We start from the raw sequence: 57,671 nt of genomic DNA, 5'->3' as shown, positions 1-57,671 counted from the left end.
CGCAAAAACGATCATCAATAATTAAATAGAACCTCCGATTACTAAGAGAACCGCTAACTAATCACGAAAAAAGCTAACCAATGCAGGAGATCAGTGCCCATGATGGGATCAGCTCTTTCCGGCAAACCCGGTCATCAGTGTAGTAAATTCCATCTAAGGGTTTTTAATTTTAAAATAGCCGCCCAGAAAATTTACTTTCTCCTAATTTTCAGGACGGCTATATTTTTTATTCTTCAAACGGCCACGGAGGCAGCATTTTGTTCAGTTGTTTATCTTCACGGTAGCCCAGGACATAATCAGCCTGCATGATTGTATGGATTTCGCGTGTTCCTTCATATATTACTGGCGCTTTCGAATTTCTTAAATATCGTTCCACCGGATATTCGTTTGAATATCCGTAGGCTCCGTGAATTTGAACGGCGTCGTCTGCCGCTTTATTGGCGAAATCACAGGCTTGCCACTTGGCAAGAGATGTTTCTCTTGTGTTTCTTACACCTTTGTTTTTTAACTCTCCTGCACGGTACACAAGCAGCCGACTCATTTGAAGCCCAGCCTCCATGTTGGCAATCATCTGTTTGACGAGCTGATGCCCACCGATTTTTTTGCCGAAGGTTTCCCGCTCATGGCAGTATGTGACACTTGCTTCCAGACAGGCCATGATTTGCCCACAAGCACCTGCAGCAACCGTAAAGCGCCCGTTGTCCAATGCCGACATGGCAATTTTAAAACCTTCCCCCTCTTCTCCAAGCAGGTTTTCTTTGGGGACTTTCATATTTTCAAAAAATATTTCACCTGTGTTTCCTGCCCGGATTCCTAATTTTCCTTTGATTGCTTTAGAGGAGAAACCTTCCATTGTCCTTTCCACAATAAAGGCCGAAATCCCATGATGTTTTTTACTTTTATCAGTATATGCAAAAACAAGGAAGTGATCGGCTACATCGCAAAGGGAAATCCACGTTTTTTGCCCATTCAGTATATAATAGTCGCCTTCCCTAACAGCAGTCGATTGAAGTGCGGCCACATCCGAACCTGCATTAGGCTCCGTCAATCCGAAAGCCCCAATCTTTTCACCCTTTGCCTGTGGAACAAGATAGTTTTGTTTCTGTTCCTCCGTACCCCATTGAAGCAGGGTCATGCTGTTTAACCCGGTATGTACAGACACGGCTGTTCGAAAAGCCGTGTCGCCTCTCTCCAGCTCTTCACACACAATAGCTAGGGAATTATAGTCCATTCCACTTCCGCCATATTTTTCCGGAATGCAGACTCCCATCAAACCAAGGCGAGCCAAATCTGTAATAACTTCAGCGTGAAATTCGCCTCGTTCATCCCATTGGGCAATATGAGGCATAATTTCCTTGTCTACAAAATTCCGCACAGTTTTTCTTAACATGATTTGTTCATCGCTAAAGTCAAAATTCAATTACAACACCCCTCGTCAAATGATTTTGTTTTTCCTTAAAAATCCGATTAAGTCTTCATCGAATCCGAGTTCCATCAAAATCTCATTTGTGTGTTCTCCAGCATCTGGCGGGTAATACCGTACTTTTGCAGGGGTTCGTGAAAGCTTTAACGGGCTACCGATCAGTCTGATTTTTCCAGCAGTTGGATGGTCAATAGAATGAACGATGTCTCTTTCTTGAAGCTGTGGATCAGTCTCTAATTCATTTACAGTTTGTATCGGACCGCACGGAATGTTGTTTGCACGGAAAGAACGGATCCACTCATCGGAACCTTCTTCCATCATCCGTTTTTGTAAAATGGGTACAAGTACTTCCCGATTCTCCACTCGCTTTGGATTGGTTGCAAATCTTGGATCGTCCGCTAAATCTGTAAGTCCCATTAGTCGGCATAAAACCGCAAATTGTCGGTCGTTGCCGACAGCAACCACAATATCGCTGTCTTTAGTTTGAAAAGTTTGATACGGAACAATATTAGGGTGGCTGTTCCCCAAAGGCTCTGGGGTTTGCCCTGACATTAAAAAATTACTTGCGACGTTGATTAGAGCACTGACCGCACTGTCATATAAAGCTATGTCAATTTTTTGTCCGAGTCCTGAACGTTCGCGTTCAAACAGGGCTGCTTGAATTCCAATACAAGCATATAAGCCTGTCAATACATCAGTAATAGCAATTCCGACTTTTTGGGGACCGGAATCTTTATCACCCGTTATGCTCATGAAACCGCTCATTGCCTGAATGATAAAATCGTAGCCAGGCAAGTTTTTGTAGGGGCCGGTTTCGCCGAATCCTGTAATGGAACAAAAAATAATGCTGGGGTTAATGCCTTTAAGGGTTTCGTAACAGAGTCCGAGACGTTCCATCGTCCCAGTCTTAAAATTATGGATAACCACGTCGTTTTCTTTGACAAGCTTTTTGATGATGTCTTTTCCTTCGGGTGATTTTAAATTCACTGTCAGGCTTTTCTTGTTTCGGTTTGCACACAAATAATAGGCGCTGACCCCCTTTTGAAATGGCGGCCCCCATTTTCTTGTGTCATCACCTCCATCAGGAGTTTCCACTTTTACTACTTCTGCTCCCAAGTCACCCAAAATCATCGAACAATAGGGGCCCGCAAGTACTCTTGACAGATCCAACACCTTGACACCTTTCAGTGCATGACCCAGTTAGTACCACTCCTTTCCCGTTTATATTACGAGGCTGCCTTGCCAATAAATAAAATGGTCTCTATGATTAAGCATTGGACAAAAAGGGTATAAGTAAGAGAACGAAAAAATTGTTTTATTTTGTCCTACACATATTTACATATATTCTATAAAAATTTGAAATATTCCTTCTTATCAAATCAGGTTTTTCCTGATGTTTGTTTTTCAAAGAACCACATGCTAAACTAATTTACATTAAAAGGTTGAGCTCGTTCTGCTATCAGGAAGGGTATTATTATGAAAAAAGATAACATCATTATATTTCCAGGGTTAAAAAAACGACTTTTTCAATTTGGAATGGAACGATTGAATGACCGCCAATTTGAAGAAGCGGCGCATTTTTTTGAACAGGCAAGGGAAATCGACCATGAAGACGATGAAATCGATATGGCTCTTGCGGTAGCTTATTACGAAAGCGGCGATTATCAAAAGGCGAAAGAAAGAACGGAGGACATGCTTCATAAAGGTATCGGTGATTATTATGAACTCATCGATCTTTACTTGATGATATTGATTCAATTAAATTTGCATGACGAGGTTGTTCATACGTTGGAAACCCTTTTTGAAGAGCAGCATGTTCCGCCGGCAAAACGGGAGCATTATCAAACATTATTAAAGTTCAGTAAGAGGACTTTGAATAATGAAGAGGATTCAAGCGGCATATCCCGAGCTTCTGCTGGAGCCGACCTTAAAAAAGGTGATTTTAGGGAACAATTAGTATTTATAAGCGGTTTGGCGGATAAAAATATTCATCCATACAAGGATTCTTTAATGAATCTCTTGAAGGACAGCCAGGTTCATCCGTTTTTACAGACTGCCGCATTGAATGTATTAATGGAGCATCAAATACAATCGCCTGTACAAGTAAAGAAGTTTGATTATGACGGTGAATTTATTCCCGCTGAACTTCCCGATTTGATGGAGATGCCCCTTTATCAGGCTGTCATTGCCAAATTGGATGAAGAGCTGGAAAATGAGAACCCTGTATTGCTTGAGCAATTGATGGAAATGATCCGCCGGCATCAATTTCTATTGTTTCCCTTTGAATTTACTCCCGGCAATCCTGCACTGTGGGCGGCAGCATACAGAGCTTTTGGGCATGAGATGTACGGAGAGAATTGGAGTAATGAAAAGACAGCCAAAAAATTCCAAGTGGATCCATCCGAATTGGATCATGCCATTTCCTTTGTATTTGATCTTGAACAGCATTCACCTTCGACTGTTTAATATTTCTTCCCTTTAAATAGTTGAAAACATATGTTATAATATAATGGTTATGCCATCCATTGTAAGATCAAATAAATAAGATTTACATAAGAGATTTATCGAAGATATGTAGTTGGAGGTAATAAATATGTCAGCAAAATGGGAAAAGTTAGAGGGTAATAAAGGAGTCCTTACAGTAGAAGTGGATCAGGAAACTGTTAATAAGGGGCTTGATACAGCATTCAAAAAAGTTGTAAAGCAAGTACATATTCCGGGTTTCCGAAAAGGAAGGATTCCCCGCTCACTTTTTGAAAAACGTTTCGGTGTAGAATCCCTTTACCAGGATGCGTTGGATGCGATTCTTCCGGAGGCTTATACTTCTGCTGTGGAAGAAGCAGGCATCGAGCCGGTTGATCAGCCTGAAATTGATATCGAGCAAATGGAAAAAGGTAAAGAGTTGATCTTCAAGGCAACAGTAATTGTGAAACCGGAAGTGAAACTTGGTGATTATAAAGGCCTTGAAGGCGAAGAAATCGATACAGAAGTGACAGATGAAGATGTGGAAAATGAATTAAAAACTCTTCAGGAGCGCCAAGCTGAGCTCGTAGTTAAGGAAGACGGCGAAGCGAAGGAAGGCGACACAGTGACAATCGATTTTGAGGGATTTGTCGATGGTGAGCCGTTCGAAGGCGGCAAGGCTGAGAACTATTCGCTTGAACTTGGTTCAGGAAGCTTTATCCCTGGATTTGAAGAACAGCTTGTAGGTGTAGAAGCTGGAGCGGAAAAAGAAGTATCTGTTACTTTCCCTGAAGAATACCATGCGGAAGAATTGGCAGGAAAGCCAGCTGTGTTCAAAGTGAAAGTTCACGAAATCAAAACAAAAGAACTTCCTGAGCTCGACGATGAATTTGCAAAAGACGTTGACGAGGAAGCTGAAACACTTGATGAATTGAAAGCTTCCATCAAGGAACGCCTGACAAAGGATAAAGAACATGAGGCAGATCATAAGCTTCGCGACTCTTTGGTTGAAAAAGCAACAGAAAATGCAGAGATCGATCTTCCTGAAGTGATGGTGGAAAATGAACTGAAGAACATGATGAAAGAGTTCGAACAACGCCTTCAAATGCAGGGCATGAACTTGGACCTTTACTACCAGTTCTCAGGACAGGACGAAGAAGCTCTTAAGAACCAAATGAAAGAAGATGCTGAAAAACGTGTCCGCATGAATCTGACGCTTGAGGCGATTGCAAAAGCTGAAAACCTTGAGCCTAGTGAAGAAGATGTGGATAAAGAGCTTCAAAAAATGGCCGATATGTACAGCATGTCTGTTGAAGACATTAAAAAAGCGTTCGGAGGCAATGCCGACCATATCAAAGCAGACCTCAAAATTCAAAAGGCAGTCGATTTCCTTGTTGAAAACAGAGCTGCTAGTGCATAATATATAACAAACATAACGTTGTAAAACTCAACATATGATAAAAACAAGGCGCGGGTTCACGTGCCTTGTTTTACAATAAATAGAGGTACAGGCTCCCATACATAATAATCTTTACTGCCATTCAATAAAATAATTAATCACCTATACTGAGCGAAAAAGTGTATATTTGTTCATGAAATATGCTACAATGCAATACATAACTATTTAACACCTGCAACTTTGCAATTGAAGCTAAGGTATAGTTATTAAAAGGGGTGAGAGTTCATTGTTTAAATTTAATGAAGAAAAAGGACAGCTGAAATGTTCTTTTTGCGGAAAGACTCAGGAGCAGGTCCGTAAACTGGTCGCTGGACCAGGTGTATATATATGTGACGAGTGTATTGAACTCTGTACGGAAATAGTTGAAGAAGAGCTTGGTACAGAAGAGGAATTAGAATTCAAAGATATTCCAAAGCCCCGTGAAATCCGTGAAATTTTGAAGGATTATGTCATCGGGCAGGAGCAGGCAAAGAAAGCGCTTGCTGTTGCCGTTTATAACCATTATAAGCGGATCAATTCCAACAGTAAGATTGATGATGTCGAATTATCCAAAAGTAATATTTGTTTAATAGGGCCGACTGGGAGTGGTAAGACACTTCTTGCGCAAACGCTTGCCCGTATTCTAAACGTTCCGTTCGCAATTGCGGACGCCACTTCGTTAACCGAAGCAGGCTATGTAGGTGAAGATGTTGAAAACATCCTTTTAAAATTGATTCAGGCCGCGGATTATGACGTGGAAAAAGCCGAGAGAGGCATTATTTATATTGATGAAATAGATAAAGTTGCCCGGAAATCCGAAAACCCTTCAATTACCCGTGACGTTTCAGGTGAAGGTGTTCAGCAGGCGTTATTGAAAATTCTCGAAGGAACAACAGCAAGTGTTCCACCTCAAGGTGGACGTAAGCACCCTCATCAGGAATTCATCCAAGTGGATACAACAAACATTCTCTTCATTTGCGGTGGAGCTTTCGATGGGATTGAGCAAATCATTAAGCGCCGCTTGGGACAGAAGGTGATCGGCTTTGGCTCAGATAATAAGCCGGAAGAGCTTGAAGAAAAAGGACTTTTATCCAAGGTTCTTCCTGAAGACCTTTTACAGTTTGGCTTGATTCCAGAATTCATCGGCCGTCTGCCTGTCATTGCAAGTCTGGAACAGCTTGATGAAGAAGCACTTGTTCAAATATTGACACAACCGAAAAACGCGTTAGTCAAACAGTACCAAAAAATGTTGGAGCTTGATAATGTCGAACTTGACTTTGAAGAAGACGCTCTGCGTGAGATTGCCAAAAAAGCCATCGAACGGAAGACAGGTGCACGTGGACTCCGCTCCATCATTGAAAGTATCATGCTCGATATCATGTATGATCTTCCGTCACGTGAAGATATTAAGAAATGTATCATTACGAAAGATTCGGTGCTTGACGATAAGCCGCCAAAGCTTGTTCTTGAAGACGGAACCGTGTTAAAAGGAACTGCATAATCTAAAGAATCCAGGAGGGAGACAGCTTCCTGGATTTTTTTGTTGTCTCTCAAAAGGGAGATGGTCAGCTGCGATAGATAAAACTCTAGTGCGGCAGTCATTGATGTACTACCGCCGGGTTTCGCTTCTAGAGCCTGTTGAAGTTACTTCGGTTAAAGGGCCAAGTTGATTTCCTTTGAAGGCAGAGGAGCTGTCTGTTCCTTGGGAACCGTCCTATTAACTGTTGTGAATCCTTCCGAATTTTCTAATTAGCCTGTACCTACAGTCCTTGTGTTTTTGTTCCATAAATATTTCGTTTATTCCTGATCTTGTACGGAGATACTACCCATATGCGAAATAGAAGTGATCAGGAGGGAATATGATGAATTGGACTGCCGTCATCTTATTCATTCAGTTGTTTTTTGGAACAGTCATAGGGCTGTATTTTTTTAACCTGTTAAAAAATCAAAGATCGCAAAAGGTAACCATTGACAAGGAATCTAAAAAAGAAATGGAACAATTGAGAAGGATGCGCTCGATCAAGCTCACTGAACCTTTATCCGAGCGGGTACGGCCTTCGAGCTTTGACGATATTGTAGGGCAGGAAGACGGAATCAAGGCTTTAAAAGCTGCACTATGCGGTCCAAACCCGCAACATGTCATTATTTACGGGCCTCCTGGTGTTGGGAAAACCGCTGCCGCTCGGTTGGTCCTTGAGGAAGCCAAGAAGTACGAAAGATCCCCTTTTCGCCAATCTGCGGTTTTTGTTGAGTTGGATGCAACGACTGCCCGCTTCGATGAACGGGGTATTGCAGACCCTTTGATAGGATCGGTCCATGATCCGATTTACCAAGGAGCAGGAGCAATGGGACAGGCAGGTATCCCACAACCAAAGCAAGGAGCTGTTTCCAATGCCCATGGAGGAGTATTGTTCATAGATGAAATCGGCGAGCTCCATCCTATTCAGATGAATAAACTGCTGAAAGTTTTGGAAGATCGCAAGGTTTTTCTGGAAAGTGCCTATTACAGCGAAGAGAACAATCAAATTCCAACACATATCCACGATATTTTTCAAAAAGGCCTTCCCGCTGACTTCCGACTTGTCGGTGCTACAACTAGGACACCCAGTGAAATTCCGCCAGCCATCCGATCTCGCTGTATGGAAGTTTTTTTCCGGGAACTTGAGCGCGATGAAATCAAAAGCGTGGCGGAAAAAGCTGCCAGCAAAGTCGAGCTTACAATTCATGACTCCGGTTTAACCACACTGGCCTCTTATGCTTCAAGCGGGAGAGAAGCGGTCAATATGATTCAAATTGCTGCAGGTTTGGCCATTACCGAAAAAAGAAAACAAATACTTGACGCTGATGTTGAATGGATTATTGAAGCGAGCCAATTGGTTCCCAAATATGAGAAAAAGATTGCTAAAAATCCTTGCATAGGGATTGTTAACGGTTTGGCGGTAACAGGACCCAATAGCGGAGCCCTTCTGGAAATAGAAATGATGGTCATTCCTGCTCAAGAAAAGGGGACCATCAACATTACGGGAATCGTTGAGGAAGAGAGCATCAATGGACAAGGAAAATCGATCAGAAGAAAAAGCCTGGCGAAGGGATCATTGGAAAACGTCCTCACGGTACTCAGGTCAATGGGGGTACCTGCGCATCAATATGATATACATGTGAATTTTCCCGGCGGCATTCCGATTGATGGTCCTTCAGCAGGAATTGCTATGGCTGTCGGAATTTATTCTGCCATTTATAAAATCCCGGTCGATAATACAATGGCCATGACGGGAGAGATCGGTATTCAAGGCGATGTCAAACCGGTGGGTGGAGTTTTGGCAAAAGTAAAGGCTGCAAAACTAGCCGGGGCACGGACAGTTTTCATTCCGGCTGATAACATGCGTTCGATTCTTGGAAGCGTTGATGGTGTTAAAATTATTCCAGTAAACAGAATCGAAGAAGTGCTGAAAAAGGCATTGATAAGTAATAATGGACATGATTTCGTTTTTAACGACTTGCTTCAGGGAAAGGGTAAAAGGAGCGTTTAGACAAGAGGTAAAAGTCATCGACACCTGTCCCTCGACATGAAGTGTCCATATAAGCTAAAATTGTGTTAATGTTCAAGTCCTTCTTTATAATAGAAGGAATAATACTGGGAGGTGTACGAATGTGACAAAACAAAAAGAGGCGTTCGTTCCCCTGCTGCCATTGCGTGGAATGCTGGTTTTTCCGACGATGGTCTTACATCTGGATGTCGGAAGGGAGCAATCCGTTCAAGCATTGGAGCAGGCGATGCTCACCGACCATCTTATTTTTTTGACGACTCAAAAAGATACTGCGATTGATGAGCCTGGTGAGGACGACATATATAAAGTTGGAACATTGACGAAAGTCAAACAAATGCTTAAACTTCCAAACGGCACGATACGGGTCCTTGTAGAGGGCTTGTCTCGGGCAAAAATGAAAGATTATATTGTGAAAGATGATTTTGCTGCAGCCACCCTTGAGCTTTTTGAGGATGATACAGAAAAAGATGTGGAAATTCAGGCTTTAATGAGGACGATGCTTGAATACTTTGAGCAATATATAAAGTTATCCAAGAAGATCTCGGCTGAAACGTTTGCAACAGTTGCTGATATGGAGGAGCCGGGGCGAATTGCGGACATCGTTGCATCCCATTTGCCGTTAAAATTGCAAGACAAGCAGGACATCCTGGAAACGTTTGATGTGAAAGAAAGGCTAAGCAACGTTATTGAAATCATCCATAATGAAAAGGAAGTCCTCAATCTTGAGAAAAAAATTGGCCAAAGGGTCAAACAATCCATGGAGAGGACCCAAAAAGAATATTATTTACGTGAACAGATGAAAGCCATTCAAAAAGAGCTTGGTGAAAAAGAAGGGAAAGCCGGTGAAGTTGCCGAGCTGACCGAAAAGATAGAAAATGCAGGAATGACGGAACATGCAAAGATGGCTGCATTGAGAGAATTGGACAGGTATGAAAAAGTGCCTGCAACATCTGCGGAGAGTGCTGTAATCCGGAATTATCTTGATTGGCTTGTTTCGCTGCCATGGACGAAAGCAACGAAAGATGATTTAAACATCCATAAAGCGGAGAAAATCCTTGAACGGGACCATTACGGGCTTAAACAGGTGAAAGAACGTGTTCTTGAATTCTTGGCAGTCAAACAATTGACACAATCTCTAAGAAGTCCGATTCTTTGCCTTGCAGGACCTCCAGGCGTTGGAAAGACAAGTCTTGCTCGTTCTATTGCTGAATCAATGGGGAGAAATTTCGTTCGGATTTCTCTTGGGGGAGTCAGAGATGAATCTGAAATCCGAGGACATAGGCGCACGTATGTTGGCGCAATGCCCGGACGAATCATTCAAGGGATGAAAAAAGCGGGTACAGTCAATCCGGTGTTTTTGCTGGATGAAATTGATAAAATGTCAAATGATTTCCGTGGTGACCCATCATCTGCCATGCTTGAAGTATTGGATCCCGAACAAAACAAGACATTCAGCGATCATTATATTGAAGAAACGTATGATCTTTCAAAAGTGATGTTTATTGCTACATCGAACGATTTGGCGACCATTCCAGGTCCACTTAGAGACAGGATGGAAATCATTACTATATCCGGTTATACAGAGTTGGAAAAAATCCATATAGCCAAAGATCATTTGCAGCAAAAGCAGATGGAGGAACATGGGTTAACGAAAAACCAGCTACAGATCAGAGACGATGCCTTCAAGGCGATTGTCCGTTTTTATACAAGGGAAGCAGGCGTGCGTGAACTGGAACGCCAGCTTGCATCAATTTGCAGAAAAGCTGCAAAAATCATCGTAGCTGGGGATCGAAAAAGAGTTGTTGTAACTGAGAAAAGCCTTGAGGAACTACTCGGAAAGAAAAAATACCGATATGGCCAAGCAGAGCTTGAAGACCAAGTCGGCGTAGCGACTGGGCTCGCATATACAACTGTCGGGGGAGACACCCTTCAAATTGAAGTTTCCTTGACCCCGGGGAAAGGAAAGCTGATTTTGACAGGGAAACTCGGCGATGTGATGAAAGAGTCAGCACAAGCCGCGTTCAGCTATGTCCGCTCAAAAGCAGAAGAGTTGAACCTTCCAGATGACTTTTACGAAAAGAGCGATGTCCATATTCACGTACCTGAAGGGGCAGTACCGAAGGATGGCCCATCCGCGGGGATTACGATTGCTACGGCGCTTGTGTCTGCTTTGACAGGCCGTCCTATCAGAAAGGAAATCGGGATGACAGGGGAAATTACCCTTCGGGGAAGGGTATTGCCAATCGGTGGAGTCAAAGAGAAGTCTATGAGTGCTCATAGAGCCGGATTGACGACAATTATTTTACCGAAAGATAATGAAAAGGATATTGATGAGATTCCTGACAGCGTAAAGGGTGACCTGACATTTCTTCCAGTGACACATATGGATGAAGTGCTGGAGAAAGCTTTGATGGGAGAAAGACAATGAAAGTAAATAATGTGGAAATGGTGATCAGCGCCGTTAAGCCTGACCAATATCCCGATGATGGGCTGCCGGAGTTTGCACTTGCCGGCAGATCCAACGTTGGAAAATCTTCGTTTATCAATAAAATGATCAACCGCAAAAGCTTGGCCAGAACATCTTCCAAGCCGGGTAAAACGCAAACATTGAATTTTTATAAAATCGAGGATATGCTTTACTTCGTGGACGTTCCAGGATATGGGTTTGCTAAAGTATCCAAACGGGAGCGGGAAGCTTGGGGGCAGATGATCGAAACGTACTTGACAACAAGGAAAAATCTTAGGGCTGTCATGCTGATCGTCGATCTTCGCCATCCTCCAACAGAAGATGATGTCTTGATGTATGACTTTCTGAAATATTATGAGATTCCATGTGTCGTCATCGCTACAAAAGCGGATAAAATCCCAAAGGGAAAATGGTCAAAGCATTCGAAAATAACCAAAGAAAAACTGAATATGATACCGGAAGATGAACTCATTATTTTTTCTTCAGAAACAGGTGAAGGCAAAGAAACTGCATGGAAGGTATTGACCAAAAGGTTTGCGTAAAAATTAAGAGGGGTGCTGATTTTTTTTGGCACCCCTCTTTTTTTATGAAACTATATAAAAAATTTGATAATAATAATACTGTGGGATAGCTTTTTTTCATTAGCCCTTCACAGCTTTGACATTAGTCAATGATACTAGAAATCGGTCAATGTCTATCGAACAGATTACGATCAAATGCGAGTGTTGTTCCAAGTGCTCAAAAACGGGGATTTCCAATGTCTTTCCCTGTTTTGGTTGCCTTTCAGACAATCATAACACCTTTTAAATGTAGATGGGCCACTCAGTGAGTGAACCAGTTCATTAGTCATTCTGATTGAATCGCAGTCTGATCATTGTATGTAGATTCAATTTGTTTTAAATGGGGTTGTCCAGATGTTGGGCCCCCTTATTTTTTTCTCTGTGCAATAATAAAATATGCGCCGGCAGCAATGAAGAATAATGGCCAAAAATTGCTGATCAGAGATATATCGTGACCATGTTCAACAGCCCAATTTTCGAGTCGGTCGAAAAATAACAGCAAGGAAGCAGCCGCCAAAAAAAGAATCCCCATCATGAGTCCAGCGCCTGTTTTTACATATGTGAGTAAAATGCCCACTGCGGCCAACAATAAGAATACTCCGGCATGATCCTGCCACATATCAAGTTTATTGACAACGTGAAAGTGTATTCCCATTCCTGTTATGACAGCACCCGGTAATATTGCTTCATGGTCTTTGCCTAAGTAGCCCTGTGCAAGGAAGCCGCATCCAATAATGATAATCAAGGTAGGCCAAGTATATAATCCCTGCAGAATTTGTATGTTATATTGCTGTAAAAGAAAGTAAAGGCCGAACCCTAAAAAAATGACACCAGAAAACATTCCTTTTTTTGCCAAAAAAAATCACATCCAACTCGTTTGCTTGTATTTCATCCTTTTATTTGCTATGGTACAAAAGGATTGAAAATAGAATTAATATAATTAACCATGGTTAAATTTATTGCAAGGTATGCTTGTCAGGTTTAAGCAGTCGCCTCGCACTAAATGATATCCGGCTGCGGCTCCTAGTCCCTCGAGGTCACAATCTGTTTCCCTGGGTGGCAGAAAAGCTGCCTCCTCGGGACCCATCTTGTGCTTGTCGGGCCTAAACAGTCGCCTCGCACTTAAATATACCATAGGTTTCGCTTTCTGTTCACATCTTTTTAGAATTCTTCTAATGTAAAGTGGTATACTAAAGATAGTGAGCAATCATTTGGAGGTGCCTATTTTAATATGCACATCATCGTTGTTGGTTTAAATTATCAAACAGCGCCCGTTGAGGTCAGGGAGAGGCTTGCTTTTGCTGAAAGTGATCTTGCCCCCGCCATGACGGCACTGAAAAATAAAAAAAGTATTTTGGAAAATGTTATTGTTTCCACCTGTAATCGAACAGAAGTATACGCGGTGGTGGATCAGGTTCATACCGGCCGTTATTATATAAAAGAGTTTCTGGCAGAATGGTTCAAAATAGATCAAAAGGATTTTTCAGATCATTTATTTATCCATGAACATGACCGTGCAATAGAACACTTATATAAAGTGTCTTGCGGATTGGATTCCATGATTCTTGGAGAAACTCAGATCCTTGGTCAAATAAGGGACAGTTTTCTGCTTGCCCAAGAAAACGGGACAACAGGTACGATCTTTAATCATCTAATGAAGCAGGCTGTAACATTGGCCAAGCGAGCCCACTCTGAAACGGATATAGGGGCCAATGCTGTTTCTGTCAGCTATGCGGCAGTTGAGCTTGCCAAAAAAGTATTTGGCGATTTGAAGGACAAGCATGTGCTTATTATCGGAGCCGGAAAGATGAGCGAACTGGCCATCAAGAATCTTTATTCCAATGGGGCAACAAAGGTCACTGTTGTAAATCGTACGTTGGAAAGAGCTAAGAATTTAGCGACTCAATTTGATGGACAGGCCAAGTCACTCAGTGAACTGCAATGTGCAGTTATGGAAGCTGATATCGTCATTAGTTCCACGGGTTCACAGGAATATGTTCTGACTAAGGACATGATGGTACAGGTTGATAAAATGAGGAGAGGGCGTCCGCTTTTCCTTGTCGATATTGCTGTCCCCCGGGATTTGGATCCCGCTATTTCAGAAATCGACAGTTCCTTCCTCTATGATATTGATGACCTGGAAGGAATTGTGCAGGCGAATTTGGCGGAAAGAGAATTAGCTGCAGAAAAAATCATGAATATGATTGAAAAAGAAATCAATGATTTTAAAGAATGGCTGAACATGCTTGGTGTCGTCCCCGTCATCACGGCTTTACGGGAAAAAGCACTATCCATACAGGCTCAGACAATGCAAAGTATTGAAAGGAAACTTCCGGACCTTACGGATCGTGAAAGAAAAGTTTTGAGCAAGCATACAAAAAGTATCATCAATCAATTGTTGAAAGATCCGATTCTGCAAGTGAAGGAGTTTTCGGGAGAGGTAAATGCTTCCGAGAAAATTGCTATCTTCAAGCAAATTTTTGATTTGGATGCTGCAGTAGAGCAAGCAGATCCACAATATGCAAAGGATCCTGCAAATAAGAAAATGAAGTTTGCGGCACCGCTGCATACATTCCAGTCCTAAGAGGAATGAGTCTATGTTCGATCTTGTATTGGCAAGACTTCCAGAATTGGTAATCGTCATATACGCCTTATCCATTCTGCTTTATTTTATCGATTTCGTTGATCACAATCGGAAAGCAAATATTTTTGCTTTCCGGTTGCTTTTGATTGTTTGGGCACTTCAAACAATCTTTTTGTTTATGTACATGCTCAATACTGGTAGATTCCCAGTATTGACTCTTTTTGAAGGACTTTACTTTTATACTTGGGTACTTATTACAATTTCATTGGTCCTTCACCATATTTATAAAGTAGATTTTACGGTGTTTTTTACAAATCTGATAGGGTTCTGCTTCATGGCCATTCATGCATTTGCACCCATTCAACGTTCCTCTGTAACAGCTGAGCAGTTGATGTCCGAATTATTATTGATCCATATTACAATGGCAATTCTATCATACGGGGCGTTTTCCGTGTCATTTGTATTCTCTTCCCTTTATTTACTTCAGTTTAAATTTCTGAAGGAGAAAAGGTGGAAGAAGAAGTTATGGCGCTTGGCCGATTTGGCGAAACTGGAAAAAGCATCACTTGTTTTCAATATGCTCGGATTCCCAATGCTTCTGTTAAGTCTTATTCTGGGTCTCAGATGGGCATTGATCAGGCTTCCGGTTTTTCATTGGTATGATCCCAAAATTATCGGGTCCTTTTTTTTATTAATGATTTACGGGCTTCTACTATATGCTTTTGTTAAACGGGTCTTGTTCGGACGCAAACTTGCATTATGGAATATAGGAGCTTTTTTATTTGTATTGATCAACTTTTTCCTTATCAGCAGATTATCCATGTTTCATTTTTGGTTTTCATAATGGTGGACCAACTGGGCATTTAAGTGCAGTATTCACAGGAGGATTTTATATGAGAAAAATTGTAATTGGTTCGAGGAGAAGCAATCTGGCAATCACACAGACAAACTGGGTTCGGGAACAGCTTGAAAAGCTTGGTGCTCCCTTTGAGTTCGAGGTGAAGGAAATTGTGACAAAGGGTGACCGGATTTTGGATGTTACTTTATCCAAAATCGGTGGAAAAGGGTTGTTTATCAAGGAAATCGAACAGGCGATGTTCGATGGTGAGATCGATATGGCCGTCCACAGTATGAAAGACATGCCGGCAGAGCTTCCAGAAGGCCTGGTGATTGGATGTGTACCTCCACGTGAAGATCATCGTGATGCTTTTATTTCAAAAAGCGGACTCAAGCTGAAAGAGCTTCCTGCAGGGTCCATCGTCGGAACCAGCAGCTTGCGTAGAGGAGCCCAAATCTTGTCTCAAAGACCGGATTTGGAGATAAAATGGATAAGGGGCAATATTGATACACGTCTTTCGAAGCTTGAAAATGAAGATTATGATGCCATCATCCTTGCAGCAGCCGGGCTGATCCGCATGGGGTGGAACGAAGATACTGTTACGGAGTACTTGGATCCGGACTTCTGTTTGCCAGCCATCGGCCAAGGTGCGCTCGCTATCGAATGCCGGGCGGATGATAAAGAGCTGCTGGATGAATTGGCGAAGCTCACTTGTGAGAAAACAGCAAGAGCTGTTGAAGCTGAACGTGTATTCCTTCATAAGATGGATGGCAGCTGTCAGGTTCCGATTGCGGGATATGCTGAAATTTTACCTAATCATGATATTCAACTAACGGCTCTTGTTGCATCTCCTGATGGGAAAACCGTTTATTCGGATATGATCAAAGGGACTGATCCGAAGAAAATCGGTGAAAAAGCTGCAGCAAGCCTCATTGCACAAGGTGCGAAAACATTAATTGAAAACGTAAAAGAGGAGCTGGATCAATGACAACGGATCGCCTTCCCTTACGAGGCAGGCATGTGTTGATCACTAGGGGTGGAGAACAGGGTGAAAAATTCTGTAATCATGTTGCTTCCTCTGGTGGGATCCCGTATATGGTCCCGCTCATTGATTTCCGCCCGCATGAAGATTTAAACGCTAACCATTTTATACAATCACTTAGTAAATACGATTGGATTATTTTTACAAGTAAAAATGGTGTCAAGTATTTCTTTCAGCAAATTGATTCCCGTCGGGAACAATTTGAAATGATGAAAGATCAGATCCAGTTTGCAGCTGTGGGCGAGAAAACAAGGGCGGAATTAAGCCGTTATCGGGTAGAATCGCATTTTATGCCTAATATTTATACAGCAGAGGATTTCTCAAGGGAATTTTTTGAGAAAGGATTTACGGCAAAGCGGGCATTGATCCCAAAAGGGAATCTAGCAAGAACCACGATAGCCGACAGTTTTCGCAGCCATCGTATTGTAGCTGATGAATGGATTGTCTACGAAACTTTTTATCCGACAAAGGATATTGGCAGGCTGGTCAACATCATAAAGGAAGACAGGCTTGATGTTGCTTGTTTTACAAGTCCATCCACTTTTCATCATTTTAACAAAGTAGTGAAGCAATACCATTTGGAAGAACACGTTCAGTCTATTACATTTGCAAGCATCGGCAAAGTAACAAAAAGTGCAATAGAGGATGAGGGCCATTTGGTCAAGGTGTGCCCCGAAAAGTATACAATAGATTCTATGTTCCATGAACTGTGCCAGTATTTTGGCCAGAAAAGAAAGGAAGAGTAGCATTGGACCAAATTCTATTTAAACGCCATCGCAGACTGCGTAAATCCGCTGCTTTACGGGAAATGGTAAGAGAGACTCATTTACATCCGGAAGATTTGATCTACCCCCTTTTTATTGTGGAAGGCGAAAATACACGCAATGAAATATCATCCATGCCTGGTACTTTTCAAATTTCATTGGACCTTTTAAAAGATGAAATTGAGGAAATCGCACGACTTGGCATCAAGGCAGTCATTCTTTTTGGGGTGCCGGATGAAAAGGATGATTGCGGCACAGGCGCCTACATAGATGACGGAATAGTCCAGAAAGCCACAAGAGTCATAAAGGAACTTGCGCCTGAGATGCTGGTCATTGCCGATACATGCCTGTGTGAATACACTGACCATGGTCATTGCGGTGTGGTTGAAGAAGGGTATGTTCAAAATGATCAAAGCCTGGAACTCCTAGTAAAAACGGCGGTCAGCCAAGCTAGGGCGGGTGCAGATATTATCGCTCCATCCAATATGATGGACGGATTTGTCGCTGCGATCAGAAAAGGTTTGGATGAAGCGGGATTCCAAGAAATACCGATCATGTCTTATGCTGTCAAATATTCTTCCGCTTTTTACGGACCTTTCCGAGATGCGGCAAACAGTACCCCGCAATTTGGAGACCGAAAAACGTATCAAATGGATCCTGCCAACCGATTGGAAGCTCTCCGGGAAGCGCAGTCCGATATGGAAGAAGGAGCGGATATGCTGATCGTAAAACCGGCACTTTCCTATTTGGATATCATTCGTGATGTGAAGAATGATTTCAATGCCCCGCTTGTTGCTTATAATGTGAGCGGAGAGTATTCACTCATTAAAGCAGCAGCTTTGAACGGCTGGATAGATGAAAAGGCGATTGTCATGGAAATGCTGACAAGCATTAAACGTGCGGGAGCCGACATGATCATCACATACTTTGCCAAAGATGCGGCAAAATGGATGGATTAAGAAAAGCGCAAGCGCTCGATAGCGACGTACAGACTGGACGATTCGTGACGAGATAAAGGAAACACGGCGACGAAGAAGCCGATGTTGACTTATCGTAGGAAGGAAGAGGAAGTCTGCTAGTCTCTGAGCGCTGGAGCTGGACAGAAAGAAAAGCGCAAGCGCTCGATAGCGACGTACAGACTGGACGATTCGTGACGAGATAAAGGAAACACGGCGACGAAGAAGCCGATGTTGACTTATCGTAGGAAGGAAGAGGAAGTCTGCTAGTCACTGAGCGCTGGAGCTGGACAGAAAGAAAAGCGAAAGCGCTCCGATAGCGACGTACAGACTGAGCCGAAATGCGGAAACGCCTTGGTTTGCCCCGACAAGCATAATTCGATTCCCGAGGAGGCGTACTTCAGCCACCACAGGGAAATGGCTTATGACCTCGAGCCGATGGCACTCGGCAGGCTCAAGCAGCGACATCCTGCCGCTTCGCCTGCACTAGCACATCCCTGTGCGTCGCAGCCAGACAACACTGTGACGAATGCCCGCCTCAACTCGCCACCTTTTGTGGCTTCGGCAGGCTCGGTACACGACGTCCTGTCGCTTCGCTTGCGCTAGGACATCCTATCCGTCGGAGCAGGGCGGTCAAATGTAGTCTTAAAAATCATATTTTTTTCTAAATAAAGCGGAGGTTATGTTCATGCGATCTTTCAAAAAATCAAAAGAAGCGTTCCAAGAGGCTGTAAAGCTTATGCCTGGCGGCGTAAACAGCCCTGTTCGTGCGTTCAAGTCCGTTGACATGGATCCGATTTTCATGGAAAGAGGAAAAGGTTCACGCATCTATGACATTGACGGGAACGAATATATTGACTATGTCCTCTCGTGGGGACCGCTTATTTTAGGCCATACTAATGATCGTGTAGTGGAGGCAATCAAAAAAGTTGCAGAAAGCGGGACGAGCTTCGGGGCACCGGCGCTCGTTGAAAACGACTTGGCCAAACTTGTAACTGAGCGCGTTCCTTCCATTGAGATTATCCGAATGGTATCATCAGGTACGGAAGCTACGATGAGTGCCCTCCGTCTGGCAAGAGGTTATACAGGCCGTAATAAAATCATGAAGTTTGAAGGCTGTTATCACGGTCATGGGGATTCTCTTCTTATCAAGGCGGGGTCCGGGGTCGCTACTTTGGGTTTACCGGACAGCCCGGGTGTTCCTGAAGGTGTGGCGAAAAATACGATTACAGTCCCATATAATAACCTTGAGAGTGTTCGCTATGCTTTTGAACAGTTCGGAGATGATATTGCCGGTGTCATCGTTGAACCGGTTGCAGGGAATATGGGTGTCGTGCCTCCGCAGCCAGGATTCCTTGAAGGGCTACGTGAGCTGACAACGGAATATGGAGCTTTGCTCATTTTTGATGAAGTAATGACTGGTTTCCGTGTAGGTTACCATTGTGCACAGGGTGACTTTAACATTACCCCAGATATCACTTGTCTTGGAAAAGTGATTGGCGGTGGACTTCCTGTAGGAGCCTACGGCGGCAGGGCTGAAATTATGGAACAAATCGCTCCGAGTGGACCAATCTATCAAGCTGGAACACTTTCCGGAAACCCGCTTGCCATGGCAGCAGGGTACGAGACTTTGATTCAATTGACTCCAGCATCTTACGATGAGTTCAATCGTAAAGCCGAAAAATTGGAAGAAGGATTGAAGTCCGCAGCGGCTAAATACGATATTCCTCACATGATCAATCGTGCCGGATCAATGGTTGGATTCTTTTTCACAAATGAAGATGTCCATAATTATGATCAGGCAAAAACAAGTGATTTGTCCCTGTTTGCTGCGTATTACAAAGAAATGGCGAACAATGGCATCTTTTTACCACCATCCCAATTTGAAGGAATGTTCCTATCAACAGAGCATTCCGATGAAGATATTGAAGCGACAATCGAAGCAGCTGAAAAAGCTTTCGCTGTTATTACAAATAAGTAAATACTTTTGCAGGGAACCGTTCTATAACGGCTCCCTTTTTTATTTCATAAATACTTAATTACAGTCATAGGATGTAATTGACCCATATATTTTGTTCGGAGTGAAAGGAGGAGCTGTCTTGTCTGAGAACGGACATTCATCTATCAAGTTTTCATTGGAAGAATCTGTCTTGTTTAAAAAAGGACAGGAAGTCGATGAGCTGATTTCAATATCATTAGATCCGAATATATCGATAGTTGAAGAAGATGGATTTGTTATGCTGAGGGGAAGCCTGAATCTGACGGGGGAATACAAACGCGTAGATTCACAAGAAAATGTGGAAGAAGAATCTGCTTTAGAAGGAAGGTATGTGCAGCAAGTCGAGGATAGGGAAGAGGGTGACTGTGAGTTCTTTCACCAGTTTCCTGTAGATATCACCATTCCTAAAGATAGGGTACATCACTCTAACGAAGTTTTTGTTGAAGTTGAATCGTTCGACTATGTCATGCCGGAAAACTCGCGCCTGAATATTGAAGCTGAAGTACACGTGTATGGTTTACAGGAGGAAAAGCAGGAGGATAAAGGTGAACAGGTTGAAAGTGTGGACACCTCCCCAAAATACTCGCTGGATGAACGCGATGAAGAAATGAGTATTAATGAAGAAGAATTGATGAATGAAGAAAGTACGGTTGAAGTGGAATTGGAGGAATATACAGAGGAAGAAGAGCCAGAAATAATCGAAAGTAACGAATATAAAGAGGAAGACGAGGAAGCGGAAGAAGACCTTTATACTCCCTTTACAGCCGAAGCCCGGTCGTCAAATGACTCTCAGCAAAGACCTCCTCAACATGACCATCAGAATCAAATTCCGTTCCCATTTCCAATGCTCCCGGAAATGGACATGGATGAAGTCGCCAACAGGCTAAAGGGTTTTTTTCAAAAGCACAGTATGGAATCCTCCTCTACTTCAGGCGCTGAACTTTCCTCATCTTCAAGCGCTGCCGAGGAACTGCCGGCACAAGAGTCAAGCAGCCATGAGAGCGTTGAAGTGAAAGAAAGCCCTGATGAAAAGCCCAAGAAAAAGAAGGATAAGTACCATTCGATGTCTTTTGCTGACTTTTTTGCCAGAAAGGATGAAGATGAACCTGCAAAGCTGAAAGTCCGTCTTGTTCAGCACGGTGACTCATTGGAACGGCTGGCGGATAAATATGGAGTAAGCGTCCAGCAAATACTAAGGGCGAATCAACTGGACCCAAGTCAGGAAGTCTATGAGGGCCAAGTCCTATATATACCCGGCAAGACGGCATATAGAAAATAAATGGCCAATAGGATCTGTTTTTTAACGGGAGGATAGGGTGGCCGTAATCCTCCTTTTCTTTATTTAATTTTTAGTGTAAAACGATGAAAGCCATATTCAGAGCCGCAGGAATATGTTCACATTAAGTTCTAAGCGGGTGATCAAATGACTAATTATCATGGAACGGATATCCATTCAATTGTTGAACTATATGGCTTACATTTGAAATTCTCAGAAAGGTATGGACGTGTCCATAAGCTATACACTGACAAGGGGACGTTTGCTTTAAAAAAGATCAAAGCTAACCATGGAATCGATTTTTTACAGTATATCCAGCTGCTTTATCAGCGGGGATACCACCGTATTGTGCCGATATACCCGACGATGGATGGGCGTTACGGAGTATTGGTCAAAGACAGTTTATATTATCTAATGCCTTGGCTCGATGATAGGGAAAGAGAAGGGCATACGAAAAAAAGCCAGGAACTTTTTCGTGAACTTGCCCGCCTCCATACCATATCTGCAAAGGAAGTAGAGGTTGCTGAACATGATAGGAAAGAACATTATGATCTGACGGTTGCACGATGGGAAAAAGAAAAGGAAGCCCTGGAGCAGTATGTCGAACGAGCGGAGCAGGTTTGGTATATGTCCCCTTTTCAACTGCTTTTTTGCACATTTTATCATGAGATCACATTGGCCCAAAACTATTCAATTCGAAAGTTTAATGAGTGGTATGAAGTTTCAAAAGAACAGACTAAAGCCAGAAGCGTAATTGTTCATGGAAAAATTTCACCCGAACACTTTTTATATAATGAAAATGGGGCAGGCTATTTTGCGAATCTTGAAATGGCAAGGACAGCTTCACCCATTCATGATCTTTTGCCATTTTTGTCCAGAACATTAGACACGTATCCTAGGCGCTTTGATGACGGGCTTGAATGGTTATCCATATATTTCAGGTATTTTCCGTTTAGAAAAGATGAGATGCTCTTGTTTCTGAGTTACCTTGCGCATCCGGAGCGGATTTTCAAAGTAGTTGAAAAATACTTTTCAGCAGGGGGAGACAAAAACGAATATAAGTTTGTCCGTCAATTACAGAAACAGTATTGGTATATGAAAAACACGGAATATTTAGTGATGAATCTTGAGGAAATGGAACAGCGGAATAATGAAGCAAGCGATCCCCCTCCCGGTTAAACAGTGGCAGGGGTATTTATATTAACTCATAATGGTAAGAAAGGGCCACTATTATAAATACTGTCAAAAGCAATACATCGAATGTGGAGGGAAAAAGGATGGTGCGAATAGCCTGAAAAATCGTGAACGGAATAATCAGCTGTTTACATACATCTTTGAACGTCCTGATCCATGACCGGAATGTATACTGGTTCAGTTTTCTTTTCACTCTCCGTACCTCCCCAAAAAATCTTCTTTGATAAAATATGTGACAATGTCCGGTTTTGTGCATTCATCAATTTTTTTGCCTTGATATTTGACTTCAAACGAATCTTTTCATACTATAATAAATATATGAATGATCGACACATGCGTTGAGAGGGAAAAGTACATTGCCATCTGCTTTCAGAGAGGGGAATCATTGCTGGGAGATTTCCTAAGCGGGAACAATGGAAAGGTCACCCTTAAGCAGCATTCGTGAACGATTCAGTAGCGAATGCCGGAGAAAATCCGTTAGACTTATGAGTGCCGGGCTTCTATATAATTGAAGTCTGTGAAAAAAGGTGGTACCGCGAATATGCTCCCTTCGTCCTTTTAACGAAGGGGGCTTTTTATTTTGAATTCAAATATATGAATGCCTAAGGAGGATAACCATGGAAAATAACCATATTGATATGCCAACGAAATATGATCCGTTAAGTATTGAAAAAAACAGATATAAGTGGTGGATTAAAGGGAAATTTTTCGAGGCGGAAAATAATCCGGAAAAAGAGCCGTATACCATTGTCATCCCGCCTCCGAATGTAACCGGACGGCTGCATTTAGGCCATGCATGGGATACAACGCTGCAAGACATTTTAACTCGTATGAAAAGAATGCAGGGCTATGATGTTCTATGGCTGCCTGGTATGGACCATGCGGGGATTGCTACGCAAGCGAAGGTCGAAGAACAGCTTCGCAAGGAAGGAAAAAACCGTTATGACTTAGGACGGGAAAAGTTTTTGGAAGAAACATGGAAATGGAAGGAAGAATATGCGGATTTTATCCGGCAGCAGTGGGCAAAGCTCGGATTAGGGCTGGATTATACACGCGAACGCTTCACGCTGGATGAGGGTCTGTCGAAAGCCGTCCGTGAAGTATTTGTCCGTCTATACAACGAGGGTCTCATTTACCGTGGGGAATATATTATCAACTGGGATCCGTCAACTAAAACCGCCCTTTCCGATATCGAGGTCATTTACAAGGATGTACAGGGTGCCTTCTATCATATGCGCTATCCATTGGCAGATGGAAGTGGGTCGATTGAAATTGCAACAACGCGTCCTGAGACAATGCTGGGAGATACTGCTGTTGCTGTTCATCCTGAAGATGAGCGATATAAGCACTTAATTGGTAAAACGGTCATTTTGCCGATTGTTGGCAGGGAAATCCCGATTGTTGCGGATGATTATGTGGATATGGAGTTTGGTTCGGGTGCTGTAAAAATTACACCGGCCCATGACCCGAACGATTTCGAAATTGGAAACAGGCATAATCTTGAGCGCGTACTGGTGATGAATGAAGATGGCACAATGAACGAAAAGGCAGGCAAATATAATGGAATGGACCGCTTTGACTGCAGAAAGCAAATTGTAAAAGACTTGCAGGAAGAAGGTATCCTATTCAAAATTGAAGAGCATATGCACTCCGTCGGCCATTCTGAGAGGAGCGGTGCAGTTGTCGAACCATATTTGTCCACCCAATGGTTTGTAAAAATGCAGCCTTTGGCCGATGAAGCGATCAAGCTCCAGCAATCAGAAGAAAAAGTTCAATTTGTTCCCGACCGTTTTGAAAAGACATACTTGCACTGGATGGAAAATATCCGTGATTGGTGTATTTCACGACAGCTTTGGTGGGGCCATCGGATTCCGGCTTGGTATCATAAAGAAACCGGAGAAATATATGTAGGGCAGGAAGCGCCTGAAGACGAGGAAAACTGGACACAGGATCCAGACGTACTTGACACTTGGTTCAGCTCGGCGCTATGGCCTTTTTCAACAATGGGCTGGCCTGATGCGGAATCAGAAGATTATAAACGCTATTATCCGACCGATTGCCTGGTGACGGGGTATGACATCATTTTCTTCTGGGTATCCAGAATGATTTTCCAAGGTCTGAAATTTACAGAAAAGCGTCCATTTGATGATGTATTGATCCACGGTCTCGTCCGGGATGCAGAAGGCCGTAAAATGAGCAAGTCCTTAGGAAACGGAGTCGACCCGATGGATGTCATTGACAAGTATGGGGCGGACTCACTAAGATATTTCCTTGCTACAGGAAGTTCACCGGGGCATGATCTCAGATTCAGCATTGAAAAAGTTGAATCCGTTTGGAATTTCGCCAATAAAATTTGGAATGCATCCCGCTTTGCATTAATGAACATGGATGGCTTTGAATTTGATGAGATTGATTTATCTGCTGAAAAATCAGTAGCAGACAAATGGATCCTGACAAGAATGAATGATACGATTGAAACCGTGACGAAGCTTTCCGATAAATACGAGTTCGGTGAAGTGGGAAGGGTGCTGTATCACTTTATTTGGGACGATCTTTGCGATTGGTATATTGAAATGGCGAAACTCCCTCTTTATGGTGAAGATGAAGCCGCAAAGAAAATGACCCGTTCCGTTTTGGCCTATGTGCTTGATCAGACAATGAGACTCTTGCATCCATTCATGCCTTTCATCACTGAAGAAATTTGGCAGAACCTGCCTCATGAAGGTGAATCCATCACGGTTGCTTCGTGGCCAAAGGCGAAAGACGAATTATCTGACCGGGATGCGGCAAATGAAATGAAAATATTGATGGATATCATTCGGTCTGTCCGCAACATCCGGGCGGAAGTGAACACACCGATGAGTAAAAAAATCACACTTATGCTGAAAGCACAGGATGAAAAGGTCCTTGAAATTTTACAAAAGAACAAAAGCTATCTAGAAAGATTCTGCAATCCTGAGCAGCTTGTTATGGAAGTCGATATGAAGGCGCCGGAGAAAGCGATGACTGCGGTAGTCACAGGGGTTGAGCTGTTCCTTCCATTAGCCGGTCTTTTAAACATTGAAGAAGAGATCGCAAGACTGGAAAAAGAATGGGCGAAGTGGAACAGTGAAGTGGAAAGAGTTCAAAAGAAATTAAGTAATGAAAGGTTTGTCAATAAAGCGCCGAAGGCGGTAGTTGATGAAGAGCGTGCGAAAGAGAAAGATTATTTATCCAAGCGCGCAACAGTTGAAGAACGTATCAAAGAACTGAAGTCTTCCAACTAAAAAGCCAGGTGTACCAAAATACCGTATTTCAAAAGGGGAAGTGAGTCCGGACGGATTTGCTTCCCTTGTTTAACGAAGTGGAGGGATACATAATGAATACATATTCTGAGTCAATTTCCTGGATTCATTCACAGTTGAAACATGGGATCAACTTGGGCTTGGCGAGGATGGAATGGCTGCTGGAGAAGATGGGTAACCCTGAGAAGGAATTGAAGGCCATCCATGTGGCCGGTACAAACGGAAAGGGGTCAACTGTCACTTTTCTTCGCTCCATTTTGAATGAAGCGGGTTATGAAGTTGGAACTTTTACCTCTCCATACATTGAGACGTTCAATGAGCGAATCAGCATCAACGGAAATCCAATTGCCGATAATGACTTGATTGAACTGGTCCGAGTTGTTAAACCCTTGGCGGAAGAATTGGAAAAGGGGGAATTGGGGCCGCCAACAGAATTTGAAATCATTACAGTCATGGCGATGTATTACTTTGCAAACATCCGTACGGTTGATTTCACGATATTGGAAGTGGGATTAGGGGGACGTTTTGATTCAACGAATACAATCCAGCCGCTCATGACAATCATCACCAACATAGGAATGGATCATATCCATATTCTCGGTGACACAATTGGAAAAATTGCATACGAAAAAGCAGGGATTATCAAGAGGAAAGTGCCGTTATTTACAGGAGCAAAGCAGGACGAGGCCCTTTCTGTCATTCTGGAAGAAGCTGAAAAGAAGCAAGCGGAAACTTTCCAACTTGGAATGGACTTTTCCGTTGAAAATTATAAATCAGCCCCTGGTGGGGAAATGTTTACCCTTTCAACAAAAGAAACACGGTATGAAAACCTGAAGGTTTCCCTTTTAGGACGCCACCAGACAGAAAATGCAGCGCTGGCAGTTGCGAGTCTCCTGTATATGAAAGAAAAAGGGCTTCTTCAACTGCATGAAAAAGAAATCAGAACGGGATTGAGAAATGCGTACTGGCCGGGAAGGATGGAAATCTTACAGGAAAATCCTACAGTCATCTTAGACGGGGCCCATAATACTGAAGGACTGGAAGCCCTCCTTTCCACACTGCAAGAAAGGTATAGAGAAAAAAAGATCAAGTTGATTTTTGCGGCACTTGAAGACAAAGATCTGTCCCACATGCTTCCATTGTTTAAAAATATCAATGCGGAGATTTATTTGACAGAGTTTGACTTTCCAAGGGCAGCTCCCGCTGCGAAATTGAAGGAAATCGGAAAAATGGATGATGCTTCGGCTGAAGGTGACTGGCGTTCGCTCATGAGGAAATTATTAAATGAACTGGCCCCTGAAGACGTTTTGGCTGTAACAGGGTCTCTCTATTTTATATCCGAGGCTAAACCATTCATTATAAATTTATTGAATGGGTAGATACCATTCGAATTTTCCCATAAGGGATAACGAGAAGTTGGCAATTTGTTATCATGATTGGAGTGCGACAGCCTCTGATCACAAACGGGGAGCGGTATCTTTGATCAAGTTAGCTGATCGTGTCCTCTATATTGGCGCGAAACGGGCAGGGAGAAAAAATTGCAGAATCCAAGAAAGACTATGTAATTTTTTGCCGTGAAAAGGAATAAATGGATGATAATGCCGCCTATGATGATAGTCAAAGGCGGCAAAACTTAAAGTATTTGGACAGCTGAGGTCAAATCAGCTCTTCTTTTACTGTTGTGCTTTCTATAGCAGTTGTTTCAGGTATAGTAATACGGACTGTAGTTCCGCTGCCTGGCTGACTATTAATGATAAGCCCTTTTCCATAGATCTTTTTTAAACGTTTATTCGTATTGGGAATTCCAATTCCTTTATTAGAATTTAAAGCGGTATTTAATAACTTAATTGCCTGTTGCTGTTCCATACCAACCCCGTTATCGGAAATCGTTATGTCAACAGCATTTTTAACCTTTTTAATCCGAATAATGACTGTGCCTCCTTCTATTTTCTTTAACACTCCATGCTGCACTGCATTTTCCACCAATGTCTGGATGGACAAAGGCGGAATGGTTGTGTTTATTTCATCTATATCCCAATGAATGGTTAACCGATCTCCAAATCGTTCTTGTTCAATATATAAATAAGAGCGTACCAAATCTAATTCAGCATCTAGAGGAATTAACGCATCCGAATTTGATACGTCAAAACTTCTTTGTAGGTAGTTGCCAAACTCGTCCAATAAATCGACCATTCTTTCCGAATCCAATTCACTTAAAGAGACAATTGTATTAAGGGTGTTAAATAAAAAGTGTGGCCTGATTTGTGCTTGCAGCCATGCGGCCTCCATTCGAAGCTGCTCATGAATTGACAGCTTTAAGTTGATGAGCGACCTTACCCTCGATTTCAATTCCAAGGAATCGACAGGTTTCACAACATAGTCATTGGCGCCCGAACGGAATCCATTATATATATCCTCCAACTGATATCTTGCAGTCAATAGCAAAACAGGTAGCTCTGAAATTGAAAATTGTTCCCGGATGATCTGGGTTAATTCATATCCTGACATATACGGCATCATAACATCAGAAATGATCAGATCCCATTGACTGCTTTTTATCATATCTAATGCTTCTTCACCACTCAAAGCAACCGAAGTATGGTATGTTTCTCCAAGTACTCCTTGGATCACTTGCAGATTCACAGGATCATCATCGACAAGAAGGATTCTTGGCTTATTCTTGTATACTTCACGATGACTAATTGCAGGTAAAAGTTTTTCTACTTGATGGTTTATTTTAATAGAAGAATTAAAGCGCTCCACCTCATCCTTTTCATACTTATCTTCTCCCGTTTCATCCGCTAACGGGAGGGTAAAATAGAAGGTGGCCCCTTGTCCTAAAGTAGAATGTACTTGAATCTCCCCACCATGCAACTCTACCAATTGTTTTGTTATATGCAGCCCTAGACCGATTCCACCTCTCATCGATGACATTCCGGAATCTTTTTGCTTATACGGTTCAAATATAGTTCTCATTGTTTCCACATCCATACCGATTCCTGTATCTTCGATAGAAATTTTAGCTGTGATCTGATCATGTTCGGCGTTAATTGTAATAGATCCAGATTCAGTATATTTAATGGCATTATGGATGAGATTGAAAAATATTTGAATCAGCCGATTTTCATCTGCACGCACAGGCGGAAAATCATCTTGGATCTGAAGATGGAACTCAATATTTTTCCCTTCTGTCATGAAACGAAGCATATCTAAAACACCAGAAATGATGGCGGGAAGGTGAATGTTTTTCTTGTTTAAGAGGAATTTATCTTCTCTTAGTTGAACAACATCAAGCAGATCATTTAAGGTAAATGACATTCGCCGCGCCACATCCATTAGAAGTTTCAAATTACTTTCATTTTTAGATGATAATTTTTCATCTTCGTCATCCAAAATGGATTGAGTAATATTGATAATGCCATGGAGCGGGTTTCGTAATTCATGGGATGTATTGGCAAGAAACTCATTTTTAGTTTCATCCATCTTTTCCAATATAAGAGCTTGCTGTGTATTTTCTTTTTTTAACTTCAAAGCATTACTTATTAAAAGGAGGATAAATAGAGTAATGGCTATTAAGAAATCAAAAGGATAGTAAGGTATATCCACTATTTTAAGGTTAACCAAAATGCCCCATGCAAGATTGGAAAAATTACTGATTAATGCCAATAAAATGAATAGGGCGCTCTCCAGCCCTTTTCGGATCATAATATAAGTATGTATGACCATGACCAGATAGGATACTATATTTAAAGATACTTGAAATGAAAAAAAGTATGGAAAATAAGTCAATGGTATACATATACAAGTAATCAACAACATCCCATACAATGTATATAAGACATTATATATACGGTGTCTGGAAGAGAAATAATATTGATTGAAACGAAGCATGAAAAATATGACAAAAATGAAGCTAATTGCTTGTAATTTTACAGACCATTCTACATTGACGCTAAATAGGTTGAATAAGACTTTATCATCATCCACTAGAATGGAAACAGCTCCAAAAAACAATAAACAAGCAAAGTAAATAATTTCTTTTTGCTTAAATCTATTAATGATTAGCAGAAAGAATGCATAAACAACGTGCAGTAATAGCAAGCAGGACACAATTGTCTGCAGTATAATGTTGGAATTTACCTCTTTATGAATAGCAGATTCTTTTCCGAATTTGATCGTTTTTGTAATGCCACCAGTATGTGAAAGATCGAAGTTCGCTGCGTGGACTACAATATTCAATTCCTGACTGTCAACTTGGAATGTTGGAGTAAATGGCTGTAAATGACCGGTATAAGCACTTTTAGACTCTCCTGGTTGCCCAGCTTTATAAATAGATTCCCCATTCACATAGACTTCCGAAGATGCAGCAATTTCTTTGAAGTAGAGACTGTACAGCTGCTTTTCCTTCTTAGGAAGGTCGATACGTAATTGATAAGTCCCAAAGCCATAGGGTGTTTTTTGCGGGAGTGAATTTTCCCAGCTATCAGGGACGGTTATGTACTGATGATGTTTGTTTGGGATATCAGGGTTAAGGAGAGTGTTAGGATAAAATACCCAATCCCCGTCTAGTGAAATGGTTTCATTCTCGCTCGGCTGCCATGTTCGTAAGTCTAAAACTCCACGTTTTACAACCGGTTGCTCTGGCTTTTGATGGTAAAACATCCACAGTAAACGAAAGCTGGTCAGGAGCAGAAAAAAAGTACAAACGATTAATAAAATTTTTCTCTTTGAAAGTTTGTTATTAGACAGCATTTTTTACCCTTTCTTTTAAAAAATACTATGTATTCCTAATATTAATTTAAACTAAGTAGGAAATTAAAGTAAGCAGATGATTCTTGATGATTGATAAACTTTTTTGGCTTAAAAGGAGTTTATCAATAAATGTCGAATTAAACTAATAATAGATATATTTAAGGGAGGAATGAACTATCTTAAAAGTTAGTGGAGTTTGTGTATGCTTGCGGTCAAAAACGAAGATGCATGATATCCATGTATTAATGAAAAAAGCTGGAATAAGACCTTTGTGCAGATTTCACGGGTACATTTAAATAATAGCTATCCGGATTATAAGAACATATCCATATTATGCTCTACTGGATACGGAAAAGGAAAAGAACCTCAAAATATGTTCCTCTAAAGTTCAATTCCCAATTCTATGCTCTAGCTCAGAGTTAGATCAACAAGAACCGTTGGGGCCACGGCGGTCGTCGTTGGCAAATAAGAGAAACCGCTGGTGTCGTGTACGCCATGACGTATCTAGCAAGCTCTCTTCCCAAAAATCTCGTGACTTTTAGTCATAAGCGGTTCTGAAGGGTCATGCTATACATCAGTTATTGAAGGTTAATTGAAAGGGTTTGCTAAATTATGGCATTCATCATTTTTATCTACGGTCTTCTTTTCGGCTCCTTCTTTAACGTTGCGGGGCTGAGAATCCCTCTGAAACAATCGGTCATTTTTCCGGAATCCGCCTGCCCTCACTGTGAAAAACGTTTATCAGCAATTGAAATGATACCGGTGATTTCTTTCCTTGTTCTAGGTGGGAAGTGTCGTTATTGCAAAGTACAGATATCACCTGTTTATCCGGCAATGGAGCTCTTAACAGCCTGTTTATTTACGTATGCTTTCATCCATCTTGGATGGACAAATGAATTAATCATTGCTTGGACGCTCATCTCGCTTTTTATGATTATCACAGTGTCAGACATCACTTATATGCTCATACCGGATAAAGTGCTGTTGGCTTTTTCCGTGATTTTTTTGCTTGAAAGAATAATAGAGCCGCTTCATCCATGGTGGTCTTCCCTTGCAGGTGCCGCAACTGGCTTTGGCCTGCTTCTGTTTATTGCGATCGTTAGTAAAGGAGCAATGGGTGGCGGGGATATAAAACTTTTTGCAGTCTTAGGATTCGCCATTGGAACAAAGGTTGTCCTGCTGTCTTTTTTCTTGGCAACTCTAATAGGAGCCATTGCAGGCGGCATTGGAATGATGGTGGGTTCTGTCAAAAAGGGGGAAGCTATTCCTTTCGGTCCATTTATTGCTACAGGAACCTTATTTGCTTATTTCTATCATGAAGAAATTTTACTCTGGTATTTTGGTTTTCTATGAGTACATTTCTCAATGAAAAGCGAATTTTTCATTGGGTTTTTGGCATGTTTTAGCCAGAAAACTCGCTTTTTCTATGCACAAAAGAATAGAATATGAGGAAATTCATAACGCGCAACTGACAAAATACGAAATATCCATTCGTTTGAACTTTTAGAAAGTTGGCATTAAAATTGCAATAAATTTAAGTAGTAATTTTTTTCTAAAGGAGAAGAGTCCTTTTTCAGAGAGAATACGCTATATAGAAAGCGCATTCATTATCCGCAGTATATAGGTGGTAAGAGGAGTGAGAGAATGGAATCATTATCCATGTGGGAAGCAACGGCTAATAAAAGGAAAGAACGGGAACAGCTTCAAGGGGAAGAACAGTGTGATGTCGTGATCATCGGCGGCGGCTATTCCGGGTTGTCCTCAGCCTACCATCTGCAGAAAAAGAATGTAAATACTATCATTCTGGAAAAATGGAGAGTGGGGAGCGGGGCCAGTGGGAGGAACGGTGGTGAAGTACTGACAGGGTATATAGGATCCATGGAGGCCTGGGAAAAAAAGAAGGGCCTGGAAGCGGCTAAGAAAATGTGGCAGCTTTCTTTGGATTCAATTGATCTAATTCAGAATATTATAAAGGAGCATTCCATTGATTGTGCTTTTAAAAGAAACGGAGATTTTTTTGCCGCTTACAAACCTGCACATATGGATGCTTTAAAGCGTGACCAGGAATATATGGCAAGAGTCATGAACTATCATGATATCAAGGTTGTGGAAAAAAAAGACTTGCATTCTGAAATGAATACGGACTTTTACCATGGCGGCAGGATTGATGCAGGAAGCGCTCACTTTCATCCGCTCAATTACGCTATAGGTCTTGCGGAAGCCGCGGAAGGATTGGGTGCAAAAATATATGAACAGTCCGAGGCTTTAAAGGTGGAGAGGGACGCGAGAAATAAGGTCATTGTCACAACTCCAAATGGACGGGTCATTGCCGACCAGCTTGTCATCGTGACCAACGGTTATGCAGGGGATATCAATCAAACAATCAAAAGATCGGTGATTCCGATTGAAAGTATCATGATTGCCACAGAGCCGCTGCCAGAAGAGCTCGTGGAGGATATAATCAAAAAGGATAGAGCTATTCATGACACAAAGAGGTTGTTGTATTATTTCCGCAGGACCGCCGATAACAGGCTTGCTTTTGGAGGTTCAGGACGTGCATCCAGCAAGAGAGATCAAAGAAATCTTTTTGATCATCTGCATGCTGGAATGCTTAACGTATTTCCTCAACTGAAAGATACCCGTATTGAATACAGATGGGGCGGCAAGGTTGGATTCACAAAGGATATGATCCCATATATCGGCCAGCTTGAGGATGGAGCACACTATGCTTTTGGTTATTGTGGACACGGGGCGGCCATGTCCTCGTTGTTTGGAAAAATGATTGCAGATAACATAACGAATGAGGAAGTAGAAGACAATCCTCTTATTGTCAACCAATTAAAACCCATCCCATTTCATAGCCAGCATGCAAAGGCTGTTGGAATATTAAAGTTTTACAAGAAACTTCAAGATGCCATTTCGTGATAGTCTTCCAATTTAAAATCACATATTGTGGTGAAATTCTAAATATATTTTCACATTACAAATAATCAAAGGAGAAATTGGCGAAATCCTTTAAGGGCGAGACGACAAAAGTCTTGTCCTTTTTTTATTTTTGCATGCTAGCATATGAACTAACCTAAAGAGCGGGAGGATTGATGAGATGGGGCGCAAAAAACGACAGGTTAAAAAAGAAATGAAAGTTAAAATCAATGGCAAAGAGCAGCCTTTAAAAGAGGAAGTCGTCATCAAGGATTGGAGTAAAGCCAAAAAGGAAACCGCAGCCGCCGAGGAGAGGCTTGAAAATGATGAGTTTGAGTGGGTATTACCAGAAAAGAATATTCCGGACGTTCCGGAGTTTCAAACTGTACAAAGTATATCGGAAACCAAAAGCCAGGAAAAGAGACCGAAAATCAACTTACCTAAGTATATTCAAAAAAAGTTTTCACCCAACAAAACTGGACTTTTAATATCGAGTATATTGGCAGTGGCGATTGGCCTTGGATTCGGTTTGTTCATATTGAAGCTTGTCATAAATCCCGAAAACAGCACAACATTGACAGACGCGGCGCCGGCTGTCGCACCAGATAACGGTAAAGAGCAGGGGACTGCGTTGACAGCAACTATGCCGGGATTATCAGCAGCAGTTATCCAGGGCGGTGTTTTTTCTACTGAAGAAGCTGCAGAAAGTTACTCGGAGCAATTTACTGGCCAGGGATTGCCGACTATTTCATTGAACGTAGATGAACAACAGTTTTTATTCATCGGAATTACAGAAGATCTGTCATCTGCGAAAACATTAGCGGAGGATTATAAATCTCAGGGAATAGATGTTTATGCAAAGGAGATCAACATTCCTGAAAACCAGTTAAAAGTTGACACAAAGACAGAGGCTGAATGGATGAAAGAAGCACCAAAACTTTTTGGGACCCTTGCAAAAGAGACTGCCGATGCACGCTCCGGCGGTCAAATAAATGAGCAGGCGTTGCAAGATACGGAAAAAACAATTAAAAGTTTTGAAGAGAAAAATATCCAACAAAAAGTTGCGGTTGATTTAAGAAACCAACTGGAAGAAGCTATGAAACAGTTGAGTGCTTATTCGGCCTCCCAAAACGGGGAAAGCTTGGCAAAAGCGCAGCAGTCCCTGTTGCAGTTTTTTAAAGTGTATTATGACGCGTCCAAGGGGTCCTCTGTTTAAAACAGGGGATTCTTTTTTTATGAACAGCATACCCTCGTGTAGGTGGTGCTTTCGATTTTGCTGCTATTGTTTCTTTGCTTCTGATTTGATACGATGAAATAGTATCTCCCAATCGATTAGAAAGGCAGGATTAGTTTACATGCCCAACCTCGTTTTAGCTTCTTCATCACCCCGACGAAAAGAACTTCTGGAAAGATTATCCATTTCTTTTGCCATCTATTCACCAAATACAGATGAATCTGTCGACAAGAATCTAAAGCCAAGTGAAATAGTTTCCACATTGGCTCACAGAAAGGCCAAAAAAGCTGCAGATCATTTTCCGGACTCGTATATTATCGGATCTGATACAGTTGTGTTCCATAAAGGAAAAGTGCTTGGAAAGCCGGCTGACAAAGAATCCGCCAGACAAATGCTTACGAGTTTATCTGGCTGTACCCACTCGGTATTTACGGGGGTTTCCATCATTTATGGAAAGTCTTACAGGTCTTTTTATGAAAAGACCGATGTAACGTTCTGGGAATTATCCAATGAGGAGATTGAGTGGTATTTGGACAGTGGTGAACCGTTTGATAAAGCGGGAAGCTATGGAATCCAAAGCCGAGGCAGCCTTCTAGTAAAATCAATAAAAGGCGACTACTATTCTGTTGTTGGACTTCCTGTCGGGCGTCTATACCGGGTATTGAAAGCCATGGGCTTTCCATTTTCAAACAATAATATTTGAAAAGGAGGAAGCAATGGGCAAAACAGATACATTAATGATAAGGGATTTTCCGACTGAGGAACGGCCAAGGGAAAGGCTGATTAGTCATGGAGCTGTCAGTCTTTCCAACCACGAGCTTCTTGCCATACTGCTAAGGACAGGGACGAGGGATGAATCAGCCATTCAATTGGCCAACAGGCTGCTGACGCAGTTTGACGGGTTGTCATGGCTGAAGGAAGCGGCTTTGGAAGAAATCATGAGTTTAAAAGGGATTGGAAAGGCAAAAGCCGTTCAAATTGCCGCTGCTGTTGAGCTCGGAAGAAGGATCAGCAATCTTTCATATGATGACCGCTATATCATCCGAAGTCCTGAAGACGGAGCAAATTATGTCATGAATGATATGAGATTTTTAACACAGGAACACTTCGTATGCCTCTATCTGAACACCAAGAACCAAGTCCTCCACCGACAGACCATTTTCATCGGAAGCCTGAACGCTTCCATTGTTCATCCGCGAGAAGTATTCAAGGAAGCCTTTCGAAGGTCTGCTGCATCCATCATTTGCTTTCACAATCATCCATCAGGTGATCCATCACCATCTAGAGAAGATATAGAAGTAACAAAGAGACTTGCCGAATGCGGAAAAATCATGGGGATAGAAATCCTCGATCACTTGATCATCGGCGATAATAAATATGTCAGCATGAAAGAAAAAGGATTAATGTGACACTACCTGTTTTAAAGTAAAATGATCACTCTTGTCATTTTTGTTGGTACGTTGAATTAACAATAATTCCAGAACTAGAAACTCAATGGGGTAGAAAGGGAGATACATGTCCTTTAATAGGTAGCAAATAGTTCCACCTTCCAATTATGTTATCGCTATCAAGATGTGTGCATTTAAAGGAGAAACACAGTTCTATCCCCATCTTTTTAAAGTTGGGGATTATTCTTATGTAATGAAAAGAACATCTAGCCATATCAAAAGAATAAAATCTGACCTATCTTAAACATTGAAAAAATCTCGAACCAAACATCCATTGAATTTATGTTGGACATTCTAATTCAGAAAATGTGTTTACATAAATTTTATGATGAATGAAGTTATTTTTCATATACCTATTAATTTTTACTCCCATATAGCCTATACTAGTTATAGGATCAATGCTTTCTATGTGTGTTTATGTGATCTATACATGCCTCTATCTTAACACCAAGAAACAAGTTCTCCATTGACAAACCGTTTTTATCGGATACGTTTCGATTATTCATCCACGAGAAATATTCAAGGAAGCTTTTCGCAAATCTGCCACATTCATCATTTGCTTTACAATCCATCCGGTGATCCATCACCATCCAGAGAAGATATTAGAGTGATAAAGAGACTTGCCGAAAGTGGAAAAAACATCGGGATAGAATCCTCGATCACTTGATCAACGGCCAAAATATAATATGTCGGAATGAAAGAAAAAGGATTCATGTGACACTATGATTTTTACAAGCGATAAGATATAATAAGTCTTGTGATTTTTGTCGATTAAATATGGATATTACCAAGCTTATTTCTTTTAAAGCGTTAAAAATAGAAATGCAATGGGGTTAGAAAGGGAGATACATATCATGTTTGGATTCGGTACGAAAGATTTAGGAATTGACCTTGGTACAGCCAATACCCTTGTTTTTGTAAAAGGAAAAGGGATTGTTTTACGTGAACCATCTGTTGTGGCCATCAATACGGAAACAAAGAAAATAGTTGCAGTCGGAAATGACGCCAAAAATATGATCGGGCGTACACCCGGTAATATTGTAGCCATGCGCCCAATGAGGGACGGGGTCATCGCGGATTATGAAACAACTGCTACAATGATGAAATATTTCATTAGACAAGCTGCCAAAGCAAAAGGCTCATTTAGTGGAAAACCTTACGTTATGGTATGTGTACCTTCTGGAATCACTGCTGTTGAGCAAAGGGCGGTGCTGGATGCTACAAGAGAGGCTGGAGCACGAGACGCATACCCTATCGAAGAGCCGTTTGCTGCGGCCATCGGGGCGAACCTTCCGGTCTGGGAACCGACAGGCAGCATGGTTGTGGATATTGGAGGCGGAACGACAGAAGTGGCTGTAATTTCTCTTGGAGGAATCGTCGCAAGCAACTCTATTCGAATTGCAGGGGATAACTTTGACGAATCCATCGTCAACTACATCCGCAAAACCTACAATCTGCTTATCGGAGAAAGAACAGCAGAAACCATCAAAGTGGAGATCGGCTCAGCCGGTGATACCGATGAAATCGAAAATATGGAAATTCGGGGACGCGATTTGTTAACGGGACTTCCAAAGACGATCGAAATTACGGCTGAAGAAATTTCCGGTGCTTTGCATGACACTGTTTATTCAATTATTGACGCAGTGAAAAATACGCTTGAGAACACTCCACCGGAACTTGCGGCGGATATTATGGACAGAGGGATCGTTTTGACAGGCGGAGGCGCATTGCTTCGAAACCTGGATAATGTAATCAGTGATGAGACCAAAATGCCTGTACTTATTGCTGAAGAACCGCTTGATTGCGTTGCAATCGGTACAGGAAAAGCGCTTGACAATATCAATCTGTTCAAAGACCGGGCGTAGACCCCAATTTTAAAAAGCAAGAGGCCGCTCACTTAGCGGTTCTCTGTTTTTCCATGCATTTTACCGCCTGGTTTTTCACTAGAAACAGACAGGCTATTAGAAGTTAGAGGTGGATATGATGCCGAATTTCTTTCTTAACAAGCGTCTCATCATCTTGCTGATCGGAATCATTATTCTCGTTTCACTGATTGGTTTTTCTCTAAGGGACAGAGAAAATATTTCCCGCCCAGAACAGTTTGTAAAGGACATTGTGGGTTTCGGTCAATCGCTTGTAGCAAAACCCGCGCATAAATTTGCTGCATTCTTCGAGAATATTGATGGTTTGCAAAATACATATACTGAGAACAAAAAACTAAAGGCCCGCCTTGAGGGACTTGCAAAGCTTGAAAAGGAAATAGCGGATTTAAAGAAAGATAATCATGAGCTTAGGGAAACTTTAGATAAAAAAGAGGATTTAAGAGAATTCACACCCATCCAGGCGACAGTCATCGGCAGAACGCCTGACCGCTGGTATGAGCAAGTCATTATAGATAAAGGGAAAAAGAGCGGTATTAAACCTGATATGGCTGTTATCACAGCAAAAGGTTTAATAGGGAAAGTTGTCAGTACCTCAGAAATGACATCTACAATTGAGTTGCTAAGTTCCGATAATGCGAGATACCGCGTTGCAGCGGAAATTCAAGGGAAAAAATCAGTTTACGGATTAATTGACGGCTATGATAAGGAAAAGAAAATGCTCCTTATGAAAGATTTGCCAATTGATCAGAAGACGTTAAAGCCTGGCCAAAACGTTGTTACATCGGGCTTGGGAGGGATCTTCCCAAAAGGGCTTGATATTGGTAAGGTCGAAGAACTTACCCTTGATCAGTTTGGTTTAACACAGACAGCTTATGTAAAGCCGTCTGCTGATTTCTATGATTTCGAGCATTTGATGGTAGTCGCACGTTCAATGCCGAGCGCGGAAGATAAGGGTGAAGAGTGATGAAACGGTACGTTCTTCCACTTATCACCATTATTTGTTTTTATGCAGAAAGCTTATTCGTGGAGTTTTTTCCGGCCATTTCTTTTTTAGATGGCAAAATTGTGGTTCCCCGTTTTCTGCTAGTTGTCCTGATCATGATGGGGATCTACTATTTTCGAAATGTAACCTTGATTTATGCTGCAATCTTCGGGCTGTTATTCGATATATATTTTACAGGAGTGATAGGAGCCTATTTATTTATATTTCCTATCGCTGTTTATGCAGCTTCCAAAATGATGAAAGTATTTCAAATCAATATACTGACGTCTGGATTGGCCATCCTGATCATCGTTGCCTTGGCAGAGACACTCATATACGCCCTGAATATACTTTTATTCGATGTCAAAATAACAACAACTCAATTTTTATATAACAGACTGATACCGACTTTGATTTTGAACCTTATTTTCTATTTGCTCATTTTCTTCCCACTTTCGAGGTGGCTGCAAAACAGACAGAAAGAGCTTCTCTCTGAATAACTCAGGCAGGTAAAATATTTAGCAAAAGAGGGGATTTGCTGCTGTTTGTCGAAAATAGAGAAAATGGATCTTCTTTTTGCTTTGTTAAAGTGATGTTTGTCTTTGAAAGGAGAAATAGGGCATTCCTCTGCGATCTATGATGGTGCCCGCTTGACATGAAAATACAAAACGTGATGATTAAAGGCACAAAAAGCGGCCTTTCGCTCCAATTGAATGATCGTTGCTCCTATGATGAGATTTTATCAGAGCTGGAGGAAAAACTCTCTGAATTTCAAGGTTCAGAGGAAGATCAGCTGATTTCGGTCAGGGTCCAGACAGGTAATCGCTATTTGACGACTGAGCAGGAGGAAGAGTTAAAAGAACTTATCCGCCAGAAGAAAAACCTGATCGTCGAAGAAATTGAAAGTGATGTCATCACAAAAGAAAATGCCCGGAAGATGATAGAAAGTCAAGAGGTGACATCTGTTGCTGCGATTGTAAGGTCAGGACAGGTATTGGAAGTTGAGGGAGATTTATTGCTTGTAGGGGATGTTAATCCCGGTGGAACTGTGAGAGCTGGAGGAAATATTTTTATCATGGGGGCGTTAAAGGGGATTGCGCACGCCGGTTATTTTGGACGGAATGAGGCTGTCGTTGTTGCTTCCTTTATGACTCCTGCACAACTTCGGATCTCTGATTGCATCAGTCGTGCACCTGATCAATATGATCAGGAGGAGCAGCATCAAATGGAATGCGCCTATATTGATCAAAACCATCAGATTATTATAGACAGGCTCCAAGTGCTCAAGCATTTAAGGCCGAATATTACTAGATTCAAAGGGGGACATTATTATGGGTGAGGCGATCGTGATTACTTCCGGCAAGGGAGGAGTCGGAAAAACTACCACCTCCGCAAATCTCGGTACAGCGCTTGCCTTACAAGGCAAAAAAGTCTGCTTGGTCGATACGGATATCGGACTCCGCAATCTGGATGTAGTACTGGGCCTGGAAAATCGGATTATATACGATCTCGTTGATGTAGTAGAAGAAAGATGCAAACCCCATCAAGCGATCGTTAAGGATAAAAGATTTGAAGATAAACTGTTTCTCCTTCCGGCAGCACAAACAAGCGATAAAACAGCTGTGAGCCCGGAGCAGATGAAAAATCTTGTTTCCGATTTAAAAAAAGATTACGATTATGTATTAATTGATTGCCCGGCAGGCATTGAGCAAGGGTTTAAAAATGCGGTGGCGGGTGCTGAGCAGGCGATTGTCGTGACTACACCCGAGATCTCCGCCGTAAGGGATGCCGATAGGATTATCGGCCTTCTTGAAAAGGAAGAAAACATCGATCCGCCGAAATTGATCATTAACAGAATCAGAAGCAGGATGATGAAAGAAGGAGAAGTGTTGGATGTTGATGAAATCACCCAGCATCTATCTATCGATCTATTGGGCATTGTTCAGGATGATGAAGAAGTCATAAAGTCTTCCAACCAAGGAGAACCGATTGCTCTTAACCCAAACAGTAAAGCATCTATAGCATATAGAAACATAGCGAGAAGGATTCTTGGTGAATCTGTGCCCCTTCAATCTTTGGAAGAGGAAAGAGCGGGTATGTTTGCACGGATAAAGCAATTTTTTGGTGTACGTTCATAACAAACGTTAACGTTTGTTATGTTTGGAAAAATTTTACTCGTACAAAAAAGAAGTTCTTGTTCGAGTTGATAACTTCAAACTTTATAGGTCGCTTGATGCCGAAACCAGCCGATTTCTACTACATATATAACCTATAAAAGAGGGAGCTTTTGCCATGCAACTGGCATAGCTTCTTTTTTTTGCCTTATACCCCCCATACAGTCATAGCAGGTGTCATTGTACAACAGAATCAAAAGAGCCATCTGTAACCCGATTCCGTCCACTTTTCTGCGTCATATTCATCAAGGACAAGTCATAGGTTAGTAGAAACTTAAATCAAGGGAGATGGTGGATGATGAGCCATCGGGTCAACAAAATAAGAAAGCGTATTGCCAAAAGAAGGCGGGAAAGCGGCCGGAACATGGAAAATCCTAATCAATTCATGTATGATGTTCCTGATTCTTTTTCAGATAATGACCGGAGTATTTATGAACCGAAAACAACCATACACCCTCTATGGCGGAAAGAAATTTTCATGTTAAAGCTGCTATCGTCTATTGCCCTCATTCTGGTTGTTGGAATTCTATTTCAATCACCTTCTCCTGCATTTGATCATGCTCGGTCCACTGTCAAAAAAGCAATGGGAAAAGAGTTTCAATTCGCTGCAGTTGCAAACTGGTATGAGAATCAATTCGGCAAACCGCTCGTCCTTTTTCCTAATGACAAGAAGGAGCAAAACATTCAGCTTGGCCAAGAGGGAGATTATGCCTTGCCTGTTGGAGCGAAAATCTCAGAAGGCTTCTCACAAGATGGGAGAGGGGTCATGTTTCAGACCGAAAGTGCAGCTGAAGTGAAGGCGGCAGCGGATGGAGTAGTTATTTTTTCAGGTAAAAAAGAAGATATCGGCCAAACGGTCATCATCCAGCATAGTGATCACACTGAATCATGGTATGGAAAGATGGACCAAGCGGCTGTAAAGCCTCACGAGCATGTCAAGGGAGGACAAATCATCGGAAGAGTATCCTCTAATGAAGATCAGAATTACGGAGAATATTATTTTGCGATTAAAAAAGAGGATGAATTTGTCGATCCGATCCAGGTGATGAATCTTGATTAAATATGGGAGGCTTCTGGGAAAAGTCAGGATCCATCCTCTTTTTTGGTTTGTAGCCGGAATTGCCATTTTGACAGGCTATTTTTGGGAACTCTCTATCTTATTCATGATTGTTTTCATACACGAGCTGGGACATGCAGCAGCTGCACACTTTTTCTCCTGGAGAATCAAAAGGATTTTGATTCTTCCATTCGGAGGTGCATGTGAAGTTGATGAACACGGAAATCGTCCGGTTTTTGAAGAACTGATCATTGTAGCAGCAGGGCCGCTTCAACACATTTGGCTTGCGGCCGGTGCAGTGCTTTTGGAAACTGCCGGATTGATTACAATGGAGTCTGCACTTCTGTTCCATAAATTCAACTTGATGATTTTTTTGTTTAATCTTTTGCCTGTTTGGCCCCTTGATGGGGGCAAATTCCTTTATCTCATTTTATCGGTAAGGAATCCTTTTTTACATGCGATGAAAAAAACGCTTATCAACTCGGTCATTATGTTAACGATCATGCACCTTATTTTGATCATTGCCGCACCGTTCAATCTGCACATATGGATTGTTGTGCTATATTTATATTTGAGTCTCTGGCTAGAATGGAAACAGGTCAGGTACACCTTCATGAGATTTTTGCTTGAAAGATATTATGGTAAACAATCGGGTATAAAGAGGCTTGAAGTCATTGAAGCGAGAGGGACTGATTTTATATATCAGGCGATGGAAAAGTTCCAGCGTGACTGTAAGCATTTAATTCAGGTGGACAGTGGACGCTCTTTGGACGAAAATGAAATGCTTCATATATACTTTACAAAAAAACTGGTGAACGCCCGTTTGAAAGAAATCGTGTCAAGCGATTAAGATTAAAATGGGGTCTTAAAAGGGGGCTGACCCCCGACACGTTAAAGTGATAAAGGCATTTGAAATCATTCATTGACAGACAATAGTCCTTGTGATAAAATTTCAATGTTAGTTTGTAGCACCTGTGCTACAACCGCACGGACCAGGTTTTCAAGTTCTGTCTTCTGATAGACACCTGCTTTCGGCGAGTCTTAGTTAATAAGGAGGTGCGGCATATGTACGCAATCATTGAAACTGGCGGAAAACAAGTCAAAGTTGAAGAAGGCCAAGCTATCTACGTGGAAAAAGTGGATGCGGCTGAAGGTGATACATTCACATTTGATAAAGTTCTTTTCGTTGGCGGCGATAATGTCAAAGTGGGAAGTCCTTTCGTTGAGGGAGCTACTGTGACAGCCAAAGTTGAAAAACAAGGACGTCAAAAGAAAATCGTTGTTTTCAAATATAAGGCTAAAAAGAACTATCGCAGAAAGCAAGGGCATCGTCAGCCTTTCACAAAGCTTGTTATCGAAAAAATTAACGCTTAATGGGATGAAGTCATGATTTTTGTTAAGATTTGCCAAGATGATAAGGGGAAAATCGCATCATTTACAATGAGCGGTCACGCAGAATTCGCGGAAAAAGGCCAGGACATCGTGTGTGCTGGGGCCTCTGCCGTTACTTTTGGAACAATCAATGCAGTCATCAGCCTGACAGGAATCACACCAGACATTGAACAACAGGAAAGCGGCTTTCTTTCCTGTTCTGTCCCGGAAGATTTGCCGGCGGATACATCTGAACGGATTCAGGTCCTCCTTGAAGGGATGGTAATATCTTTGCAAACCATTGAACGTGATTACAAAGATTATATCAACATTACTTTTACAAACAGGGGGTGAATCAACATGTTAAGATTGGATCTTCAATTTTTCGCATCCAAAAAAGGAGCAGGTTCCACTAAAAACGGCAGGGATTCCGAAGCGAAGCGTTTAGGTGCGAAACGTGCGGATGGTCAATTTGTATCCGGCGGTTCCATCCTTTACCGTCAACGCGGAACAAAGGTTCATCCTGGTGAAAACGTGGGCATCGGTAAAGATGATACTCTTTTTGCAAAAGTTGATGGCGTTGTCCGTTTTGAACGATTCGGCCGCAGCAAGAAAAAAGTGAGTGTCTACCCAGAAGCTCAAGAAGCATAATAAACATAAAGCTCTAACCGTAACTCCGGTTGGAGCTTTTTTGTTCAGAATACATAAAAGCAGCACCCTATTCCATACAGTTGTTGTAATTTTGTTATAATATATAGTTAATAAGTCTAACTGAGGAGAAAAGGGATGAGTAAAAACTGGACGATTCTTGAAACGTTAAAATATGCGCGTCATGACTGGTTAAATAGACTACAGCTCATAAAAGGAAATATTTCGTTGGGGAAAACGGAGCAAGCGGAACGGATTATGGATGAAATTGTAATGGAAATGCAGCAGGAGGCCATGCTGTCCAATATCGAACTTCCCCGATTTGCCGAAATATTATTGACACATAATTGGAACGGATACCATTTCATTGTTGAGTATGAACTTGTCACATTGCCTAAAAAATTACCTCTGAATGATGATTTGCTCACAGAATGGACTAGTAACTTTTTTGAACATCTGAATAAGGCGGTTTTACCCTTTTACGAAAATTGCTTATTTGTAAAAATTGAATCCACAGAAGAAACAATACGGTTTCTTTTTGAGTTCAACGGTATAATAGAAAATGAAACGGAACTGAAAAATTGGCTGCAAAGCAATGATAAATATCCTGATCAGATCTCGTTTGATCAAGTGGGAGAAAACGATTGGCTGATTGAAGCGTTATTTTATCAAGTGAACGGTTAGTTGGCAGATTGGAGTGTCAGATATGTTTGTAGATCAAGTAAAGGTATATGTCAAAGGCGGAGATGGCGGAAACGGCATGGTGGCGTTCAGGCGTGAAAAATATGAGCCTATGGGTGGTCCTGCTGGTGGAGACGGCGGAAAAGGCGCCAGTGTCATCTTTATGGTGGATGAAGGCTTGCGCACTCTTATGGATTTCCGTTACCAGCGGCATTTCAAGGCACAGCGTGGTGAAAACGGCATGTCCAAAAGTCAGCATGGAAGAGGGGCTGATGATCTCATCATCAAGGTTCCACCGGGAACGGTGGTAACAGATGAACAGACCGGAGAAGTCATCGCCGATTTGGTTCAAAATGGCCAGAAAGCTGTAATTGCGAAAGGCGGACGAGGTGGCAGAGGAAATATCCGCTTTGCCACACCTGCAAATCCGGCACCGGAGATAGCAGAAAATGGTGAACCGGGTCAAGAGAGGGATGTTATCTTAGAGCTGAAGCTACTGGCGGATGTGGGGCTTGTTGGATTTCCAAATGTTGGAAAATCTACTCTTCTTTCTGTCGTCTCTGCGGCTAAACCCAAAATTGCGGATTATCATTTTACAACAATCAAGCCGAATCTTGGTGTTGTACAGACGGATGATGACAGAAGTTTTGTCATGGCCGATTTGCCGGGGCTTATTGAAGGTGCGCACGAAGGTATTGGTCTTGGCCATCAATTCCTTCGCCATGTAGAAAGGACAAGGGTCATCGTACACGTAATTGACATGTCGGCGGCTGAAGGGCGAGACCCTTATGAAGATTTTATAACAATCAATGAAGAACTGGAGAAATACAATCTTCGCCTGATGGAAAGACCTCAAATCATTGTCGCGAATAAAATGGACATGCCGGAAGCAGAAGGCAATCTGGAGGAATTCCAGGCAAAGCTTCAAGAGGACTATCCCATTTTCCCTATCTCTGCATTGACTAGACAGGGATTGCGTCAACTGTTGTTTGCCATTGCTGATAAGCTTGAAGTGACTCCGGAATTCCCGCTTTATGATGAGATTGATATAGAAAAAGCGGTAAACCGTGTGGTTTACAAGCATGAAGAGACAGAAGTTCCATTTACAATCACACGTGCACCAGATGGAAGCTTTGTAGTCAGCGGGGCGAGAGTTGAACGTTTGTTTAAAATGACAGATTTTTCTCGGGAAGAGTCCGTACGTCGATTTGCACGTCAGCTCAGATCGCTGGGAGTGGACAATGCTCTTCGACAAAGAGGGGCAAAAGACGGTGATACAGTCCGATTACTTGACTATGAATTCGAGTTTCTTGATTAGGTCTTCTTTGCTTGGAGGGATATACCTTGGAGAAAAGAGAATTTGACCAAAAGTTTTTTTTGGTAAGGGAAGACGTACTGCCGGAAGCAATGAAAAAAACATTGGAGGCAAAGGCATTGCTTGAAAGAGGTTCGGCAGAATCCATTTGGGACGCGGTTCAGCAGGTGGACTTGAGTCGAAGTGCTTTTTATAAATATAGAGATACGGTTTTTCCATTTCATACGGTTGTAAAAGAAAAAATAATTTCGCTGTTTTTTTTCCTTGAAGACAAGCCGGGAGCGCTCTCCAAGCTGCTTGAAATCGTAGCAACTTCTAAATGTAACGTATTGACGATCCACCAGACCATTCCATTGCAAGGTCGGGCAAATGTCACCTTGTCACTGGACGTTACTGAAATGAATGTCGATATGGATGAACTGCTTGCGACATTCCGCAGGTTGGAATTTGTTGCCAAAGTAGATGTCCTAAGTTCTGGGGGGTACTGAGCAAAGCGGAAGAGCCGTTAATAGAGGGACTGGACAGAAATGCGGGAACATTTTCATTAACTTGGAGCAAAGGCGATTCTGAAATTAGTGGTGAATCGCTATTTCAATTATTAGTAGCTATTCAAGATGGGGATCTGTCATCATAGATAGACACGATTGACTCCGGAGATATAAAGGGACGTTGCCGACACAAGTGAGGTGAAATGCTTCATCTTGTAATAGAGTTGCTGGCGATAACAAATTTTAGCAAAAATTCTCAGAGTCGCATTTTAGGCAGCTTCCCGACTAGGTGATAAGTTTTGCCGCAGGATCATCCCAGACGAATGGTAGTGGATACCCCAAATGTCCTGTTCGTCGATTATATTGAAAAGCGTGCATGCAGCTCAATAAACATCTTTAGAATTAAAAAGCGGGATGCCTCATTTGTGAGACAGTCCCGCTTTTTTAGTCTTCCTCTACAAGAATACCGGCTGCTTTAAGATCTTTCTCCGCATTCAATATCAACTGCTTATCAATTGCAGTCAAAGTATGCAAATGCAATCCTGATGTCAATTCGGACAGAAGGGATGCATTCGTTTTCCGGATACTTTTCAAAAAAGCCTGGACATCCTTTCTGTTTGAAACCATAATCGATGCAGTCAAATCTCCATACACAGGATGTTCAACAGTTACATCCTTAACAGTTACTCCATGATCAACGATTATATTCAGCTCTTGTTCCGCCTGGCTCCGATTATGTCTGCAGGCAATGATTTTTTCCACGAGTGGTTGGTTTTCGAGTCGCATATATAAATATCCCTGGCTAGTGGCAATAATGGGTTCATTGCGTGCCTTCAATAAAGTGATGTCTCCCACGATCACCTGTCGACTCACATTGGACATCTTTGCCAAGGCCGTGCCGGTAACCGGATCGGAGCTACTTTTTAAATAGTCAAGGAGCCATTGCCTTCTTTCTTCCCCGAGCAACTTTTTTTCTTTTTCTTTACTCACGTACCCTTCCTCCGTTCAAATTCATTATATAAATCTTAGCACATTTGATCCCCTGCATAAATAAACTTCCACTTTCATATGTATTTTTGAGAAGATGAATAACAATTTGCCCAATTAATCATACACTGTATGGACTTATGCCTGAGGAGGGGAAACGAGTGAAGATCCATATCGTGCAAAAGGGGGATACTCTGTGGAAAATCGCCAAAAAATATGGCGTTGACTTCGAAGAGTTGAAGAAAATGAACGCACAATTGTCAAACCCGGATATGATTATGCCCGGTATGAAAATAAAAGTACCGGCAGGTGGGACACATGTAAAAAAAGAAATGCCCCATGTGCCGCACGGAGGTCATAAAGAAATGCCAAAAGAGCACCACCATCCCCCTAAGAAAGTTCCAAAGGAAGTGAAGAAAGAAGTTCCTAAAAAAGAGGTACCGCAAAAAATATACCAGCCAGTGATGCCGCAGCCACTCCCAGAGATCGATATCAGCAACTATTACATGATGAATATGAATCAAATGCAAGCCCAAGTGCAACAGCAACCACCGCCACCGAAGGAAGTAGAGTCAGTAAAAGAAGAAAGCCCTGAAGTAGAAATGATGCCAATGCCCATGCCAATGCCTATTCAAGGAGGTTGTCCACCCGTGTATCCACAATTTTGTTGTCCGCCGCCAGTCATGCCATTTTGCGACCCATGCTACCCTTACCCGATGATGCCGCAGGTACAGGGGATGATGGGCTATCCACAAATGTCTATGGGCGGATATATGCCTCAGATGCCTATGTATCACCAAATGCCAGCAGTCATGCCGGCTGCAGAGTATGGAGTAATGCCTCAGCACTGGGGAGATGAATCGTCCAGCTCATCATTGGAGTATCACCACCACCATCATCATGGGCACCATCACCACGGGCATCATCACCATGGACATCATCATTCCCATTTGGCTGGGGAAATGGATGATCCGCCGCCATATTCAGCCATGCCGATGCAGGGGTGGTCTCAGCCATATGGAGGATATCCTATGATGCAGGGCTTCCCGCAAGGCCAGCAAATGGGAATGCCATCCGGAACGATGCCATATGGCCAGCAGCCTCTTTACGAACAGGGTATGCCGGGAGCAGGTGCCCCTTACCCGATGATGCCAAGGGTTGACGAAGAAGAAGATGACTAAAATATTTAATCCAAAGAGAGACGGATTTAACTCCCGTCTCCTTCTTTATGTCAAAAGAAGAACTGGAATTGACTTCGAAAAAGTTTCCGATATTAAAAAAGGAGTCTGGATTGCCACATCCGCAAAAGAATCCTGGATCATCAAAGAATTTCCCAACCCTGTCAAGCTGAAACACCAAATCTTATTGACGAAACTTTTATCCGAGTACGGATTTAACAACACCTATCAATTTCACCGTGTTCATGAGACCGGGCCGTGTTATTTCGAAGGCAGATTTCTTGGGATTGTACAGTATATTGAACCTTCCAGTAAAAAGCCTTTCTATTATAATAGCGCCGGGAACCGTAAAGATGCTCTTGACCTTTTATGTCGGTATCATTCAATTTCCTTAAAATGTATACCAAAGTTAAAGGATAAATTGGCTACATTCAATCTGTTGGAGAAATGGGAAAAAAGACTGGAAAGCTTTAAAAAAAATTTTGATTTTATCAAAGGACTATCTATGTATCCCTATTTGGAAAAATACACTTTGTTAGGTGAGGGTGCCCTTCAGATAATGCAGGCTCACGAAAGCTATTTCTCCGTGGAACCGCACTGTGTATTGCATGGTGATCTGGCCCACCACAATTTTATACGAAAAGTCGACGGCAGCCTTTATATGATTGATTTTGATCTCGCGAGCATCGGTCCTAAGCAGATTGATATCCTCCAATACTGCAACCGCATATTACCTGAAGTCGGCTGGTCGCCAATTCGGCTGTTTTCTGAAGGAGAAGCTATCAGCCAATATAGAAAGGACACTCCATTCCTTGCTGCACTTTTATACCCGGCTGATATTTTTAGAGAATGGAATTACTTCATTCATTATGATAAAAAGAGGCAAAAAAAACATTGGAATCACCTAAAGGATATAACATTCCGGCAGTTTGAAAAAAGGATGGGATTTTCTAAGTGGATCATCAATCAAATTGAAGATGTGATGAAATAAAATACTTGGAAATTTTCTCATTTGCTATGCCACGCCTTTTCAATATATGATATGATAGAAAGGTTTGTTAGAGGGAGGATTTCAAATGGCTGGACATTCCAAGTGGAAAAATATTCAAAACAGGAAAAATGCCCAAGATGCAAAAAGGGGAAAAGTATTCCAGAAACTTGCCAAAGAAATATATGTTGCTGCAAAAAGCGGCGGAGGAGATCCGGACACGAACCCTGCGCTTCGTCTTGTAATTGAAAAATCTAAGTCGGCAAACATGCCTAACGACAACATTAAAAGGGCTATTGATAAAGCGGCCGGCAATCAGGACGCGGAACATTACGAAGAAATTATATATGAAGGGTACGGTCCTGGCGGTGCAGCAGTCATGGTAACGTGCTTGACCGACAATAAAAACCGGACTGCTTCCAACGTCCGACATGCTTTTACTAAAAACGGAGGAAACCTTGGAGAATCCGGTTGTGTTTCCTATATGTTCGATCGGAAAGGGTACCTTGTGATTGAAAGAAACGAACTGGATGTTGACGAAGATGAACTTCTGCTACAAGCCATTGAAGCAGGTGCAGAGGATATGGAAACAAGCGAAGATGTTTTTGAAATATATACCGAACCGGAAAATTTCATGGCTGTAAAAGAAAGCCTTGAAAAGGAAGGGTTTGAATTTGCTTCAGCTGAGGTCACAATGGTACCACAGACGGAAGCCGACTTGAATGAAGAACAGCAGGATAAACTGGAAAAACTCATCGACATGCTCGAAGACGATGATGATGTTCAGGACGTATACCATAATTAAAAAAAGCTACTCCAAAAGATGTGAATTCTTTTGGAGTAGCTTTTTTTAATGGATAATCATGTAAAAGAAAGGTCACACTAAAATTATGTATAGAATTTTATAGGCTGTAGAGGTGATCTGAAATGAGGGCCGTATTAGCATTCACTCTTTTAATCGGCTTAATTGTCGGCACGGTTGAACAAGAACCCGCACAAGTACAAGCAAAACAGACATCAGATGATGCCACTGTTGTAACTGAACAGCCCCTGGAACTGACTGTCCATTTAAAAAGGGTTTACTTGGATGGTGAGGAAAGCGAAGAGGTTGTAAAAGAATTGATATTTGCCCTGGAAGACTTTTGGGCAAAGTATGAGACGTGGCAGCTTGTCGACATGGATGAAGACCGCCTTATATTCGAAAAGAAGATCGATGACATTTCACCTTTGTTAAAAATGAACGGCTATTTTGGTATTACGGATGACGGAACATTGTCTCTTTTTAACGGCAAGCCCGAAGAATCGGATGTCATCCAGTCATTTTTTCAAATTGATGTGAAGAAGCTGGAAAGCAGCCAGCATATGAAGTTGATGCAGGGGATTCCTGTGAAATCGAAAGAGAAATACACCGAGGTTGTCGAAAGTATGAAAAAATATTCAATCGAAAAAGCTCAATAAGATAAAGGCCGGGAATTTGTCGGAATCCCGGCCTTCCCTGATTCATCCGCTTGTTTGCCAGTAAAAAGAATGGCACAATAGGTGAGAGGATAATAGACAAAGGGAGAAAGTCATCGGATGAAAATTGTATCGTGGAATGTGAATGGACTTAGAGCTTGCGTACGCAAAGGTTTCTTAGATTACTTTAACCAAATCGATGCTGATATTTTTTGCATACAGGAGACAAAGCTTCAAGAAGGTCAAATAGATCTGGACTTGCAGGGATATCATCAATATTGGAACTATGCAGTGAAAAAAGGCTATTCAGGGACGGCTGTTTTTACAAAACACGAACCATTGTCCGTGACATATGGCGTTGGGGAGTCCGAGCGTGAAGAAGAAGGCCGTATCATTACATTGGAATTTGAACAGTTCTATTTGATCAATGTTTATACACCAAACGCCCAAAGAGATTTGGCGCGTTTGAGTTATCGGCTGGAATGGGAAGACCGAATGCTCTTATATTTGAAAGAATTGGACCGAAAAAAACCTATTATATTATGCGGAGACCTTAATGTGGCCCATCAAGACATCGATTTGAAAAATTACAAGTCAAATAGGGGCAACTCGGGGTTTACAGATGAGGAGCGAGGGAAATTTTCCACCTTGCTGGAACATGGGTTTATTGATTCTTACCGCCATTTTTACCCGGACAGAGAAGGGGCATACACCTGGTGGTCATACATGAATAAAGTCAGGGAAAGAAATATTGGCTGGCGGATCGATTATTTTCTTGTTTCCGAAAGGTTTAAAGGCCAATTGGTAGATGCGCATATTCAATGTGATGTAATGGGCAGCGACCATTGCCCCGTTGCTTTGGAGATTAGCGTATAGGGGTCAGACCCTCTTTACTATACTAAAGAGGGTCTGACCCCTCAGTTTATTTTCATCCATCAAGATTGTGTTTTTTGATGTACCTCTTTTTGCCGACAAAATTGACGACAAACACACTGGAGATGGCAATCGCACCACCGATAAGAGATAGTGTGTTCGGCCATTCGTTTAACCAGAACCAGGCTATAACAATAGCAAGAGCTGGCTCAAGGTACAGCATGCTTGAAAGAGTCGTGGTATTCCCGGCAGACAGCGCAATGGCCCAAGTGGCGTAAGCAATAGCTGCCGGAAAAATGCCGACATATAATGCAGAAATATGGGCTTCCAATGATGCTGCCTGAATGTTATCCCATAATCCCGGAAGAAATATAAGCATAGGCAAGGTACCGGCCCATGTAAAATAAGCTGTCAGATCGATGGGATTATATCGTTCCAGTAAAGGTTTTTGAAAAACGAAAAAGATCGAAGTCCCGATCGTAGCGATTAATATGTATATGGTTCCTTTTGTAATGGTAAAGGATGCTCCTGATGAACCGATTGTTATCAATACAATACCAATAAAGCCGATGCCCAGGCCGATCCATCCAAATAAGTCCATTCTCTCTTTTAAGACAATCACGGCAATAATGGAAGTAAATACAGGGGCAGATCCTATAATCATGCTGGCAGTCCCGGCGGAAACAGTTTGTACGCCGAATGTTAGCCCGATATGGTAAACGCTAATACCCATGAAGCCGAGCAAAATAATCCTTGCTATATCCTTTTTATGAGGAAGCCGCATATGTATTCCAGGCCACATAGCGTAAAGGAGAAATACGCCGGAAGCGATCAAAAATCTAAGTAGAACAAGATGAGCAGCGGTATATCCGCCTAACAGACTTGCTCGAACACCAGCAAAACCAGATGACCAGACAATAATGGTAATAGAAGCCATCCAAAACGCTTTTTTGTTCATACACATCCCCCTCTAATAGCAATGAGCAGCATAATAGCATAAAAATAAATGTAAAGATTATAAAACTAGTTCATGATTATATTGATTTTACCATTGACCGTAAAAAAAGGAATATAGTATGATATTCATGTTTCAATTTTAAGTCTGAATAGAAAGGAGCATAATAGAAAATTATTTTGTAAAGCGCCAGAACTGGTGGATGTACATGAGACAACAGATCGCCAGTTGACGAGGAGGAGGTTTATCGAACGTTCGGCGGATACCTCCCGGCTGCGGTACACAGTCGAATTTTCTTTCGTAAATCATGCGAGGCGACTCGATGGACAAAGGAAAGGAAATGTACCGAGAAAAATGAATATAGAAATAGAGGGCAAGTGTGCCCTCGTGCTGCTTGCTCTCCTTTTACAGGAGGAAAAAAGATGTGCGGAATTACGGGTTATATAGGGTTAAATGATGCGAAGGAAATATTGTTGAAGGGCCTGGAAAAGCTTGAATATCGCGGATACGATTCAGCTGGAATTGCGCTTGAAAATCTGGACGGCATTCATATATTTAAAGAAAAAGGAAGGATTGCCGATCTGCGTGCGGTCGTGGATGCAAAAGTTGCTGCAAGGACAGGAATCGGCCAAACGCGCTGGGCTACCCACGGGGTACCAAGCAAAATTAATGCTCATCCGCATCAGAGTTTTTCAGGACGTTTTACGTTAGTTCATAACGGAGTCATTGAAAACGAAGCCGAGCTTAGGGCGGAATTTTTACAAAATGTGGAATTCAAAAGCGATACAGACACAGAAGTGATCGTTCAGCTTGTGGAGAAGTTTGCGAAAGACATGGAGACGGAAGAAGCTTTCACAAAAACCCTTCGTTTACTGAACGGTTCCTATGCGATCGCGATGCTGGATACGGAAACGCCTGACACCATTTTTGCAGCAAAAAATAAGAGCCCACTGTTGATAGGGGTCGGAGAAGACTTTCATGTTGTGGCAAGTGATGCCATGGCAATGATTCAAGTCACAGATCGATTCATTGAGTTGATGGATAAAGAAATCGTCATTGTAAAAAAAGACCGGGCGGATATTTATAATTTGCAAGGTGAAGTGAAGCTCAGGGAACCTTACAAAGCGGAACTGGATATGACCGAGATCGAAAAAGGAACGTATCCTCATTTCATGTTGAAAGAAATTGATGAGCAGCCTCTTGTCATGAGAAAAATCATCCAAGCATATCAGGATAGGAACGGAAATTTGAAGATAGAGGATGAAATAACAAAAGCAATGCTTGATTCTGACCGACTTTATATTGTGGCGTGCGGCACAAGCTATCATGCGGGATTGGTTGGAAAGCAGCTGATTGAAAAAGTGGCAGGAATTCCGGTAGAAGTGCACCTCGCCAGCGAATTCGGGTATAATATGCCATTGCTCTCAGCAAAACCACTCTTCATTTTCATTTCACAAAGCGGAGAAACAGCGGACAGCAGAGCCGTATTGATAAAAGTGAAAGAAATGGGTTACAAAGCATTAACGATTACGAATGTAGCCGGCTCCACGCTTTCAAGAGAAGCGGACTTTACTTTGCTTCTACATGCAGGTCCTGAAATTGCCGTCGCTTCTACAAAAGCATACACTGCCCAAATAGCGGTGTTAGCTATATTAGCATTCGTAACAGGCACTTCGAAGGGGGCCTCTGTAAACATTAATCTGGTAAAAGAGCTGGGCATTATCGCCAACGCAATGGAAACATTATGTGATGCAAAAGAAGAATTCGAGCAGATTGCCGCTGAATACTTGCCTGCAGCTATCAACTGCTTCTTCATCGGCCGTTCCATCGACCATTCCGTAGGCTTGGAAGGTGCGTTGAAGCTGAAAGAAATCTCCTACATCCAGGCGGAAGGATTCGCTGGAGGAGAACTGAAGCATGGAACCATTGCCTTGATTGAGAAGCAAACTCCAGTGATTGCCCTTGCTACACAGGCAGGTGTCAATGGAAGTATCCGAGCAAATGTAAAAGAGGTAGCTACCCGTGGCGCCAGTACTTGCATCATTTCGATGAAAGGCCTGGAAACAGAGGGAGACCGGTTCGTATTGCCGGCAGTCCATGAACTGCTCACACCACTCATTTCAGTTATTCCGTTGCAGTTGATTGCCTACTATGCTGCATTGCATCGCGGATGTGATGTTGATAAACCAAGGAATTTGGCGAAGAGTGTGACGGTGGAGTAAAAAAGCGGGCTCATGTGTTGTTGTTGTGGATTTGAAATAAAGTTTAACCGTTTATAAAAAAGTTGCACCGTTTTACCCCTGATATGCTCCCCAATAGGTGACAGATGAAAAAATAAAATCTGTTTGCCTACTGGGGAGATTTTTAATGGAAAATATAGCTTTTCAAAAGAAATAAAAATGGAGATTTTAAATTTTTATTACATGTACTGTAGTTTGTTTAAATACCACTTGAACCTCCAGTTGCTGGAGGTTTTATATTGAATGTATACCTTTGTAGGGAGGAATTTTAATGAATAATCGTAAGGGGTTTTCCATTGGAGAATTTTCGGAAAGGACAGGAATATCCATTCGCAATTTACGTTACTATGATGAGATTGGTCTATTAGTACCAGGGAAAAATCCTATATCAGGACATCGAATTTACAAATATAATGACATTCTAACCTTACAAAAAATCCTTAGTTTAAAATTTCTTGGGTATAGCTTGGATAAAATTACAGATTTACTGGAAAAATCTAGTTTTACCCTTGATTTGAATGAAACATTAGTCCTTAGAAGAAAATGACCAAATAGAAAAATCAATGAATATGATTAAGCGAGTGATCCGTTTACTGAAAGAAGAAGGGGAATTAAATAGCAATCTATTATTCAGTCTCATTAATGGTCTGCCGACGGAGCATGTGCAAAAAGAATGGATGGAAAGTCATAAGCTAGCTGATGTTGTGGAAGAATTGTCCAAGAAATCGGACTTACCATTCCAACGATAAACACGGAACCACTGGGCAAGTGGGTAACATATCTGGGCCTTGGCATAGGCTTTCTTTATTTATTGTTTACCTTGTATTATATAGTGGGCTTTAAATTTAGTGATAAGATTGGAAAAGAGTTGTCAAAAAAGAAAAAGGAAGAACTGGAAAAGTCAGTTATTGAACCATTATTGCCCATTACTGAAAAGGAGAAAAAAAGATGGAATTATGTTTCATTAACAGCAGGGATAACGGAAGAAGTGATATATAGGGGTTTTGCTTTATTTGCTTTTGCATATTTATTTCCAAACCTTTCAATTTGGGCAATTATACTGTTCTCTTCTCTAATATTTGGTCTTGCTCATACTTATCAAGGGTTTGTAAAAGGATTTATAAGAACTACTATCTTAGCAATTATATTCTGTATTAATTTTATTGGCATGGATTCCATAATACCTCTTATTGTTCTTCACTTTTTAGTAGACTATATAGCTAAATTAGGTGATTGAAAAAGTAAGATATTTACGTTAGGTTCAATAATCCCTTCTGCATTTGAAGGGGCGATTGGAATAGGCTTCATACAAAAGAAATGAAGGGACAAAAAATATAGTGAATATTGTGAAAAAATTTCGTCTACAATTTCGGAAACCAGAAGGATTATTAGGAAGTATTGCTGGAAAGTTAATGGCCAATGTGGGTACGGAAAAGAACGAATGGACCATTAGGCTATTAAATATCCAAAAAGATGATACAGTGTTAGAGATTGGTTTCGGACCAGGGATTGGAATCGAGTTTACTTCCAAAATTATTCAAGATGGGAAAATTGTAGGGATCGACTACTCAGAAAAAATGTTACAACAGGCTCGAAAAAGAAATAAGGATGGGATTAAAAAAGGAAAAGTTGAATTAATACTAACTGATGTTCAGGACTTGCCACCATTTAATCTGCCTTTCGATAAAGTTTTTTCAATCAATTCAATTATTTTTTGGAAGGATCCGGTTAAAACTCTAATGGATATTCGTGCCTTAATGAAGGAAAATGCGGTAATAGCTATAACAATACAGCCCTTTACGAATGGAGCAACAGAAGATACTGCAAAACAAATAGGAATGGAGATTACTAATTATCTTGAAAAAGCTGGTTATACTAATATTAAAATGGAATTAAAGAATATGAACCCCGTGGCAGTGTTTATGGCACACTAGAAATGTAGGAAACGGCAGCTAATTTATGTACATAAAAAAGGCCACTTGCCAACATCCGAAAAAATACATACACTCCTGTTTGGGCATATCTTTACAGGAGGTAGTATAGGAGATGTTAGCAATGGCTGAAGTTAATTATATCAGATACGAAACGAATACAAAAGGTCGCAGCTATGCAGAAGTAGCACGGCAGATGGGGGTAGATCGGCGGACGGTGAAAAAGTATTCCGACATGGAAGATTTCAATCCGGAGAAACCGATCAGACAAAA

At 41.8% G+C, this 57,671-nt stretch carries 48 protein-coding genes, 3 pseudogenes and 2 other annotated features; of the genes and pseudogenes, 44 read left to right on the top strand and 7 right to left on the bottom strand.

Features of this window, described 5'->3' with window-relative positions; all coding sequences use genetic code 11:
* Positions 1-226: 226 nt before the first annotated feature.
* Together C509_RS0117845 and C509_RS0117840 are read right to left on the bottom strand one after the other, a co-directional pair.
* Entirely contained in the window at positions 227-1,420 is a 1,194-nt protein-coding gene (locus C509_RS0117845) for an acyl-CoA dehydrogenase family protein (RefSeq protein ID WP_018708299.1), read from the bottom strand.
* Between the two features lie 15 nt (positions 1,421-1,435).
* Positions 1,436-2,623, bottom strand: coding sequence for a CaiB/BaiF CoA transferase family protein (locus C509_RS0117840; RefSeq protein ID WP_033370345.1), 1,188 nt, complete (start codon positions 2,621-2,623; stop codon positions 1,436-1,438).
* A 276-nt stretch (positions 2,624-2,899) separates the two neighbouring features.
* Between C509_RS0117840 and C509_RS0117835 the strand changes: the two genes are divergently transcribed.
* The 6 genes from C509_RS0117835 to yihA all read left to right on the top strand — a co-directional run bounded on the left by C509_RS0117835 (position 2,900) and on the right by yihA (position 11,881).
* Positions 2,900-3,889 carry a tetratricopeptide repeat protein gene (locus tag C509_RS0117835; protein ID WP_018708297.1) on the top strand — a complete coding sequence of 330 codons (990 nt, stop codon included), beginning with the start codon at positions 2,900-2,902 and terminating at the stop codon, positions 3,887-3,889.
* Positions 3,890-4,016: 127 nt separating this feature from the next.
* Entirely contained in the window at positions 4,017-5,306 is a 1,290-nt protein-coding gene (tig, locus tag C509_RS0117830) for a trigger factor (protein ID WP_018708296.1), read from the top strand.
* Positions 5,307-5,571: 265 nt separating this feature from the next.
* Complete coding sequence (gene clpX, locus C509_RS0117825; protein WP_018708295.1) at positions 5,572-6,825, top strand: ATP-dependent protease ATP-binding subunit ClpX; 1,254 nt, start codon at positions 5,572-5,574, stop codon at positions 6,823-6,825.
* Positions 6,826-7,186: 361 nt separating this feature from the next.
* The gene (gene lonB / locus C509_RS0117820; protein ID WP_018708294.1) at positions 7,187-8,854 is read left to right on the top strand and encodes an ATP-dependent protease LonB; all 1,668 of its coding nucleotides are present in this window, start codon (positions 7,187-7,189) and stop codon (positions 8,852-8,854) included.
* Between the two features lie 121 nt (positions 8,855-8,975).
* Positions 8,976-11,300 (top strand): endopeptidase La, encoded by a 2,325-nt coding sequence (lon, locus tag C509_RS0117815; RefSeq protein WP_018708293.1) that lies wholly within the window; start codon positions 8,976-8,978, stop codon positions 11,298-11,300.
* Positions 11,297-11,881, top strand: coding sequence for a ribosome biogenesis GTP-binding protein YihA/YsxC (gene yihA / locus C509_RS0117810; protein WP_018708292.1), 585 nt, complete (start codon positions 11,297-11,299; stop codon positions 11,879-11,881). Before lon ends, yihA begins: the two co-directional genes overlap by 4 nt.
* A 385-nt stretch (positions 11,882-12,266) precedes the next feature.
* Here yihA and C509_RS0117805 read toward each other — a convergent pair whose 3' ends face one another.
* On the bottom strand, positions 12,267-12,755 hold the full coding sequence (locus C509_RS0117805) for a LiaI-LiaF-like domain-containing protein (RefSeq protein ID WP_018708291.1): 489 nt from the start codon (positions 12,753-12,755) through the stop codon (positions 12,267-12,269).
* Positions 12,756-13,130: 375 nt separating this feature from the next.
* On the opposite strand from C509_RS0117805, the gene hemA reads away from it, so the two are divergent.
* The 8 genes from hemA (at position 13,131) to ysxE (ending at position 22,537) form a co-directional block, all read left to right on the top strand.
* The gene (hemA, locus tag C509_RS0117800; protein WP_018708290.1) at positions 13,131-14,483 is read left to right on the top strand and encodes a glutamyl-tRNA reductase; all 1,353 of its coding nucleotides are present in this window, start codon (positions 13,131-13,133) and stop codon (positions 14,481-14,483) included.
* 13 nt (positions 14,484-14,496) lie between these two features.
* Complete coding sequence (gene ccsA, locus C509_RS0117795; RefSeq protein ID WP_018708289.1) at positions 14,497-15,327, top strand: cytochrome c biogenesis protein CcsA; 831 nt, start codon at positions 14,497-14,499, stop codon at positions 15,325-15,327.
* A 49-nt stretch (positions 15,328-15,376) separates the two neighbouring features.
* On the top strand, positions 15,377-16,309 hold the full coding sequence (gene hemC / locus C509_RS0117790; RefSeq protein ID WP_018708288.1) for a hydroxymethylbilane synthase: 933 nt from the start codon (positions 15,377-15,379) through the stop codon (positions 16,307-16,309).
* Positions 16,306-17,109 carry a uroporphyrinogen-III synthase gene (locus tag C509_RS0117785; protein WP_018708287.1) on the top strand — a complete coding sequence of 268 codons (804 nt, stop codon included), beginning with the start codon at positions 16,306-16,308 and terminating at the stop codon, positions 17,107-17,109. Before hemC ends, C509_RS0117785 begins: the two co-directional genes overlap by 4 nt.
* A 2-nt stretch (positions 17,110-17,111) precedes the next feature.
* Positions 17,112-18,086, top strand: a complete 975-nt coding sequence (gene hemB / locus C509_RS0117780) for a porphobilinogen synthase (RefSeq protein ID WP_018708286.1) — start codon at positions 17,112-17,114, stop codon at positions 18,084-18,086.
* A gap of 685 nt (positions 18,087-18,771) precedes the next feature.
* Positions 18,772-20,064: a glutamate-1-semialdehyde 2,1-aminomutase gene (hemL, locus tag C509_RS0117770; protein WP_018708284.1), complete on the top strand. Its 1,293-nt coding sequence runs from the start codon at positions 18,772-18,774 to the stop codon at positions 20,062-20,064.
* Between the two features lie 118 nt (positions 20,065-20,182).
* Positions 20,183-21,361, top strand: coding sequence for a stage VI sporulation protein D (gene spoVID / locus C509_RS0117765; RefSeq protein WP_018708283.1), 1,179 nt, complete (start codon positions 20,183-20,185; stop codon positions 21,359-21,361).
* A gap of 144 nt (positions 21,362-21,505) precedes the next feature.
* Positions 21,506-22,537, top strand: coding sequence for a spore coat protein YsxE (gene ysxE, locus C509_RS0117760; protein WP_018708282.1), 1,032 nt, complete (start codon positions 21,506-21,508; stop codon positions 22,535-22,537).
* Positions 22,538-22,553: 16 nt separating this feature from the next.
* Here ysxE and C509_RS0117755 read toward each other — a convergent pair whose 3' ends face one another.
* Positions 22,554-22,745, bottom strand: a complete 192-nt coding sequence (locus C509_RS0117755) for a hypothetical protein (protein WP_018708281.1) — start codon at positions 22,743-22,745, stop codon at positions 22,554-22,556.
* Between the two features lie 136 nt (positions 22,746-22,881).
* Positions 22,882-23,113, top strand: a binding site (T-box leader).
* Between the two features lie 56 nt (positions 23,114-23,169).
* On the opposite strand from C509_RS0117755, the gene C509_RS0117750 reads away from it, so the two are divergent.
* The gene (locus C509_RS0117750) at positions 23,170-25,818 is read left to right on the top strand and encodes a valine--tRNA ligase (protein ID WP_018708280.1); all 2,649 of its coding nucleotides are present in this window, start codon (positions 23,170-23,172) and stop codon (positions 25,816-25,818) included.
* 92 nt (positions 25,819-25,910) lie between these two features.
* A complete protein-coding gene (locus C509_RS0117745; RefSeq protein ID WP_018708279.1) occupies positions 25,911-27,215 on the top strand; it encodes a bifunctional folylpolyglutamate synthase/dihydrofolate synthase in 1,305 nt (434 codons plus the stop codon).
* Between the two features lie 277 nt (positions 27,216-27,492).
* Here C509_RS0117745 and C509_RS24220 read toward each other — a convergent pair whose 3' ends face one another.
* Complete coding sequence (locus C509_RS24220; RefSeq protein WP_169509252.1) at positions 27,493-30,498, bottom strand: hybrid sensor histidine kinase/response regulator; 3,006 nt, start codon at positions 30,496-30,498, stop codon at positions 27,493-27,495.
* Positions 30,499-31,200: 702 nt separating this feature from the next.
* On the opposite strand from C509_RS24220, the gene C509_RS0117735 reads away from it, so the two are divergent.
* The 19 genes and pseudogenes from C509_RS0117735 (at position 31,201) to C509_RS0117650 (ending at position 46,791) form a co-directional block, all read left to right on the top strand.
* Complete coding sequence (locus C509_RS0117735) at positions 31,201-31,941, top strand: prepilin peptidase (RefSeq protein ID WP_018708277.1); 741 nt, start codon at positions 31,201-31,203, stop codon at positions 31,939-31,941.
* A 291-nt stretch (positions 31,942-32,232) separates the two neighbouring features.
* Positions 32,233-33,513 carry an NAD(P)/FAD-dependent oxidoreductase gene (locus C509_RS24215; RefSeq protein WP_018708276.1) on the top strand — a complete coding sequence of 427 codons (1,281 nt, stop codon included), beginning with the start codon at positions 32,233-32,235 and terminating at the stop codon, positions 33,511-33,513.
* Between the two features lie 178 nt (positions 33,514-33,691).
* A complete protein-coding gene (locus C509_RS0117725; RefSeq protein WP_018708275.1) occupies positions 33,692-34,726 on the top strand; it encodes a hypothetical protein in 1,035 nt (344 codons plus the stop codon).
* Positions 34,727-34,865: 139 nt separating this feature from the next.
* The gene (locus tag C509_RS0117720) at positions 34,866-35,447 is read left to right on the top strand and encodes a Maf family protein (protein WP_018708274.1); all 582 of its coding nucleotides are present in this window, start codon (positions 34,866-34,868) and stop codon (positions 35,445-35,447) included.
* Positions 35,448-35,460: 13 nt separating this feature from the next.
* The gene (gene radC, locus C509_RS0117715; protein WP_018708273.1) at positions 35,461-36,153 is read left to right on the top strand and encodes a RadC family protein; all 693 of its coding nucleotides are present in this window, start codon (positions 35,461-35,463) and stop codon (positions 36,151-36,153) included.
* Positions 36,154-36,674: 521 nt separating this feature from the next.
* A pseudogene (locus C509_RS27550) lies at positions 36,675-36,859 on the top strand (JAB domain-containing protein).
* Between the two features lie 187 nt (positions 36,860-37,046).
* On the top strand, positions 37,047-38,057 hold the full coding sequence (locus tag C509_RS0117710) for a rod shape-determining protein (RefSeq protein WP_018708272.1): 1,011 nt from the start codon (positions 37,047-37,049) through the stop codon (positions 38,055-38,057).
* 118 nt (positions 38,058-38,175) lie between these two features.
* Positions 38,176-39,039: a rod shape-determining protein MreC gene (gene mreC, locus C509_RS0117705; RefSeq protein WP_018708271.1), complete on the top strand. Its 864-nt coding sequence runs from the start codon at positions 38,176-38,178 to the stop codon at positions 39,037-39,039.
* A complete protein-coding gene (mreD, locus tag C509_RS0117700) occupies positions 39,039-39,557 on the top strand; it encodes a rod shape-determining protein MreD (protein WP_018708270.1) in 519 nt (172 codons plus the stop codon). The genes mreC and mreD overlap by 1 nt, the downstream gene beginning before the upstream one ends.
* Positions 39,558-39,712: 155 nt before the next feature.
* Positions 39,713-40,396 (top strand): septum site-determining protein MinC, encoded by a 684-nt coding sequence (gene minC / locus C509_RS0117695; protein WP_018708269.1) that lies wholly within the window; start codon positions 39,713-39,715, stop codon positions 40,394-40,396.
* Positions 40,389-41,195: a septum site-determining protein MinD gene (gene minD, locus C509_RS0117690; protein WP_018708268.1), complete on the top strand. Its 807-nt coding sequence runs from the start codon at positions 40,389-40,391 to the stop codon at positions 41,193-41,195. Before minC ends, minD begins: the two co-directional genes overlap by 8 nt.
* 334 nt (positions 41,196-41,529) lie before the next feature.
* On the top strand, positions 41,530-42,291 hold the full coding sequence (locus C509_RS0117685) for a M23 family metallopeptidase (RefSeq protein ID WP_169509250.1): 762 nt from the start codon (positions 41,530-41,532) through the stop codon (positions 42,289-42,291).
* Positions 42,284-43,138: a M50 family metallopeptidase gene (locus C509_RS0117680; protein ID WP_018708266.1), complete on the top strand. Its 855-nt coding sequence runs from the start codon at positions 42,284-42,286 to the stop codon at positions 43,136-43,138. The genes C509_RS0117685 and C509_RS0117680 overlap by 8 nt, the downstream gene beginning before the upstream one ends.
* A gap of 121 nt (positions 43,139-43,259) precedes the next feature.
* Positions 43,260-43,340 (top strand) — a sequence feature (ribosomal protein L21 leader region).
* A gap of 13 nt (positions 43,341-43,353) precedes the next feature.
* Positions 43,354-43,662 carry a 50S ribosomal protein L21 gene (gene rplU / locus C509_RS0117675; protein ID WP_018708265.1) on the top strand — a complete coding sequence of 103 codons (309 nt, stop codon included), beginning with the start codon at positions 43,354-43,356 and terminating at the stop codon, positions 43,660-43,662.
* Positions 43,663-43,674: 12 nt separating this feature from the next.
* On the top strand, positions 43,675-44,013 hold the full coding sequence (locus C509_RS0117670) for a ribosomal-processing cysteine protease Prp (RefSeq protein ID WP_018708264.1): 339 nt from the start codon (positions 43,675-43,677) through the stop codon (positions 44,011-44,013).
* A 6-nt stretch (positions 44,014-44,019) separates the two neighbouring features.
* Positions 44,020-44,310, top strand: coding sequence for a 50S ribosomal protein L27 (rpmA, locus tag C509_RS0117665; RefSeq protein WP_018708263.1), 291 nt, complete (start codon positions 44,020-44,022; stop codon positions 44,308-44,310).
* 135 nt (positions 44,311-44,445) lie between these two features.
* On the top strand, positions 44,446-44,991 hold the full coding sequence (locus tag C509_RS0117660) for a Spo0B C-terminal domain-containing protein (RefSeq protein ID WP_018708262.1): 546 nt from the start codon (positions 44,446-44,448) through the stop codon (positions 44,989-44,991).
* Between the two features lie 22 nt (positions 44,992-45,013).
* On the top strand, positions 45,014-46,306 hold the full coding sequence (obgE, locus tag C509_RS0117655) for a GTPase ObgE (RefSeq protein ID WP_018708261.1): 1,293 nt from the start codon (positions 45,014-45,016) through the stop codon (positions 46,304-46,306).
* Positions 46,307-46,332: 26 nt separating this feature from the next.
* Complete coding sequence (locus tag C509_RS0117650) at positions 46,333-46,791, top strand: ACT domain-containing protein (protein WP_018708260.1); 459 nt, start codon at positions 46,333-46,335, stop codon at positions 46,789-46,791.
* A gap of 444 nt (positions 46,792-47,235) precedes the next feature.
* Here the strand turns inward: C509_RS0117650 and C509_RS0117645 are convergent, their stop codons facing one another.
* A complete protein-coding gene (locus C509_RS0117645; RefSeq protein ID WP_018708259.1) occupies positions 47,236-47,781 on the bottom strand; it encodes a transcription repressor NadR in 546 nt (181 codons plus the stop codon).
* A 158-nt stretch (positions 47,782-47,939) separates the two neighbouring features.
* Here C509_RS0117645 and safA point away from each other — a divergent pair.
* From safA to C509_RS0117620, 5 genes and pseudogenes are all read left to right on the top strand, one after another.
* A pseudogene (gene safA / locus C509_RS27545) lies at positions 47,940-48,090 on the top strand (SafA/ExsA family spore coat assembly protein); the annotation flags it as partial.
* A gap of 861 nt (positions 48,091-48,951) precedes the next feature.
* Positions 48,952-49,947 carry a phosphotransferase gene (locus C509_RS25195; protein WP_018708257.1) on the top strand — a complete coding sequence of 332 codons (996 nt, stop codon included), beginning with the start codon at positions 48,952-48,954 and terminating at the stop codon, positions 49,945-49,947.
* A gap of 85 nt (positions 49,948-50,032) precedes the next feature.
* Positions 50,033-50,749 (top strand): YebC/PmpR family DNA-binding transcriptional regulator, encoded by a 717-nt coding sequence (locus C509_RS0117630; RefSeq protein WP_018708256.1) that lies wholly within the window; start codon positions 50,033-50,035, stop codon positions 50,747-50,749.
* A 122-nt stretch (positions 50,750-50,871) separates the two neighbouring features.
* Positions 50,872-51,402 carry a BofC C-terminal domain-containing protein gene (locus tag C509_RS0117625; protein ID WP_018708255.1) on the top strand — a complete coding sequence of 177 codons (531 nt, stop codon included), beginning with the start codon at positions 50,872-50,874 and terminating at the stop codon, positions 51,400-51,402.
* 117 nt (positions 51,403-51,519) lie between these two features.
* On the top strand, positions 51,520-52,275 hold the full coding sequence (locus C509_RS0117620; RefSeq protein WP_018708254.1) for an exodeoxyribonuclease III: 756 nt from the start codon (positions 51,520-51,522) through the stop codon (positions 52,273-52,275).
* A gap of 52 nt (positions 52,276-52,327) precedes the next feature.
* On the opposite strand, the gene C509_RS0117615 is transcribed toward C509_RS0117620, so the two are convergent.
* Complete coding sequence (locus tag C509_RS0117615) at positions 52,328-53,230, bottom strand: DMT family transporter (protein ID WP_018708253.1); 903 nt, start codon at positions 53,228-53,230, stop codon at positions 52,328-52,330.
* Between the two features lie 419 nt (positions 53,231-53,649).
* On the opposite strand from C509_RS0117615, the gene glmS reads away from it, so the two are divergent.
* The 4 genes and pseudogenes from glmS (at position 53,650) to C509_RS0117595 (ending at position 57,401) form a co-directional block, all read left to right on the top strand.
* Positions 53,650-55,449: a glutamine--fructose-6-phosphate transaminase (isomerizing) gene (gene glmS, locus C509_RS0117610; RefSeq protein ID WP_018708252.1), complete on the top strand. Its 1,800-nt coding sequence runs from the start codon at positions 53,650-53,652 to the stop codon at positions 55,447-55,449.
* A 289-nt stretch (positions 55,450-55,738) separates the two neighbouring features.
* A pseudogene (locus C509_RS25705) lies at positions 55,739-56,198 on the top strand (MerR family transcriptional regulator); the annotation flags it as partial.
* Between the two features lie 89 nt (positions 56,199-56,287).
* On the top strand, positions 56,288-56,704 hold the full coding sequence (locus C509_RS24195; RefSeq protein WP_245542502.1) for a CPBP family intramembrane glutamic endopeptidase: 417 nt from the start codon (positions 56,288-56,290) through the stop codon (positions 56,702-56,704).
* A gap of 109 nt (positions 56,705-56,813) precedes the next feature.
* The gene (locus C509_RS0117595) at positions 56,814-57,401 is read left to right on the top strand and encodes a class I SAM-dependent methyltransferase (RefSeq protein ID WP_245542501.1); all 588 of its coding nucleotides are present in this window, start codon (positions 56,814-56,816) and stop codon (positions 57,399-57,401) included.
* Positions 57,402-57,671 lie beyond the last annotated feature (270 nt).

This window comes from Siminovitchia fordii DSM 16014 = CIP 108821 (assembly GCF_000374565.1).
In the GTDB taxonomy this organism is placed as follows: domain Bacteria; phylum Bacillota; class Bacilli; order Bacillales; family Bacillaceae_C; genus Siminovitchia; species Siminovitchia fordii.
The sequence above is the reverse complement of the archived record's forward strand: the minus strand, read 5'-3'. Positions and strand labels throughout refer to the sequence as shown.

Coding starts and splice junctions, on each gene's coding strand:
- hemA (WP_018708290.1), top strand. CDS start 13,131: ATGCACATCATCGTTGTTGGTTTAAATTATCAAACAGCGCCCGTTGAG.
- C509_RS0117660 (WP_018708262.1), top strand. CDS start 44,446: ATGAGTAAAAACTGGACGATTCTTGAAACGTTAAAATATGCGCGTCAT.
- lonB (WP_018708294.1), top strand. CDS start 7,187: ATGAATTGGACTGCCGTCATCTTATTCATTCAGTTGTTTTTTGGAACA.
- minC (WP_018708269.1), top strand. CDS start 39,713: ATGAAAATACAAAACGTGATGATTAAAGGCACAAAAAGCGGCCTTTCG.
- ysxE (WP_018708282.1), top strand. CDS start 21,506: ATGACTAATTATCATGGAACGGATATCCATTCAATTGTTGAACTATAT.
- ccsA (WP_018708289.1), top strand. CDS start 14,497: ATGTTCGATCTTGTATTGGCAAGACTTCCAGAATTGGTAATCGTCATA.
- C509_RS0117745 (WP_018708279.1), top strand. CDS start 25,911: ATGAATACATATTCTGAGTCAATTTCCTGGATTCATTCACAGTTGAAA.
- hemC (WP_018708288.1), top strand. CDS start 15,377: ATGAGAAAAATTGTAATTGGTTCGAGGAGAAGCAATCTGGCAATCACA.
- C509_RS0117615 (WP_018708253.1), bottom strand. CDS start 53,230: ATGAACAAAAAAGCGTTTTGGATGGCTTCTATTACCATTATTGTCTGG.
- C509_RS0117720 (WP_018708274.1), top strand. CDS start 34,866: ATGCCCAACCTCGTTTTAGCTTCTTCATCACCCCGACGAAAAGAACTT.
- C509_RS0117735 (WP_018708277.1), top strand. CDS start 31,201: ATGGCATTCATCATTTTTATCTACGGTCTTCTTTTCGGCTCCTTCTTT.
- C509_RS0117710 (WP_018708272.1), top strand. CDS start 37,047: ATGTTTGGATTCGGTACGAAAGATTTAGGAATTGACCTTGGTACAGCC.
- glmS (WP_018708252.1), top strand. CDS start 53,650: ATGTGCGGAATTACGGGTTATATAGGGTTAAATGATGCGAAGGAAATA.
- radC (WP_018708273.1), top strand. CDS start 35,461: ATGGGCAAAACAGATACATTAATGATAAGGGATTTTCCGACTGAGGAA.
- hemL (WP_018708284.1), top strand. CDS start 18,772: ATGCGATCTTTCAAAAAATCAAAAGAAGCGTTCCAAGAGGCTGTAAAG.
- C509_RS24215 (WP_018708276.1), top strand. CDS start 32,233: ATGGAATCATTATCCATGTGGGAAGCAACGGCTAATAAAAGGAAAGAA.
- C509_RS0117625 (WP_018708255.1), top strand. CDS start 50,872: ATGAGGGCCGTATTAGCATTCACTCTTTTAATCGGCTTAATTGTCGGC.
- C509_RS0117630 (WP_018708256.1), top strand. CDS start 50,033: ATGGCTGGACATTCCAAGTGGAAAAATATTCAAAACAGGAAAAATGCC.
- rpmA (WP_018708263.1), top strand. CDS start 44,020: ATGTTAAGATTGGATCTTCAATTTTTCGCATCCAAAAAAGGAGCAGGT.
- C509_RS0117750 (WP_018708280.1), top strand. CDS start 23,170: ATGGAAAATAACCATATTGATATGCCAACGAAATATGATCCGTTAAGT.
- C509_RS25195 (WP_018708257.1), top strand. CDS start 48,952: ATGACTAAAATATTTAATCCAAAGAGAGACGGATTTAACTCCCGTCTC.
- C509_RS0117670 (WP_018708264.1), top strand. CDS start 43,675: ATGATTTTTGTTAAGATTTGCCAAGATGATAAGGGGAAAATCGCATCA.
- rplU (WP_018708265.1), top strand. CDS start 43,354: ATGTACGCAATCATTGAAACTGGCGGAAAACAAGTCAAAGTTGAAGAA.
- C509_RS0117685 (WP_169509250.1), top strand. CDS start 41,530: ATGAGCCATCGGGTCAACAAAATAAGAAAGCGTATTGCCAAAAGAAGG.
- minD (WP_018708268.1), top strand. CDS start 40,389: ATGGGTGAGGCGATCGTGATTACTTCCGGCAAGGGAGGAGTCGGAAAA.
- C509_RS0117785 (WP_018708287.1), top strand. CDS start 16,306: ATGACAACGGATCGCCTTCCCTTACGAGGCAGGCATGTGTTGATCACT.
- C509_RS0117725 (WP_018708275.1), top strand. CDS start 33,692: ATGGGGCGCAAAAAACGACAGGTTAAAAAAGAAATGAAAGTTAAAATC.
- mreD (WP_018708270.1), top strand. CDS start 39,039: ATGAAACGGTACGTTCTTCCACTTATCACCATTATTTGTTTTTATGCA.
- mreC (WP_018708271.1), top strand. CDS start 38,176: ATGCCGAATTTCTTTCTTAACAAGCGTCTCATCATCTTGCTGATCGGA.
- C509_RS24220 (WP_169509252.1), bottom strand. CDS start 30,498: ATGTTTTACCATCAAAAGCCAGAGCAACCGGTTGTAAAACGTGGAGTT.
- C509_RS0117620 (WP_018708254.1), top strand. CDS start 51,520: ATGAAAATTGTATCGTGGAATGTGAATGGACTTAGAGCTTGCGTACGC.
- yihA (WP_018708292.1), top strand. CDS start 11,297: ATGAAAGTAAATAATGTGGAAATGGTGATCAGCGCCGTTAAGCCTGAC.
- tig (WP_018708296.1), top strand. CDS start 4,017: ATGTCAGCAAAATGGGAAAAGTTAGAGGGTAATAAAGGAGTCCTTACA.
- C509_RS0117835 (WP_018708297.1), top strand. CDS start 2,900: ATGAAAAAAGATAACATCATTATATTTCCAGGGTTAAAAAAACGACTT.
- obgE (WP_018708261.1), top strand. CDS start 45,014: ATGTTTGTAGATCAAGTAAAGGTATATGTCAAAGGCGGAGATGGCGGA.